This window comes from Bacteroidota bacterium, from assembly GCA_020402865.1.
Classification (GTDB): Bacteria; Bacteroidota; Bacteroidia; order Palsa-965; family Palsa-965.
The window spans coordinates 57,672-115,342 of record JADBYT010000007.1; the positions used below are offsets into that span (position 1 = coordinate 57,672).

At 49.2% G+C, this 57,671-nt stretch carries 52 protein-coding genes and 1 tRNA gene (2 of these 53 cut by a window edge); 23 read left to right on the plus strand and 30 right to left on the minus strand.

Annotation, left to right across the window (positions count from 1 at the left end):
- From IM638_05500 to IM638_05540, 9 genes are all read right to left on the minus strand, one after another.
- Window positions 1-99 carry the beginning of an aspartate carbamoyltransferase catalytic subunit gene (locus IM638_05500; protein MCA6362471.1) on the minus strand. 837 nt of this gene lie to the left of the window's left edge, so only the first 99 of its 936 coding nucleotides appear in the window; its start codon is at window positions 97-99; its stop codon lies beyond the left edge, outside the window.
- Between the two features lie 2 nt (window positions 100-101).
- On the minus strand, window positions 102-638 hold the full coding sequence (pyrR, locus tag IM638_05505; GenBank protein ID MCA6362472.1) for a bifunctional pyr operon transcriptional regulator/uracil phosphoribosyltransferase PyrR: 537 nt from the start codon (window positions 636-638) through the stop codon (window positions 102-104).
- A 78-nt stretch (window positions 639-716) separates the two neighbouring features.
- Window positions 717-1,448 carry a hypothetical protein gene (locus IM638_05510; GenBank protein MCA6362473.1) on the minus strand — a complete coding sequence of 244 codons (732 nt, stop codon included), beginning with the start codon at window positions 1,446-1,448 and terminating at the stop codon, window positions 717-719.
- A 130-nt stretch (window positions 1,449-1,578) separates the two neighbouring features.
- Window positions 1,579-2,379, minus strand: a complete 801-nt coding sequence (locus IM638_05515; GenBank protein ID MCA6362474.1) for a hypothetical protein — start codon at window positions 2,377-2,379, stop codon at window positions 1,579-1,581.
- A gap of 142 nt (window positions 2,380-2,521) precedes the next feature.
- Window positions 2,522-2,594: transfer RNA gene (locus IM638_05520), tRNA-Pro, on the minus strand.
- Between the two features lie 97 nt (window positions 2,595-2,691).
- Complete coding sequence (locus IM638_05525; protein MCA6362475.1) at window positions 2,692-3,309, minus strand: DUF4294 domain-containing protein; 618 nt, start codon at window positions 3,307-3,309, stop codon at window positions 2,692-2,694.
- 142 nt (window positions 3,310-3,451) lie between these two features.
- The gene (accC, locus tag IM638_05530) at window positions 3,452-4,942 is read right to left on the minus strand and encodes an acetyl-CoA carboxylase biotin carboxylase subunit (GenBank protein ID MCA6362476.1); all 1,491 of its coding nucleotides are present in this window, start codon (window positions 4,940-4,942) and stop codon (window positions 3,452-3,454) included.
- Window positions 4,943-5,028: 86 nt separating this feature from the next.
- Window positions 5,029-5,730, minus strand: a complete 702-nt coding sequence (locus IM638_05535; GenBank protein MCA6362477.1) for an NYN domain-containing protein — start codon at window positions 5,728-5,730, stop codon at window positions 5,029-5,031.
- 145 nt (window positions 5,731-5,875) lie between these two features.
- The gene (locus tag IM638_05540) at window positions 5,876-6,853 is read right to left on the minus strand and encodes a threonylcarbamoyl-AMP synthase (protein ID MCA6362478.1); all 978 of its coding nucleotides are present in this window, start codon (window positions 6,851-6,853) and stop codon (window positions 5,876-5,878) included.
- A 59-nt stretch (window positions 6,854-6,912) separates the two neighbouring features.
- Here IM638_05540 and IM638_05545 point away from each other — a divergent pair, with 59 nt between their 5' ends.
- Window positions 6,913-7,926: a glycosyltransferase gene (locus IM638_05545; protein ID MCA6362479.1), complete on the plus strand. Its 1,014-nt coding sequence runs from the start codon at window positions 6,913-6,915 to the stop codon at window positions 7,924-7,926.
- Window positions 7,927-7,956: 30 nt separating this feature from the next.
- Window positions 7,957-8,247 carry a hypothetical protein gene (locus IM638_05550; GenBank protein MCA6362480.1) on the plus strand — a complete coding sequence of 97 codons (291 nt, stop codon included), beginning with the start codon at window positions 7,957-7,959 and terminating at the stop codon, window positions 8,245-8,247.
- 135 nt (window positions 8,248-8,382) lie between these two features.
- Here IM638_05550 and IM638_05555 read toward each other — a convergent pair whose 3' ends face one another.
- The 6 genes from IM638_05555 to ychF are packed head-to-tail and all read right to left on the minus strand — an operon-like array spanning window position 8,383 to window position 15,713.
- The gene (locus IM638_05555; GenBank protein MCA6362481.1) at window positions 8,383-9,033 is read right to left on the minus strand and encodes an NAD(P)H-binding protein; all 651 of its coding nucleotides are present in this window, start codon (window positions 9,031-9,033) and stop codon (window positions 8,383-8,385) included.
- A gap of 47 nt (window positions 9,034-9,080) precedes the next feature.
- Window positions 9,081-11,726 (minus strand): DNA gyrase/topoisomerase IV subunit A, encoded by a 2,646-nt coding sequence (locus IM638_05560; protein MCA6362482.1) that lies wholly within the window; start codon window positions 11,724-11,726, stop codon window positions 9,081-9,083.
- 22 nt (window positions 11,727-11,748) lie between these two features.
- Window positions 11,749-12,447: a hypothetical protein gene (locus IM638_05565; GenBank protein MCA6362483.1), complete on the minus strand. Its 699-nt coding sequence runs from the start codon at window positions 12,445-12,447 to the stop codon at window positions 11,749-11,751.
- 17 nt (window positions 12,448-12,464) lie between these two features.
- Window positions 12,465-14,321, minus strand: coding sequence for a type IIA DNA topoisomerase subunit B (locus IM638_05570; GenBank protein ID MCA6362484.1), 1,857 nt, complete (start codon window positions 14,319-14,321; stop codon window positions 12,465-12,467).
- 58 nt (window positions 14,322-14,379) lie between these two features.
- Window positions 14,380-14,607 (minus strand): hypothetical protein, encoded by a 228-nt coding sequence (locus IM638_05575; protein MCA6362485.1) that lies wholly within the window; start codon window positions 14,605-14,607, stop codon window positions 14,380-14,382.
- A 5-nt stretch (window positions 14,608-14,612) separates the two neighbouring features.
- Window positions 14,613-15,713: a redox-regulated ATPase YchF gene (gene ychF / locus IM638_05580; GenBank protein MCA6362486.1), complete on the minus strand. Its 1,101-nt coding sequence runs from the start codon at window positions 15,711-15,713 to the stop codon at window positions 14,613-14,615.
- A gap of 213 nt (window positions 15,714-15,926) precedes the next feature.
- Between ychF and IM638_05585 the strand changes: the two genes are divergently transcribed.
- From IM638_05585 to IM638_05615, 7 genes are all read left to right on the plus strand, one after another.
- Complete coding sequence (locus IM638_05585) at window positions 15,927-16,775, plus strand: transketolase (GenBank protein MCA6362487.1); 849 nt, start codon at window positions 15,927-15,929, stop codon at window positions 16,773-16,775.
- A gap of 8 nt (window positions 16,776-16,783) precedes the next feature.
- Window positions 16,784-18,187 (plus strand): VWA domain-containing protein, encoded by a 1,404-nt coding sequence (locus IM638_05590; GenBank protein MCA6362488.1) that lies wholly within the window; start codon window positions 16,784-16,786, stop codon window positions 18,185-18,187.
- An 8-nt stretch (window positions 18,188-18,195) separates the two neighbouring features.
- Complete coding sequence (locus tag IM638_05595; GenBank protein ID MCA6362489.1) at window positions 18,196-19,158, plus strand: transketolase family protein; 963 nt, start codon at window positions 18,196-18,198, stop codon at window positions 19,156-19,158.
- A 66-nt stretch (window positions 19,159-19,224) separates the two neighbouring features.
- Complete coding sequence (locus IM638_05600; protein ID MCA6362490.1) at window positions 19,225-19,809, plus strand: sigma-70 family RNA polymerase sigma factor; 585 nt, start codon at window positions 19,225-19,227, stop codon at window positions 19,807-19,809.
- A gap of 8 nt (window positions 19,810-19,817) precedes the next feature.
- Window positions 19,818-20,927 carry a hypothetical protein gene (locus tag IM638_05605; protein ID MCA6362491.1) on the plus strand — a complete coding sequence of 370 codons (1,110 nt, stop codon included), beginning with the start codon at window positions 19,818-19,820 and terminating at the stop codon, window positions 20,925-20,927.
- Window positions 20,928-20,943: 16 nt separating this feature from the next.
- Window positions 20,944-21,411 (plus strand): hypothetical protein, encoded by a 468-nt coding sequence (locus tag IM638_05610; GenBank protein MCA6362492.1) that lies wholly within the window; start codon window positions 20,944-20,946, stop codon window positions 21,409-21,411.
- A gap of 14 nt (window positions 21,412-21,425) precedes the next feature.
- On the plus strand, window positions 21,426-22,640 hold the full coding sequence (locus tag IM638_05615) for a hypothetical protein (GenBank protein ID MCA6362493.1): 1,215 nt from the start codon (window positions 21,426-21,428) through the stop codon (window positions 22,638-22,640).
- Window positions 22,641-22,647: 7 nt separating this feature from the next.
- Here IM638_05615 and IM638_05620 read toward each other — a convergent pair whose 3' ends face one another.
- A complete protein-coding gene (locus tag IM638_05620) occupies window positions 22,648-24,375 on the minus strand; it encodes a T9SS type A sorting domain-containing protein (GenBank protein MCA6362494.1) in 1,728 nt (575 codons plus the stop codon).
- A 458-nt stretch (window positions 24,376-24,833) separates the two neighbouring features.
- Here IM638_05620 and IM638_05625 point away from each other — a divergent pair, with 458 nt between their 5' ends.
- Entirely contained in the window at window positions 24,834-25,580 is a 747-nt protein-coding gene (locus IM638_05625) for a tRNA glutamyl-Q synthetase (protein ID MCA6362495.1), read from the plus strand.
- A gap of 2 nt (window positions 25,581-25,582) precedes the next feature.
- On the opposite strand, the gene IM638_05630 is transcribed toward IM638_05625, so the two are convergent.
- Complete coding sequence (locus IM638_05630) at window positions 25,583-26,995, minus strand: B12-binding domain-containing radical SAM protein (GenBank protein MCA6362496.1); 1,413 nt, start codon at window positions 26,993-26,995, stop codon at window positions 25,583-25,585.
- A 56-nt stretch (window positions 26,996-27,051) separates the two neighbouring features.
- Here IM638_05630 and IM638_05635 point away from each other — a divergent pair, with 56 nt between their 5' ends.
- The 8 genes from IM638_05635 to rplT all read left to right on the plus strand — a co-directional run bounded on the left by IM638_05635 (window position 27,052) and on the right by rplT (window position 36,698).
- Window positions 27,052-27,759 (plus strand): 16S rRNA (uracil(1498)-N(3))-methyltransferase, encoded by a 708-nt coding sequence (locus tag IM638_05635; protein MCA6362497.1) that lies wholly within the window; start codon window positions 27,052-27,054, stop codon window positions 27,757-27,759.
- Window positions 27,760-27,768: 9 nt separating this feature from the next.
- Entirely contained in the window at window positions 27,769-29,520 is a 1,752-nt protein-coding gene (locus tag IM638_05640; protein ID MCA6362498.1) for an energy transducer TonB, read from the plus strand.
- Between the two features lie 163 nt (window positions 29,521-29,683).
- Window positions 29,684-31,297: a hypothetical protein gene (locus IM638_05645; GenBank protein ID MCA6362499.1), complete on the plus strand. Its 1,614-nt coding sequence runs from the start codon at window positions 29,684-29,686 to the stop codon at window positions 31,295-31,297.
- Window positions 31,298-31,393: 96 nt separating this feature from the next.
- A complete protein-coding gene (thrS, locus tag IM638_05650) occupies window positions 31,394-33,343 on the plus strand; it encodes a threonine--tRNA ligase (protein ID MCA6362500.1) in 1,950 nt (649 codons plus the stop codon).
- Window positions 33,344-33,471: 128 nt separating this feature from the next.
- On the plus strand, window positions 33,472-33,999 hold the full coding sequence (locus IM638_05655; GenBank protein ID MCA6362501.1) for a translation initiation factor IF-3: 528 nt from the start codon (window positions 33,472-33,474) through the stop codon (window positions 33,997-33,999).
- Window positions 34,000-34,398: 399 nt separating this feature from the next.
- Window positions 34,399-35,877 carry a T9SS type A sorting domain-containing protein gene (locus IM638_05660; protein MCA6362502.1) on the plus strand — a complete coding sequence of 493 codons (1,479 nt, stop codon included), beginning with the start codon at window positions 34,399-34,401 and terminating at the stop codon, window positions 35,875-35,877.
- A 163-nt stretch (window positions 35,878-36,040) separates the two neighbouring features.
- Complete coding sequence (gene rpmI, locus IM638_05665) at window positions 36,041-36,235, plus strand: 50S ribosomal protein L35 (GenBank protein MCA6362503.1); 195 nt, start codon at window positions 36,041-36,043, stop codon at window positions 36,233-36,235.
- A 118-nt stretch (window positions 36,236-36,353) separates the two neighbouring features.
- On the plus strand, window positions 36,354-36,698 hold the full coding sequence (gene rplT, locus IM638_05670) for a 50S ribosomal protein L20 (GenBank protein MCA6362504.1): 345 nt from the start codon (window positions 36,354-36,356) through the stop codon (window positions 36,696-36,698).
- 259 nt (window positions 36,699-36,957) lie between these two features.
- Here rplT and IM638_05675 read toward each other — a convergent pair whose 3' ends face one another.
- The 3 genes from IM638_05675 to IM638_05685 form a co-directional block, all read right to left on the minus strand.
- A complete protein-coding gene (locus tag IM638_05675) occupies window positions 36,958-38,397 on the minus strand; it encodes an AAA family ATPase (protein ID MCA6362505.1) in 1,440 nt (479 codons plus the stop codon).
- A gap of 123 nt (window positions 38,398-38,520) precedes the next feature.
- The gene (locus tag IM638_05680) at window positions 38,521-40,023 is read right to left on the minus strand and encodes an acyl-CoA synthetase (GenBank protein MCA6362506.1); all 1,503 of its coding nucleotides are present in this window, start codon (window positions 40,021-40,023) and stop codon (window positions 38,521-38,523) included.
- Between the two features lie 49 nt (window positions 40,024-40,072).
- Window positions 40,073-41,104: an alkane 1-monooxygenase gene (locus IM638_05685; protein ID MCA6362507.1), complete on the minus strand. Its 1,032-nt coding sequence runs from the start codon at window positions 41,102-41,104 to the stop codon at window positions 40,073-40,075.
- Between the two features lie 401 nt (window positions 41,105-41,505).
- On the opposite strand from IM638_05685, the gene IM638_05690 reads away from it, so the two are divergent.
- Window positions 41,506-41,958: a GyrI-like domain-containing protein gene (locus tag IM638_05690; protein ID MCA6362508.1), complete on the plus strand. Its 453-nt coding sequence runs from the start codon at window positions 41,506-41,508 to the stop codon at window positions 41,956-41,958.
- 3 nt (window positions 41,959-41,961) lie between these two features.
- Window positions 41,962-42,909, plus strand: coding sequence for a YafY family transcriptional regulator (locus tag IM638_05695; GenBank protein MCA6362509.1), 948 nt, complete (start codon window positions 41,962-41,964; stop codon window positions 42,907-42,909).
- A 7-nt stretch (window positions 42,910-42,916) separates the two neighbouring features.
- On the opposite strand, the gene IM638_05700 is transcribed toward IM638_05695, so the two are convergent.
- From IM638_05700 to IM638_05720, 5 genes are all read right to left on the minus strand, one after another.
- The gene (locus tag IM638_05700; GenBank protein ID MCA6362510.1) at window positions 42,917-43,903 is read right to left on the minus strand and encodes a YbbR-like domain-containing protein; all 987 of its coding nucleotides are present in this window, start codon (window positions 43,901-43,903) and stop codon (window positions 42,917-42,919) included.
- Window positions 43,904-43,926: 23 nt separating this feature from the next.
- Window positions 43,927-44,283, minus strand: coding sequence for a preprotein translocase subunit YajC (gene yajC, locus IM638_05705; protein MCA6362511.1), 357 nt, complete (start codon window positions 44,281-44,283; stop codon window positions 43,927-43,929).
- A 34-nt stretch (window positions 44,284-44,317) separates the two neighbouring features.
- A complete protein-coding gene (locus tag IM638_05710) occupies window positions 44,318-44,800 on the minus strand; it encodes a DUF1573 domain-containing protein (protein MCA6362512.1) in 483 nt (160 codons plus the stop codon).
- Window positions 44,801-44,847: 47 nt separating this feature from the next.
- The gene (gene nusB, locus IM638_05715; protein MCA6362513.1) at window positions 44,848-45,798 is read right to left on the minus strand and encodes a transcription antitermination factor NusB; all 951 of its coding nucleotides are present in this window, start codon (window positions 45,796-45,798) and stop codon (window positions 44,848-44,850) included.
- 182 nt (window positions 45,799-45,980) lie between these two features.
- Window positions 45,981-47,078: a Glu/Leu/Phe/Val dehydrogenase gene (locus IM638_05720; GenBank protein ID MCA6362514.1), complete on the minus strand. Its 1,098-nt coding sequence runs from the start codon at window positions 47,076-47,078 to the stop codon at window positions 45,981-45,983.
- Between the two features lie 153 nt (window positions 47,079-47,231).
- Between IM638_05720 and IM638_05725 the strand changes: the two genes are divergently transcribed.
- Window positions 47,232-48,998 (plus strand): ABC transporter ATP-binding protein, encoded by a 1,767-nt coding sequence (locus IM638_05725; protein MCA6362515.1) that lies wholly within the window; start codon window positions 47,232-47,234, stop codon window positions 48,996-48,998.
- A 251-nt stretch (window positions 48,999-49,249) separates the two neighbouring features.
- Window positions 49,250-49,663 (plus strand): PUR family DNA/RNA-binding protein, encoded by a 414-nt coding sequence (locus IM638_05730; protein ID MCA6362516.1) that lies wholly within the window; start codon window positions 49,250-49,252, stop codon window positions 49,661-49,663.
- Between the two features lie 81 nt (window positions 49,664-49,744).
- Here the strand turns inward: IM638_05730 and IM638_05735 are convergent, their stop codons facing one another.
- From IM638_05735 to IM638_05745, 3 genes are all read right to left on the minus strand, one after another.
- Window positions 49,745-50,608: a hydroxymethylglutaryl-CoA lyase gene (locus IM638_05735; GenBank protein MCA6362517.1), complete on the minus strand. Its 864-nt coding sequence runs from the start codon at window positions 50,606-50,608 to the stop codon at window positions 49,745-49,747.
- Window positions 50,605-51,648 carry a quinone-dependent dihydroorotate dehydrogenase gene (locus IM638_05740; GenBank protein MCA6362518.1) on the minus strand — a complete coding sequence of 348 codons (1,044 nt, stop codon included), beginning with the start codon at window positions 51,646-51,648 and terminating at the stop codon, window positions 50,605-50,607. Before IM638_05740 ends, IM638_05735 begins: the two co-directional genes overlap by 4 nt.
- An 80-nt stretch (window positions 51,649-51,728) precedes the next feature.
- Window positions 51,729-54,395: a T9SS type A sorting domain-containing protein gene (locus IM638_05745; protein MCA6362519.1), complete on the minus strand. Its 2,667-nt coding sequence runs from the start codon at window positions 54,393-54,395 to the stop codon at window positions 51,729-51,731.
- Window positions 54,396-54,589: 194 nt separating this feature from the next.
- On the opposite strand from IM638_05745, the gene IM638_05750 reads away from it, so the two are divergent.
- On the plus strand, window positions 54,590-55,906 hold the full coding sequence (locus IM638_05750) for a hypothetical protein (protein MCA6362520.1): 1,317 nt from the start codon (window positions 54,590-54,592) through the stop codon (window positions 55,904-55,906).
- Between the two features lie 180 nt (window positions 55,907-56,086).
- Here the strand turns inward: IM638_05750 and IM638_05755 are convergent, their stop codons facing one another.
- Entirely contained in the window at window positions 56,087-57,172 is a 1,086-nt protein-coding gene (locus IM638_05755; protein MCA6362521.1) for a sel1 repeat family protein, read from the minus strand.
- A 128-nt stretch (window positions 57,173-57,300) separates the two neighbouring features.
- Window positions 57,301-57,671, minus strand: partial view of a WbqC family protein gene (locus tag IM638_05760; protein MCA6362522.1) — the 3' portion only. It continues 358 nt past the right edge of the window; only the last 371 of its 729 coding nucleotides appear in the window; the start codon falls outside the window, past its right edge — the gene reads right to left on this strand; the stop codon is at window positions 57,301-57,303.

Below are 57,671 nucleotides of genomic sequence, written 5' to 3' on the forward strand. Positions count from 1 at the left end.
TTTAAACTGGTCGGCGGTGTGTAAAATAAGCTGAATATCATCAGGCGTAAGTTGCTTGATGCCCAGCAAATGGTTCACACTCAGTTTAGTTGTACTCATAATTATTCCTGCGTCATTAACCAGACATGATCTTCTCCCCCGGCCTCTTTCCAGTCAACCTTCACTTTTTCCGAAGCAATTGTATCTACCGTCCGGCCAATGTATTTAGCCTGAATAGGCAGATTACGACTGAATCGACGGTCAATAAGCACAAGCAGTTCCACATCTTTCGGGCGGCCAAACGCCATCATGGCATCCAGTCCGGCACGTATAGTACGGCCTGTGTATAACACATCATCCACAAGAATTACATTCTTGTCTTCTATCACAAAGTCAATCTGTGTGCGGTTTGCAACCAGATCACGACGGCGGAAGTCGTCGCGGTAAAAGGTTACATCGAGTTCGCCAAGCTGAATGTGATGATCGGGCAAAATTGCCTGCAGTGTTTTGTGAATCCGCCTAGCCAGCAGCACGCCTCGAGGCTGAAGGCCAATGATTACAGATTCTGAAAAATCGTCGTGTGTCTCGATCAATTGATGGCAAAGCCGGTTGATCGTGATGGCGAATTGCTGCGGATGAAGAATAAGCCGAGGCGCCATACAGGCGTCAAAGATAGCAGTTTGATACAACGCACCAAATTTGCCGCAAACTAAATTGTGAGCAGAAATGAACAGTTATTAACGATGCTGATGATTATGCATCAGTTTCAGCTGCTCATAATACAGCCAACGTTCGCGTATGGCCGTGGCGAGCTGATAATCGGTAGCCGTTTGAAGGAATTGATCAGGAATATCGAGGTAATCAATGAACAGGTCAAATTCCTCCGGCTTAAGTTCCACCACACCGGCTTTTACATACAGCGCAAGCAATTGGTGCAGAATTTCGCGTTTGCGGTCTTCATTTTCGAGGTAGGCTACTTTTGCGCGCGACTTTCCTTCCCGGCTGTATCGTTCGTAAATTGCGGTAATCGGACTTTGCATCACATCGGCCGGAGCCGCCGTCATCCGTGTTTCCTTCACGCCCAATGATTCACGCTCATTGCGCAGGGCTTTAAGGTCTTTGGCGGGATAAATGGCTACAGGGCGAAGTGTGTTTACTTTTACTTTTAATCCGATACGCACATTGTAAACTGCTTTTCTGGCCGAATCGCGGAAGCAGATACGCACAATTTCATAGCCCCCGGCTGTTACCATAAACGTATCCGTGCGCAGCCCCTGTAAGGAAAACCATTGCCCTGCCAGTACCGACTGCCCTGCTCCGGTGCGTCTGTTCACGGCCATAGGTGCAGGCGAGGCCATGCTATCGGCCACATCAAATACCGTTCCGCGCACTGTAATAGCCGCCTCCTGTTCCTGCGCCCGAAGCGAAGCAGAAAAGAGCAACAGCCACATAAAAAACAGGGTGCGCATAAATTTCATTTGTGCTAATTTACGGATATTGAGGGCTGCGCTTTCATTACCGGCAAAAATTAAACGCTTTTTCACCTCCGGTACTTCGTAAAAAGTCGCAGGCAACCCTTGTGGGTTGCCTGCCTTTATTTTAGCGCTGACGTCTCTTCAGCCAGCGGTATTTCCATTTCGACTTGCCTTTGGCGCCTTTCTTCTTGGCTTTGTAGCTGGTGCTACGGTCGTTGAGCGCAATACCACGATCCTTTTGATCTTTTGAAGCCGCATCAAGCGATTTGTCTTTTTTACTCAGATCTGCCCTCACTCCAAACTGAAATCCGGTATCGGAAATGCTCACAAAATCATTGCCCCCCGAAGCAAACTGCACTTTAAAATTGGCGTAGCCGTTTAACCGTTTGGTAAGCTGATAACTAAAGCCGGCGCCAAGATTTCCACCTACCCAGGTTTGACGGATATTCATTCCATAGGTGAAGTTGGCAAAATCAGTATGCGCAGAATTCGGGCCCACATACACCCCATTCCAGTACATATACCCAACTCCAAAAATTGCATTGAAGAAGGTTTCACTCTCCCCTATTCGCATAATCAGATAACCGTTCAGGTCGGCATTCCATGAATCGATGCGAGCAATGGCCGGGGCGGCATCATGACGGAAATGATGGGTGAATTCGCCCGAAATGCCGAACCACGGACGATGCAGATACAAAAGATTCATATTTACACCGGGCTTATATAAGCCACGCACTTCCTGCCGGTTGTTGATTACCGCAAAACTAATGGCGGCGCCGGGCATGAGTTTAGGTTTCCATTTTGGTGCCTGAGGCAATTGAGGTTTAATTACCGAATCAATGGAAATGCCTTCGTATTCCTGCGCATTCAGCGCAAATGAAGAAATACACAGAGCTGAAAAAGTAAGTAAAAACGCAGCTTTCATCTTTGGTCAGTTGGATGTGCATAACGAAGATAATCATTCATGTTGCGGCAACAACAACGAACAAACAAGTGGGAACTATGATTTGATAAATGGAAATGAAAAAGCCCGCCTCGGGAAGGCGGGCTAAACTTAGATTTTGTTGTCGGGGTGACTGGACTCGAACCAGCGACCCCCACGTCCCGAACGTGGTACGCTACCAACTGCGCTACACCCCGATCATGTTCCCCTTCGTTTGCTAAGGGGTTGCAAAAATAGTATTTTCTTTTTGCAAAGCAACCGCCGCTGAAAAAACTTTAGCGTGAAAGCTGGCTCTTACAGCACGCCAAGCTCAATGAGCTCTACAATCTCCTCAATTTTCTGATCCTCGCCATCGGCATCGTATTCCGACTTGAGGTTGTTGCCAAACACACGGGCCATACCCTGCCACATTACTGCAGTAAGGCCTCCGCGATACTGTTTAATTAACTGATAGGTAGTTGAGCCGGTTTCACGGCTTACGAGTTTGATCAGTATTCGTCCCTGTGCGGCAGTAAGGTTTTTCATGTCGTTCTCAAACTGAGTTACAAGTTCCTTTTCTGCTTTTTCGGCAAACTCTTTTCGCTCTTTTTCGCCTTTGATAAGCGCCAGACGGGCATCCATTTCGCTGAGTTTGGCTCGGGCCAGCACGGCGTAGGGATGAGCCGCTTTTACATCGCGTTTCAGCTTATCGTATTTCACCTGTTCGCGCTTGTTTTTAAATGTACGCTCGGCAACAATGAGACAGGTGTAATGATGGATAACGGGAACGGTATCGCCGCCTTCATCCATTGTGTAAGTAATCATCTGACTGGGATACTGTTCGATATCACCCACAAAAAGCGGCGATTGCTCCTGTGCCGAAATTGCCAGAGGCATCCAGAAACAGGCAAACAGTAAGAAAGCGTTTTTCATGATGACATATACACGCCAAAAGCGTGCCAAAGGGTTATAGGTGAAAAACGCAACCACCCGGCTTTTCATGTATCTAAAAATACAAAAAATGTGAATAAGCCGGAGTTTTATTTACTGAAAGACAGCGTGTTGTTTCGGATTATCAGCTTTTGCGGGTGCGCGCTGTTTTCCAGCGGCTTTCAGCCGGGGCTGTTTGAGTGCCGGCAACCGAAGCTGTGCCTGCATTACCGGCCCAGTGTGCGGCAAGCATTGCAGCAAGTTCTACTTCGTCGTTGCGCTCATCGGCCAGCATTTCGGGTTTGAAATAGGCTTTAATGAAGCCGGTATCAAAATTGCCCGAAGTGAATGCCTCGTGTTTGAGCACAAACCGGCAAAAAGCCAGTGTGGTGGAAACACCGGTAATGCGATACTCATCAATAGCGCGTATCATACGGTCGATGGCTTCCTGCCTTGTGGCGCCCCAGGTAATGAGCTTTGAAATCATCGGATCGTAGTAAATGGGAATGTCCATACCTTCTTCAAAGCCATCGTCCACACGCACACCGTAGCCTTGCGGGCGGCGGTACGTTACAAGTTTGCCGATATCGGGCAGGAAGTTATTGGCAGGATCTTCGGCATATACACGCACTTCTACAGCGTGGCCGTTTATTTTGAGTTCTTCCTGCGTGAAGGAGAGTTTTTCGCCGCGGGCCACACGGATCTGCTCTTTTACAAGGTCGATACCGGTAATCATTTCGGTTACCGGGTGTTCGACCTGCAGGCGCGTGTTCATTTCGAGGAAATAGAAGTTGCGCGTTTCATCGAGCAGAAATTCAACTGTACCTGCGCCCACATAGCCGCATGAGCGGGCCACGTCAACTGCACATTTCCCCATTTTCTCGCGTATTTCAGGTGTGAGTACGCTTGAAGGGGCTTCTTCAATCACTTTCTGGTGGCGGCGCTGTATCGAGCATTCGCGTTCAAACAGATAGCAGATGTTGCCATGTGTATCGGCCATTACCTGAATTTCGATGTGACGCGGGCCGGCCACATAGCGTTCAATGAACACCGAGCCATCGCCAAACGCGGAGGTGGCTTCGCTCACGGCCAGTTTCATCTGCTCGGCAAAATCTTCAATGCGTTCCACAATACGCATGCCTTTGCCGCCGCCGCCTGCGCTTGCTTTGATGAGCAGGGGAAAACCGGTGGCCAGGGCCACACGTTCGCCTTCTGCGATATCACTTATGGCGCCTTCTGAACCGGGCACCATCGGAATATTGTATTGCTTGGCGGCCGCTTTTGCCGATAGCTTATCCCCCATTATTTCCATCGCCTCAGGCGTAGGCCCGATGAGCGTAATTCCCGATTTTTTTACGGCACGCGCAAAATCAGCATTCTCTGAAAGGAAGCCGTAACCAGGGTGAATGCCGTCAACACCTAATTTCAGAGCTACTTCAATAATTTTATCGCCAAGTAAATAGGATTGCGACGAGGGCGGCGGACCAATGCATACAGCTTCGTCGGCATAACGTACAAAAGGAGCATTGCGGTCGGCTTCAGAAAAAACCGCCACAGTGGCTATTCCCATTTCGCGGCAGGAGCGCATTACACGCAAAGCAATTTCGCCACGATTGGCTACAAGAATTTTCTTCATAGGAGTTTGGCCCGGTTACTTCGGACAACAGGCAAAAATAACGATTATCCCTCCACGATGATTGAAAATTGCTTTAATCAATCCTGTCAGGCGGCAGCTTGGGTTGATTTCTTATCCTTGCCTGTTTGCTCAGAAATAATCCGATCCACAAAACTGTAAAGTTGTGCATCAATGTTATTATCCATCGGATCAAGATCAAAACTTACACCTTCGTTGCGGGCAATTTCTGCAGCCGGACAAAAATCGGCATCGCCGCCAACAAGAATAATCCGGTCAACCTGCTTTTTCCAGGCCAGCATGGCAATGTCGATGCCGATTTGCATATCAATTCCTTTTTGCCGCACGTCCAGCACCACTTCGCTTTCCTGTAAATCGGCCAATACCCTTTTGCCTTTGAGCAAATCATTGGTACAAAAGGAGCGGATACGCCAGGTTTTATTGTCTTTAAGTTTCCCCAAACGAATTTGCACCTGACTTCTGCGCCTGAGTATTTCGATAAAGCGGTTGCGGAATTCAGCAGAAGGAATGCGGCCAAAATCTATCACACGCCCGGTTAGCGGGTGATGAAACTTTTTGTTCAGCGGCTCGCAATCATAATAATACAACCTGTGCAGGCGATACTGCGAGCCCATATAGCTTTCCACCATTTGCTGAAGGTGATTGACTACAGCAACAGGATCAAAAGGCTGCTGATCTTTGAATAAACGCTGGTAACGCTTGTGAAAAAAGCCACCGTCAACTAAAACGGCAGCACGCAATTTTTGTGCTTCCTGGATATTCTCGTACATGAAATAAAAATAAAAAAGTAAAAATGCTTGTATAAAAAAAGCTTTGGGTGCTGGCAACCCCGCTATACCTCCTAGGGATTGCTTAGCCCAAAGCGCTAACGAGGACAAAATTAAAGCAAGAAGTTATAAATGCAATGGTTTGGGTTTAAAAGTTTTCAACAGATGCTCGTTTCAGTCTGTCGTTTATTGCTTTTCCCAAACCAGATTCCGGCATTCTTTCGGCATAAATACATTCAGCATCTGTTGTATCAAGCCTGCGCATGGCTGCAAACAAGTTACGGGCGGCTTCGGTCAGATTACCTGTGGCCGAAAGCGTTTCTACCTGCACCATGTTTGTCCACGCAGGTGGCTGCCGCAAACAAAGTACAGCTACTTTTTGCTGTGGCGGCTGTGTTCCGGGTATTCCCAAATGCAGCGGAATACGCGGCGCATAATGCGATTTAAGCTGGCCGGGCGATTGCGGGTTGGACGATTCGTTTATTTCGAGTTCCACCTCGCCCGCAACTTCACTCAGCTGCTCAACCGTAATGCCGCCCAAACGCAGCACCACCACTTTATCGTTGCGCACAGTTACTACGGTTGACTCCACGCCAACCTGGCAGGGGCCGCCATCAAGAATGTATGGCACTTTACCGCTTAGCTGATCGGCCACATGCTGTGCGGTAACCGGGCTTATGTAGCCAAACGGATTGGCGCTTGGGGCGGCCAGCGGAAATGGCAGCGCCATAAGTAATTGCCGCGTGAGCATATGTGCAGGCACGCGAAGCGCAACGGTATCGCCGCCGGCGGTGATGATATCAGGAATGTTTTGACGGCGGGGCAATACAAACGTAAGCGGCCCGGGCGAGAAGACTCCGGCCAGTTTTTTTACAAGCAGCGGCACCTCAAGGGCATATTTCTCAAACTCCGCCGCACTGTGCACGTGCACAATGAGCGGATTAAAACTTGGCCGGTTTTTTATTTGAAAAATCTTAACGGCAGCATCAGCATCAAGTGCATTGGCGGCGAGGCCGTAAACTGTTTCGGTGGGAATGCCCACAGTTTCGCCAAGCTTAAGCCAGTGTGCGGCCTGCTCAATATCGGTTCCGATATGTGTCTGAAATTGCACCGCGCAAAGGTACATACACAAAGCCGCATTTGTACACACCGCCGCCCAAGCCGCTATTGATTTATCTTTGGCACATGCCCGCCGTGTCTGTAATCATGCCTGTGTACAATGCCGAAACAACCATTGAACAAGCGTTGCGAAGCATCTGTACACAAACATTTGCCGATTTGGAAATACTGGTGTGGAATGATGGCAGCACCGACCGCACACAGTACTTCCTGGAAGCCGCAGCCAGCCGCGATAAACGTATTAAGCTGCTTGGCACGGCCGAAAACAACGGCATCGTACACGCGCTGCGCGGGCTTACGGATGCTGCCACAGCGCCCCTGCTTGCCCGCATGGATGCCGACGATGTAATGCACCCCGAACGCATTGCACAGCAGGTGCGCGAAATGAAACTGCGCCCCGGCTGCGGCCTGGTAAGCAGCCTTGTTACACACGGCGGCCATGCCCAACTGCAGCAGGGCTATGCCGAATACATCAACTGGATAAACAGCCTGAAAACGCCGGAAGCAATAAGGCTGAACCGCTTTGTGGAATCGCCGCTGGCACATCCTTCGGTGCTGTTTCGCGCAGCGCTGATTGTGCAGCATGGCGGCTACCGCGACGGCCATTTTCCGGAAGATTACGAACTCTGGCTGCGCTGGCTCGATGCCGGGGTGGAAATGCGCAAACTGCCGCAAGCACTTCTGCAATGGAACGATTTACCGGGCCGGCTCTCACGCACACACAGCCGCTATGGCGTAAATGCGTTTCATGAGATCAAAGCCGAATACCTTGCCCGCGAACTGCGCCGCATTGTAAACGGCCGCGAAATATGGCTTTGCGGGGCCGGACGCATTACCCGCAAACGCAGCAATTACCTGCTTGAACAAAACATATCCATTGCCGGCTACATTGATGTAAACCCTGCCCTGCAAGGCAAAACAGCCGGCGGCTTTCCGGTTATCGCACCCGGACAAATTGCCTCTCCCCGCTCATGCTTTGTAGTAAGCTACATCACCAATCGCGGGGCGCGCAGGGAAATTGCACAAATGCTCGAAAGCAAAGGATTTGTAAACGGACAGGATTACATGCTTGCCGGATAAATCATAACTTCATGCACAAACCTTATTTACATGAACTGGATTGACCTTTCGATCGGCGCATTACTTATGAATGCCATGCCGCATTATGTGCTGGGCGTTTGGAAAGCCAAAATGCTAAGCGGTTTCGGCATGGGTAATATGCGGAATGTAATCTGGGGACTTGTGAATGCGGCGGCGGCGCTCGGACTTTTTCTTTACGAGTATGGTTTCGACGGTTTCGTGAAATACCAGATTTTTACAGGCGCATTTGCCATACTGGCTGTTTTTCTGGTATCCTCGTGGTTCTGGCAATGGTGGTTTTACTCACGCAATAAACAGTAGTACATGAATATTTTCATCTGGGTTCTTATGCTTATCTGGCTGACTATATGGCTCGTAAAAAAGAAGCCTTACTCGCGCACAAAAACTTATCATTTCCCGCTTTCGCAATTTACAATTACGGTGAAGCGCTGGTAGTTAGTTCTTCAAACGACCGAGTAAACGCTCATTTTCAATTACTCCGTTCTCACTTTCTGTATTTGCTGCAATAATCATCGAAGCAGCCACATCTTCGGCTTCTACGGCTTTCCAGTGTTTGGGAATGGCGAATGAAAATGTCTTCATGATCACTTTGCCAAACGATTCGCCAAATCGTTTTTCGGTGCGGGGGCCAAGCAGCATTGAGGGACGCACGATTACACATTTTTGAAAACCTGCGGATGTAACGGCCAGTTCCATTTCGCCTTTGGTGTGCAGATAAAAGTTGCGCGATTCAGGATTGGCGCCGATAGACGAAACCACAAGGAAAGCGTTTACCTTGTTTTCGCTTGCGCTAAGTGCAGCCCAGCGCACCAGTTCATAATCAATACGACGGAATGCGGGTTGCGAACCGGCGGTTTTTATAGTCGTTCCCAAACAGCAGAATACTTCGTCGCCTTTTATTTCCTGCCGCAATGCATCGAGGTCTTTGAAATTGGTCACCACTTCGTCGAGTTTGGCGTTGCGGATACCGGTGGGTTTGCGCACCAGTATTTTCACTTCTGCATAACGCGTATCGGCAAGAAGCTGCTGAAGCAGAAAACTGCCTATTAATCCGGTAGAACCAAGTACTACTGCTGTTTTGCTCATGGCTTATGCAGAAAAAAGCGGCATCATTTTACGATGCCGCTTTTGGTTTAAAACAGTGAGCCTTGCGGTTTGCTGCCGCTGCCCGATTCTTTTTTGCTTGTTTTCCTCAACTCCTCCACCGGCGAAAGTCCGCTCGCTTCTTCCATCAGCTCATCATCACTCAGTTCCGAAAACGGATCGGTAAGTGTGAGTCCGTTTTTCTCCTTGAGTTTGTTTGGCGTGAGTTTATTGCCTTTGGCCTTGAGGTTACGCACTTCAATAATTGTATCCATGTCGTAAGCCTCATCGGGCAGTTCAGTGCCTTTTACTTTGGCAAAACTCAGTGTGAGTGTGGTTGATGGTTTGGTGGTAACAATGACCAGTTTTGAGTCGGGATTTTCAGTGATAAACAGCGTTTTCTTGTCTGTAGGTTCGAAGATGAAACGCTTCACAAAATACTGTTTGCTTTCGCCATCGAAATACACGGCCGATGTGGTGGCTTTAGGATCAAATTTTTCGAGCAGGATGGTGTCTTCCTCGAAATAGGTGCTCAGGTCGAAACCGGTGAGGCGGTAGTGGCCGCTTTCGGTTACTTCAAGAATACGGTCTTCGGGGCCAAACTGGCCGAGGAAACGGCCGCGCTCTTCGTAGCTCAGTCGGCGTGTCTGCTTATCGTACCATACATTTTGCTTGCGCACTGCAGCCTGCATCTTATGCTTGAGTACAATTTTACGCACCGGATATCGGGTAAGAATATTGCCCTGCGCATCACGGCCCTTCACGGCCACCTGGCTCAGGTCCATATCAAACTCCAGCTTGCGGGCGCCTGAGTTGGGTGTGAGATGCACACCAATAACTTCCGGCTCGCCGTTGGGGCTTACGCTGAAATAATGCACTTTCGACTCTTTCGCGCCGCGTGTAAGATTGTATTCTTTGTCGCGTGTAATGGCGGTTACGCTGAAACGTTTCACCATTACATTGCCCCGCAAACCATCGCGGTAAGCCATGTTGTAAACGGTGCGGTCGTCGCCTTTTTTGAAAATGGCCACATGAATTATGCCTTTGCCCACGTAAGTTTTCTCGGCAAGTTTTGTCACCACCATCACCCCGTCGCTGCGAAACACAATCACTTCGTCGAGATCCGAGCAATCGCACACAAACTCATCCTTCTTCAACCCCGAACCAATGAAACCTTCTTCGCGGTTTACATAAAGTTTAGCGTTTACCGCAACTACCTGACGTGCCTCAATTACATCGAACTGGCGGATTTCGGTTTTGCGTTCGCGGCCTGCACCGTATTTCTTCTTCAGTTCTTTAAAATACTCGATTGCAAAATCGGTAAGATGTGCCAGATTGTGTTTCACACCTTCAATTTTCTGCTCCAGATCGCGCATTTTCTCATCGGCCTTGATGGTATCGAAACGGGTAATGCGGATCATCGGAATCTGTGTGAGACGGCCAAGGTCTTCGTCCACAATTTCGCGGAGCAGTTTTTTGCGGTGTGGTTTGAAACGTTCGTATAAATAGGCATACAGCGATTCGCGGTCGGCATATTTCTTGAAGTCGATATACATTTCTTCCTTGATGAAGATTTTCTCAAGCGAAGAAAAATGCCATTGTTCCTGCAACTCATTCAGCTCAATTTCCAGTTCGCGGCGCAGCAGATCGAGTGTGCGCTGGGTGGAAATTCTGAGCATTTCGTTTACGCCCACAAAGCGCGGCTTCTCGTCTTCAATTACACAGGCGTTTGGCGAAATGGATACTTCGCACTGCGTAAATGCATAGAGCGCATCAATTGTTTTATCGGGCGAAACGCCGGGCTGCAGATGAACAAGAATTTCGACAAACTCAGCGGTGTTGTCTTCAATTTTGCGGACTTTGATTTTGCCTTTTTCATTGGCCGCAATAATGGAGTCGATGAGCGAGCCGGTGGTGGTTCCAAAGGGAATTTCGGTGATAACCAGCGTCTTGCTGTCTTTCACTTTCAGGCGGGCACGTACACGTATTTTGCCGCCACGCAGGCCGTCGTTGTAGTTTGTAAAATCGGCCATGCCTGCCGTGGGGAAATCGGGCAGAATGTCGGTTTTTTTGCCACGCAGCACGGCTATGGAGGCATCAATAAGTTCGTTGAAGTTGTGCGGCAGAATTTTGCAGGCCAGGCCTACAGCAATACCTTCCACGCCCTGCGCCAGCAGCAGCGGGAATTTCATAGGCAGCGTTACCGGCTCGCGGTTACGTCCGTCGTAACTAAGCTGCCAGGGCGTGGTTTTGGGATTGAACACCACATCGAGTGCAAACTTTGAAAGACGCGCTTCAATGTAACGCGGCGCCGCAGCACCATCGCCGGTGTAAATATTTCCCCAATTGCCCTGCATGTCGATAAGCAGGTCTTTCTGACCCATCTGCACCAGCGCATCGCCAATCGAGGCATCGCCGTGCGGGTGGTATTTCATGGTATTGCCAATAATGTTGGCCACCTTGTTGTAACGTCCGTCTTCAAGCTCCCACATGGAATGCAGCAGTCGGCGCTGCACGGGTTTCAGGCCGTCTTCCACATAGGGCACGGCACGCTCAAGAATTACGTAAGAAGCATAGTCGAGAAACCAGTCTTCGTACATGCCGTTGATGTGGCGTACCTGATGCTCGCCGTGTCCGCTGTTCTGGGCGGAATCGGGAGATTGAAAAAGTTCGTTTTCGTTGTTCTGATCGCTCATGATCGTATGCGTATGCGAAGAATTAGTTCGTTGTTTTTCGGGGCAATAAAGGTTTCACCGTTTCCACCCAAACTGCGTAGCCGTCGGGCGTTAAGTGTACACCATCGGTACTGAAACGGTAGCCAAGCTTTCCGTTTTGCTGCAGGCGTGTATAGATATCGGCAAACACCAGTCCGCGTTTCATGCACTCGGCATAAAGGAAGGCATTTACTTCCCGCACGGCCTCGTGTATGCCGGGCTTTTGAATGCTTACCGGCAGCACGCTTTGCACCACAATACGTGTTTCGCCAAGTTCGGCGGTAAGCTTATCGAGCAATGCGCTCCACGAGCGGCAAACCTCACCGGCACTGCTGCCACTGAGCAAATCGTTTATGCCGCCTTCGAGAAAAAGCATTTCCGGTTTTGCATCGTGCAGGCTTTCGGTTTGCAAAATCATGGTGCTTACAAATGCGCCGGGCACGCCATGATTGATGTATGCCTTATCGCCAAGCTGCTCAAACGGAAACCCGTAGGTAAGGCTGTTTCCCGAAAACACAACCGCGCCTTCCGGTACCTCGGGAAGCTGATCGAATATTTCCTGAATTTGTGAGCCTGTCATTTTTACGGGTGCGTAAACTTTATCAAGTCGTTTTTCGCGGTTGCGGGTTTCAATGCGTGGCAATACCAACAGAAAAAAGCCGGCGATGAGTGCGATAAGTACCAGCCAAAGCCATTTGCCCATTGTACCAACAGTTTTTATCAGGCTATTGCTTCTTCAGCCAGATCGCGCTCCACGCGCAGGTTGCTGATGATGAATTTCTGACGTTCGTCGGTGTTTTTGCCCATGTAGTAAGAGAGCAGTTCGTTAATCATCGCTCCCGAACTCAGCAGCACCGGCTCAAGGCGAATTTCCTTACCAATGAAGTTTTTAAATTCATCGGGCGAAATTTCGCCAAGCCCTTTGAAGCGCGTTATCTCAGGCTTTGCGCCCAGCTTCTGAATGGCTTTGCGACGCTCTTCTTCGGAGTAGCAATAAATAGTTTCCTTCTTATTGCGCACACGGAAAAGCGGAGTCTGCAAAATTTTCACATGCCCTTTTTTCACCAGATCGGGGAAAAACTGCAGAAAGAAGGTAAGCAGCAACAGGCGAATGTGCATGCCATCCACATCGGCATCGGTAGCAATTACAATGTTGTTGTAGCGCAGGTTTTCGAGTCCGTCTTCAATATCAAGCGCGGCCTGAATGAGGTTAAATTCCTCATTTTCATACACCACTTTTTTGGTAAGGCCGTAGGCGTTGAGCGGCTTGCCTTTGAGACTGAATACCGCCTGTGTGTTTACATCGCGCGCTTTGGTAATTGAACCGCTGGCCGAATCGCCTTCGGTAATAAAAAGCGTGCTGTTCTGGCGGCGTTCGTCTTTCAGATCGGTGAGATGCACGCGGCAGTCGCGGAGTTTTTTGTTGTGCAGATTGGCTTTTTTGGCACGTTCGCGGGCTAATTTCTGAATGCCGGAAAGCTCTTTGCGTTCGCGTTCGCTCTGCAGGATTTTGCGGTGAAGCGCGTCGGCCGTTTCGGGATTTTTGTGCAGATAATTATCTAATTCTTTCAGAAACTCAGCAATAAAAGCGCGTAACGACGGGCCCTCAGGCCCCACATCCTGCGAACCAAGCTTGGTTTTGGTCTGCGATTCGAACACCGGCTCCTGCACTTTTACGCTGATTGCCGCCACAATAGAGGTGCGCAGGTCAACCGCTTCGTAATCTTTCTTGTAAAAATCGCGCAGCACTTTTACCACCGCTTCGCGGAAAGCAGCCTGGTGTGTGCCGCCCTGCGTGGTGTGCTGACCGTTTACAAAAGAGTAATAATCTTCCACATACTGCTGATCGCTGTGTGTCATGGCCAGCTCAATTTCGGAGCCGCGCAGGTGGATGATGGGATATACAATCGGGCCGCTCAGGTTTTTCTGCAAAAGATCGAGCAGACCGTTGTCGGATTTGATTTTGTTGCCGTTGTACCAAAGCGTGAGCCCTGTATTCAGGTACGCATAGTTCCACAGCATTTTCTCTACGTATTCGTTTACGTAGTGATAGTTTATGAATACGGTTTCGTCGGGAATAAAGCTGATGATGGTGCCGTCGTTTTCATCGGTATTCTTGATTTTATCATCAAGTGTTAATTCCCCGCGTTTGAACTCCGCAACCTTGCTTTTTCCTTCACGTATGGATTGCACACGAAACCACGACGAGAGTGCATTAACCGCTTTAGTTCCCACCCCATTCAATCCTACTGATTTCTTAAATGCCTCTGAATCGTATTTGGCACCGGTATTCATTTTCGATACACAGTCGATCACTTTCCCCAGCGGAATACCCCGGCCATAGTCGCGAATGCGTACCGAACCTTCTTTTATCTGTACATCGATACTTTTCCCGTTCCCCATCACAAACTCATCGATGGAATTATCAATCACTTCTTTCAGGAGAACATAAATTCCATCGTCGGCCGAAGAGCCGTCGCCTAATTTACCGATATACATGCCCGGACGCCGGCGGATGTGTTCGTTCCATTCGAGCGACTTGATATTGTCTTCGTCGTATTTTACTTTTTCTGCCATAGTTCAATTCCTTTCCTTTTAACCGATACAGCCCGGCGGGTCGGCAGCGGGCGGATAATTAACGGGCCATTGCCAGCGAAACGAGCCAGAGTATGGTAATGACAATGGCTACGGTGACCAGCGCTAGTCCAAGAAAAACAAGCCCCCGGATTACACGGGAACCAAAACCTTCATTATTGAGCCATGCGAAGCGTTTGCTGAGTTTGTTTATGGCCCACCACGCACCGAGGTACGGGAGAATGAAATACATTCCCATAAACAGCAATACATTCAGCACTTCCTTCATGTGGCTTACACATTAAAGCGGAAGTGCATAACATCCGCATCCTGCACAATATATTCCTTGCCTTCGATGCGCAGCTTACCGGCGTCGCGGCAGGCAGCTTCCGAACCGAGGGTTACAAAGTCTTTATAGGCAATTACTTCGGCCTTGATAAAGCCTTTCTCAAAATCGGTGTGAATGACACCGGCTGACTGCGGGGCGGTAAAGCCCACGTCGATTGTCCAGGCGCGTACTTCCTGCACACCAGCGGTGAAATAGGTTTGCAGGTTGAGCAGCCTGTAGGCAGCGTGAATGAGTTTGTTAACGCCCGGCTCATCAAGTCCGATCTCGGCGAGGAATGCCTGGCGGTCTTCAAACGATTCGAGGGCGGCAATTTCGGCTTCCATGGCGGCGGTGATGAGCAGGATTTCCGCATCCTCGTCTTTCACGGCCTCGCGCACGGCATCGGTGTGTTTGTTGCCTGTTTTCACAGAGGCTTCATCCACATTGCACACATACATAACCGGCTTAATGGTAAGCAGGTGCAGGTCGTAAATGTATTTTTCATCCTCTTTGGCAATTTTCACCGTGCGGGCCGATTTGCCCTGCAGCAGTGCCGCCTGAATTTCGGTGAGGATGTCGTAGGTCTTTTTGGCATCTTTATCGGCACCGGTTTTGGCCTGCTTCTCTACTTTCTTCATGCGCGCTTCAACCGATTCGAGGTCTTTGAACTGAAGTTCCAGATCAATCACCTCTTTATCGCGCACCGGATTTACCGAGCCGTCCACGTGCACCACGTTCGGATCGTCGAAGCAGCGGAGCACATGCAGAATGGCGTTTGTTTCGCGGATGTTGGCGAGGAATTTATTGCCAAGCCCCTCGCCCTTGCTGGCGCCTTTTACAAGGCCGGCAATGTCCACAATTTCAACCGTGGTGGGCACAATACGCTCGGGCTTAACAAGTTCGGCCAGTTTATTGAGGCGTTCATCGGGAACGGTGATTACGCCTACGTTGGGTTCGATGGTACAGAACGGAAAGTTGGCCGCCTGGGCCTTGGCATTTGAAAGACAGTTGAAAAGTGTTGACTTGCCCACATTGGGAAGGCCAACAATGCCGCATTTGAGTGACATATCGGGAAGCTGGTCGTGTTAAATGAGCGGCAGCCGCGTCGGGCCGCTGCCGGAGGGCAAAAATACGTCAATACTGCCGTGCTGGTGCGCCTATTCTGCAATGGAGGCTTTGGAGTTTTCAACAAGGGCTAATTGTTATCAACACGAAGCCGCAGCCCCTGCAAAACCTGTACTTTTGAGCCGCATCTCATAAAAAGCTCATCACAAACTGCTATGGCCTCCATTCAGGAACTCGAAAAACTATGCACCCAGGTGCGCCGTGATATTGTACGCATGGTACACGCTGTAAACTCCGGCCACCCCGGCGGCTCACTCGGCTGTACTGAATATCTGGTGGCGCTCTACGGCAGTGTGATGCAGCACAATCCGCAGCCTTTTTCGATGGACGGAAAGAATGAAGACGTGTTTTTCCTTTCCAACGGACATATTTCACCGGTGTTTTACAGTGTGCTTGCCCGCAGTGGTTATTTCGCTGTAAATGAGCTTTCTACTTTCCGCCGCTTAAACTCGCGCCTGCAGGGGCATCCTACCACGCACGAAGGCCTTCCCGGCGTGCGCATGGCTTCAGGTTCACTGGGTCAGGGACTTTCTGTGGCCATTGGTGCAGCTTTGGCAAAGAAATTGAATGGTGATAACCGGCTCGTCTTTTCGCTGCACGGCGACGGTGAACTGCAGGAAGGTCAGATTTGGGAAGCGGCAATGGCTGCCGCAGCCCATAAAGTGGATAATCTGATTGCCACGGTTGATGTAAACGGTCAGCAGATTGACGGCCCGACGGATAAAGTATTGCCTATGGGCGATCTGGCTGCCAAGTTTGGCGCATTTGGCTGGGAAGTAATTGAACTTTCGCAGGGAAATGTGCTTGGCGCGGTGGTTGATGCCCTTAATCTGGCCAAAACACATACCGGAAAAGGCAAACCCGTCGTTATACTCATGAAAACCGAAATGGGCAACGGCGTTGACTTTATGATGGGCACACACAAATGGCACGGCGTAGCCCCGAACGATGAACAACTTGCAGCCGCTCTGGCTCAGTTGCCCGAAACGCTCGGCGACTATTGATCCGCACCATGCTAAAAAAACTCTTTTTCCGCTCCTTTCTGCTTGCACTGGCTGTAATTTGCCTGAATGGCAATACAGCACATGCACAACAACGCGCCGCAAACCCGCAGCCGCTTACGCGCATTCTGTTTGTGTTTGATGCCTCGTTCAGCATGTACGGCACCTGGCAAACCGGGCGTAAAATGGATATTGCCAAAAGCCTGCTTTCCAAGTTTCTCGACAGCCTGCGCACCGTGCAGAATATCGAAATCGGACTGCGTTGCTACGGCCACCAGTACAGCCTGCAGCCCCAGCGAAACTGCGAAGACACCCGCCTTGAAGTGCCCATTGCCAAACCGGCCGTTGCTGTGCCGCAAATGAAGCAGAAACTCGAAGGCATTGTACCACGCGGCACCACACCTATTGCCTACACCCTCGAAAAATGCGGGGCCGACTTCCCGAAAGACGGCAAAACTACACGCAACATCATCATTCTTATTACCGACGGCATCGAAGAATGCAACGGCGACCCCTGCGCCATTTCGCTTGCGCTGCAGTCGCAGGGCATTACACTAAAACCGTTTGTAATTGGCGTGGGGCTTAACGGCAACTACGAATCGCTGGCCTGCATCGGCCGCTTTTACGATGTATCCACCGAGCAAACATTTACCAACGTGCTCAACATTGTGGTTTCGCAGGCGCTCAACAACACCACCTGCCAGGTAAACCTGCTCGATCAGGCCAACCGCCCCAGCGAAACCGATGTGGCCATGACCTTTTACGACCAGCAAACCGGTGTAATCCGCTACAGCTACATGCACACCATGAACAACCGCGGCCTTCCCGATACGGTTATTCTCGACCCGCTGAGTACCTATAAATTAGTGGTACACACCATTCCGCAGGTGGTAAAAGAAAATATTACCATTACTCCCGGAAAACATAACGTAATTGCAGTTGACGCCCCTCAGGGCTACCTGAATCTGCAAATGGCCGGCGTAAGTAACTACGACCGCCTGCCCTGTATTGTGCGCAAAGCCGGGCAGATGCAAACCATTAATGTGCAGGAATTCGGGCGGCTCGAAAAGTATATTGTAGGAAAATACGATCTGGAAATACTCTCCACACCACGTATTTATATGTACAATGTGGATGTGGGGCAGAGTAAAACCACGCTTATTCAGATTCCGCAAGCCGGTATGCTTACGGTATTTAAACCCTCGGAAGGGCCGGGACAATTGTTTGTGGAGGAGAAAAACGAGCTGAAGTTTGTGTGCAACCTCAACAGCAAACAAATGAACGAAAGCATCGTGCTTCAGCCGGGCAACTACCGCATTGTATTTCGTCCGCTCAACTCGCGCGAAACCATTTATACCATTGAACGCCGGTTTAAAGTAGAGCCGGGCGGGCAGATTACCGTAAAACTCTTTTGATTTCACACATGGAACACACCTACACCTTCAGCGAAAAGAAAGACACCCGCTCCGGATTCGGTGCCGGCTTGCTTGAACTGGGCCGCAAAAACCCGGAAGTGGTGGCACTTTGCGCAGACCTTACAGGCTCATTGAAAATGGATGCGTTTCAGAAAGAGTTTCCCGAACGCTTTTTCCAAACCGGTATTGCCGAAGCAAACATGATGGGCATGGCTGCCGGCCTGACCATTGGCGGTAAAATTCCGTTTACCGGTACGTTTGCCAACTTCTCAACCGGCCGTGTGTACGACCAGATCCGCCAGTCGATTGCCTATTCCGGTAAAAACGTGAAAATATGCGCCTCGCACGCCGGTTTAACGCTTGGCGAAGACGGCGCCACACACCAGATTCTGGAAGACATCGGCCTGATGAAAATGCTGCCGGGTATGGTGGTTATCAATCCATGCGATTTTAACCAGACCAAAGCCGCTACCATGGCCATTGCCGACTACGACGGGCCGGTTTATCTGCGTTTTGGCCGCCCCACAGTACCCAATTTCACTCCGGCCGACCAGAAATTTGAAATTGGTAAGGCGCTGCACCTGGTAAGCGGCACCGACGTAAGTATCTTTGCCACAGGCCATTTAGTATGGAAGGCGCTCGAAGCGCAGCTAATTTTACACGCCAAAGGCATCAGTGCCGAAATAATCAATATTCACACGATTAAACCTTTGGATGAAGAAGCAGTCTTATCTTCAGTTCGGAAAACCCGGTGCGCCGTTTCGGCGGAGGAACACCAGCGGCACGGAGGACTTGGCGACAGCATAGCACAATTGCTTGCCCGTACCACCCCCACCCCGCTGGAATACGTGGCAGTGAACGATTCGTTTGGCGAAAGCGGAACACCTGATGAGCTGATGCTCAAATACGGTCTCGGCACAAACGACATTGTGGAAGCCGCACTCCGCGCTGTGAGCCGCAAAAACGCCTGAAAAGGCTGATTGCATACACAGAAGCTGCGCCCGGAAATACGAACCGGCGCAGCTTTTTTATTTGAAATGAACGACCTCAGCGATATACAACTCTTGCAGCAGTTCAGGCAGGCTCCGGCCGATGCCGGGGGAGCCGCACTGCGCCAGCAGATATTTAAAGTGCTGGTGGTGCGCTACCAGAAAAAGCTGTACTGGCACATCCGCCGCATGCTGGTGGATCATGATGATACGGACGATGTGCTGCAGAACACGTTCATTAAAGTGTGGCGCGCACTCGACGGATTTAAGGAAGATGCGCAGCTCTACACCTGGCTCTACCGCATTGCCACAAACGAAACGCTAAGCTTCATACGCCAGCGCAAAGCCGATTTACAGGTACGCTACGGCGATGTGGAACATTCGATTGAAAGCAAATTACAGGATGATAATTTCTTTCGCGGCGATGAAATACAGAAAAAACTTCAACTCGCCATTCAAACACTTCCCGAAAAACAACGGCTGGTGTTTAATATGAAATACTTTGAAGAGATGCGGTATGAAGATATGTCGGCTGTACTCGATACTTCGGTAGGCGCGTTGAAAGCGTCATACCATCATGCCGTGAAAAAAATTGAAGCCTATATCCGAAACACCAGTCAGGCCATGTCCTGAGCAATGCCATGAACCACGACGAACCACATATCCTTCCGCCTGATGCCGATGACCTTTCGGTGCATGCGCCGTTGCTGCACAGTTTGCAGCACACGGAAGGACTTGCTGTTCCCGAAGGTTACTTTGATACGCTGGTCGACGATATTCTTGCACAGGTGAATTTGCCTGCCCTTGACGGATTTACCGCACAGCCCGAAGGCTACGAAAGCGAACTCACCGACAAGCTGCTTTCGCTGGCAGCACTGCCGGAGCCAGGCAGCTTTGTAATGCCCGAAGGTTTTGATGAGGAGTTCAGCAGCCGCATTGCCGCATTCACTGCATTACCAGCCGGTAGTGGTTTGGATGTTCCTGAAGCATACTTTGATGAACTCACTCTGCAAATTGATGCACAGTTGCAGCTTCCTTCCGGCAGCGATGCGTTTGCGGATGTGCCCGAAGGCTACTTCAACGAGTTTACGGATGCGCTTCCCGCCATGCTGGCGCTCGATAATGTGAAGCAGGACGAAGGTTTTGCATTGCCGCCGCATTACTTCGGTGAGCTTACGGAGGCCGTAATGCAGCGTACCTCGGCCGAAATACTTGCTGCCGGCAGCGATGCCGATGTGCCACCCGGCTATTTTGAAGCTTTGCCCGAACGCATTCTTGCTCAAACCGAAAGCGACCGTGGCGGCAAAGTAATTGCGCTTACCATTTTCAGCGCGCGCAATATTGCAGCTGTTGCCGCTTCGGTGGCATTGCTGGTGGGCGCTGCGTGGTGGTTTACCGCAACAGCCAACAACGAAGGCCAACAGGCAACCGGGCTGGCCAGCCACAAACCTTTGCCCCTGCCCCGTTTCGAAACTGCAAAACCTGCGCCCGAAGAAATACAGGTGGCCGAAAAGCCTGTGTACAAAGCACCACGTAAAGCAAATCAGACACCCGAAAAGATGCAGCCCGAGCAACAGTCGAACACGGCAGTTGCAGTAGAATTCGACCTTATTGATGAATACGCGCTGGCCGATTACGCGGCTGAACAGTTTAAGCAAACACAGGTTTCGCCGGATGCGGAAAAAGATGCTGAGCTGCGCTACTACCTCGAAAACACAGAACTCGGCGAGATACTTGAACCTATTGACTAAAGCATAAACGATTGCCATGAAACGCATTCTTTACATATTCTTTCTGCTGATTGCCGCGCAAACGCTGCCCGCACAAACAGCGGCTACCCAGTCGGGAGCCGAGCGGGTGCAGGCTTTACGGGTGGCTTTTATTACGCAAAAACTATCACTCACGCCCGCCGAGGCGCAGGTATTCTGGCCGGTGTATAACGAATATCAGGACAAGCGCGATGCACTGCGTAAACAGGCTGCCGAAAACCGCCGCAAAATACGCGAGCAGGCCGATCAGCTCAGCAACGAAGAGCTTACACGACTGGCCGATGACGAAATAAAATTCCGCGAAGAAGATGTAAAACTTCAGGCCGAACTTCATGCAAAACTGAAAACAATTTTACCGGCCAAAAAACTGGCACAACTTTATGTAGCCGAAGAAGATTTCAAAAAAGAACTGGTGCGGCTGTTAACTGAAGACAATTCGCCAAATCCCAAACAAGGCCAAAACTAAATCTACAGCACACAATGAAACAGTTCTGTCTTCTTCTTTGTGCAGTATTCTGCTCGCTTTGGCTGAAAGCGGATACAGACACCACACAACAACACAAGCCACGCTCATTTGCTTCGCAGCGTGTAGTGCGGAATTATATTAAGCCCTCGCTTTCGTTCAGCGCATTCAGTACAAACGTAAAGCCATTGGTGCCCGTGCGGCGCTTCTCGCAAAGCATTAATGATACGCTCGACGATTTTCGTATTGGCGAGCAGCAGCTTGGTTTTATTACCCCGCTTTACACCCACACCCGCTTTGGCCGTAAAGACAGCAATCATGTAAACACGTTTCATTTGCTGTTTACCGCAGGTATAGTGCGCATAGCGCCCGAATTTTCAGGACTTCGGCACCAGCATGTATTTACACGAACCGGCGTAAGTCTGCGCATGTTATACACCTTCGGATCAAAGTTTGTGCTGTTTTACGATGCCTCTCCGTTTGTGGTAAGCGATCAGTACCGTGGCGACCGGATAAAACAGTATCGGTTCGCCACTACGGCTGTGTTCAACTGGATGGTGCATCCCAGCTTTAGTTTACGCGCAGGTTTTACGCGTACATACCGGCTTGGCAACAGCTTCGTACTGCCCACTTTTGGCCTGCGGCTGGGACGGCTTGATGGCAAGGTGTATTTTACAGCGCAATACCCGCGCTTTGCGCAGCTTGTATTTCAGCCCACTCCCAAGCTCAGCATCAGCGCCTATTCGCGGGCGCATGGTGGCTTGTATGCGGTGAGCAACAAAGACAGCGTGCTTTATTCGGGCGATGATGATGTGCTCCGGCTTGGACTGGTGGGGCTTGCCAATGGTTTGCGGGTGGATTACCGCACAGGAAATAATTTCAGCTTTTACGTTTCGGCCGGCTTTAACAGAAACAGGGTATTGATGTTTTCGCAATCGTACAACGACTCGATTGGTGTGTTCAACCAGCTTCGTCCATATTACAACGGCCGCACCAGCGAAAATGCTTTTTTCCTGAATGCCGGTTTTACACTGCGATTCGGAAAAGCCAAAACATCAGCCGGCAACTACCTGATGTATGATGCCTTTGAACTCAACAACAGCACCGATGTGGCCGACGGCAGCAACATGCCCGGAAATGGTGATGTGCCTGCTCGAAGTACTTCACAGGAAGCCGCTAAAATACAATATCAGGATGTGCAGGATTTAATTTCTGACTCTGATTTGTATTAGCCGCCAGTTACTGTTTCAATACCCGCTCAACAGCTGTTTTGCCCTGTGCATCACTAACACGAAGCATGTAAACACCAGCGGGCAAATCAAGAGTGTATTGTGTTTGCGGCAATGCCGTAAGTTGTGCTGTATTTACTGTTCGTCCGCACATATCGGTAAATTCAAGTAGTACATTTCCCGAAAAACCGCTCAGATCAAGCATCAGCGTGCTGTAAAACGGATTGGGATATACCTTTATTCCTGAAAGCAATGTATTTCCCGGCGGAATTCCTACACCCGATTGATCATAGCGTGCTACAAACACATCGCTGTTTTGCCACGCCGAAGTAAGCACCAGATTATTCTGCGAATAATCAAAATCAGTTGATCCGGTGAACTGACCGGTTACATACACCACACCAAGCTGGTTAATGTAAATATCCTCCGCAAAATCATCGTAAATCCCGCCAATGGAAAATGCCCAGTTGAACTGACCGGCTGTATCATTGCGCAGCACCAGAAAATCGGCTGCAACGGATGAGCCGTTTTGTATGTAATTGGCCACGGCTGCCGACGGATCGGCATCAAGCGTATCAAAGAAATTCAGGGCTAGATAAAGTGCGCCGTCGAGGCCCATCTCAATGGCCATTCCATCAACCGGAGCCGAATTGGCAAGCAGATAGCCCCAGGCAAAACTGCCGCTTTCGTTGAGTTTAACCACCATGCAGCCACCCGAAAGCAGACTGTCGTTGAGTGTATATACGCCGGAGCCGGGATCCACATCGGCGCTGCCAATAATTTTGCCGGTGAGATATACATTGCCCCAGGCATCAGCGGCCACATCGTTTACATAGTCTTTTTCCGGTCCGCCAAGCGCAGCGGCCCAGTTAAATGCGCCGTTTGAAGCAAGCTGCAGCACAAAACCATCAATGCGGCCAGCACTGGTTTGATAATATGTACCTGCGCCCGGATCAAAATCCACACTGTCTTCAAACTGTCCGGCAGCCACAATCTGTCCCTGCGCATCGCTGCGCACCGCATTTACCTGATCGAATCCGCTGCCGCCAAAGGTTTTGGCCCACACAAAATTACCCATGCTGTTAAGCACTACCACAAACGCATCGCTGCTGCCAGCAGCCGTGAGCGCATTTACCGCCGGGCCCGGATCAAAATCAACCGTATTCTCAAACGAACCGGCAATTACAGACTGTCCGTTGCTTCCGGGGCACACACTCATTGCACTTTCCAATGCCGGACCGCTGAGTGCCTTTGCCCAGTTTAACTGTCCTTGCGGCGAAAAACTGGCTACAAACACATCAGAAACCCATGTAGGCGAAGAGCCCAGCATAACCGTTGCTGCTCCCGGATCCATATCAATTACTCCTGTAAAAAATCCGGTTACAATAATATTCCCTGCTGCATCTATGCACATCCCGTTCACTTCATCGCCGCCAGAACCACCAATTTGCAAAGCCCACACAAAATTACCCGCAGCATCCAGTTTCTGCACATACCCATCAGTTCCTCCCTGTGAGGCAAGGTTGTAAATGTTGTTTCCCGAACCCGGTGCCGGATTGAAATCAACCGTACTCTCAAACTTTCCGCATGAGTACACATTTCCCTGTGCATCGGCAGTTACCACAGCAGCGCGCTCAAAATCGCCGGAGCCATTTTGCTTTGCCCAGCTTACAACGGGTTGTTGCGCAAATAAGGGTTGAATTAGTAATGCGAAACAACTAAAGAAACAGAATTTCATACGTCTGATTGTATTTTTGAATAAAATTGGTCATAGTTCTTTATTTCAGCAAAGATGTGATCGCACTTTATTTGCTTTCCATTTATTCAATATCACCTGCTATTTTTCTTCAAAAACATCATTTACAACCTCTTATGAATATATATATGAATGAAATATTAGCTTCCTGATTAGAACTCATCTCAAAATTGTTTTTCGAGATTTTTCCAAGTATTTTTTGATATGGCGAATATCATTTCGCAGCGCATAGCTAGATGCTCTGGGCAAGAAAGGATGTGAAGCCAGATCAAAAAATACGCAGTGAAAAAGCCGGAAGGATAATTTTGAGATGAGTTCTAATTAGTTTCCTGCAAAAAGCTGAACATACATGCCCAAAAACAGCAGCAGTAAATCGGCACATTTACATGCAACAAATCTGGGTTATACATAACCGGTTTGCTGTTAACTTTACCACATCAATGCCCACACGCACACGCATAGCACCTACACCAAGCGGCTTTTTACACAGCGGCAACGAATATTCGTTTACGCTCACTGCTGCGTGGGCAAAAGAGCTGGGCGCCGAAATTTTGCTGCGCATTGATGATCTCGACGATGTGCGTAAGCGGCCGGAATATGTGGCCGATATTTTCCACACGTTGCATCGCCTTCAGATAAGCTGGCAGCTGGGCCCGCAAACGCCCGATGAATTTGAAAAGCATTGGTCGCAGCGTTTGCGCACCGCGTACTACAACAATGCGCTTGACGCGTTGAGCAGCATCCCCGGCCTGATTTATGCCTGCACCTGCTCGCGGCGTACACTCAGCTGCAACGGAGGCGAATGCAGCTGCCACCAGCAAAATATGCCGCTTTCCACGCCCGATGCAGCCTGGCGTGTAAATGTGCCGCCGCACACCATTATCCGCTTCAACGATGAGAAACGCGGTGCGGTGGAAATTGACCTGCACGCCGCAGCCGGAAACTTTGTGGTGCGCCGCCGCGATGGCATTGCAGCCTACCAGATTGCCTCGCTGGTTGATGATACACTTTTTGAGATCACGCACATTGTGCGCGGAGAAGATTTACTGCCTTCCACAGCCGCACAGCTTTTTTTGGCCCAACATTTAGGCTACGAAAGTTTTCTGCAAACCCGCTTTCTGCATCACGATCTGATTACAGACGAACAGGGAAATAAATTGTCGAAATCAAATCAGCACCACCTTTAACGTTACGACATTTTGGGCGTGGCCACGAGCCATTCTTTAAGCACACGTTCTACCGGAAAACGATAATTGCTGCGTTCGAGCCGCCACCGGGCAATACGCTGCACTACGCCCGGCACACGTCTGTGCCAGCCAATGTGCTGATAGAATTTGAAGTTTTCAATTTCACGGATTTTTTCCGCACTTATCCACTCACTCTTTCCCGAATCTACATAATCGAAATTGCTCCATGCTTCGAGGCTGTCTGAAAATGTGTAGCCCTTGCTGCGCAGCTCATCGGCAATTGGATTTCCGGGATAGGGTTTGAAGTAGAAAATTCCCATGTGAAATTTCGGACTCATTTTTTTGAGGCGTTTCACCATGTCGAGCGTGGCCGAAATACTTTCTTCACTCTCGCCGGGAAAACCCACAATGATGCTGAAATTGATGGCAATATCGTATTTGATACATTTTTCGGCCGCTTCAAATACATGCTCAATTTTGATGTCTTTTTTCATCCAGTTGAGCATATCCTGCGTGCCGGCTTCCATGCCGATCATTACTTTTTCGAGTCCCGATTGCTTGCAAAGTTTCCAGACCTCATCATCAAGCCGCACGCCCTGATCGGCACGCATGGTGCCAAACCAGCTTACCGGAAGTTTGCGGGCAATAAACTCTTCGGCTACTGCTTTTACACGTTTGGTGTTGGTGAAAAATGTTTCGTCCTGAAAATGGATATGCTCAAACTGATACTGTTTCCACAAGGCCTCAATTTCATCGCCCATTCGTTTGGGATCGAAACCATACCAGCCGCGTTTGTACATAAACGGATCAGCACAAAACGTGCAGCGGAAACGGCATCCCTGCGAGGAGATATAATCGAGTTGTTTGCGGCCGCTTAGTTTCATGTAAGCAGGCACATCAATGAGGTTGTAATTGAATGCGGGAAAGGTGTTGATGTCCTGCATAGGCTGCGCCTCATTATGAATGATGCGGCCATCAGACAATTTATAGCTTACGCCCTTAATGCCTTCGGGCGTTTTGTCTGAAGCGTAGGCATCAACCAGCGCAGCAAACGGTATTTCACCCTGCCCGATAACCACAGCATCCACGCAGGAAGCATTCAGCGTCTGATCAGGAAAAAGCGAAGGATGCCAGCCGCCCCACACTACCGGTATTTGCGGAAAAGCCTTTTTTACGGCCTGCGAATACTTCAGCGCATCTTTAATGGGACGACCGGTAAGCACTGTAGTGGCAAAGCAAACGCCATTGCGGCCAAGGGCTTCGGCTATTTTCGGAAACGGGTCTTTTTCCAGCCGGCCATCAATAATTACCACCTCGTACTTCTTTGCATCGAGGTACGAGCCAATGGCCAGCAAGGCAAGCGGCATGGTGTAATACACCGCATCGGGATTATATAGCACAACCGTTTTCTTCATGCACAAGAGGGTTGTGCAAGATACGGAAGTTGTGCCGAATGTGTAAGTTTGCAGCGATGAATCAGTTTTATTTTCCCGACCTGAGTGGGCCTCAGCTTCAGCTTAGCGAAGAAGAATCGAAACATGCCGTGCGTGTGCTTCGTTTGCAGGCGGGCGATGAAGTGGAACTGGCCGATGGTCGGGGTACAAAAGCCCGCGCCGTGGTGGCTGATAATCATCCTAAACGCTGTGTGCTGGATGTGGTGAGCCACACACAACATGACACAGGCCGCAATTTCACCCTGCATCTGGCAGTTGCCCCCACCAAAAACAGCGACCGCATTGAGTGGCTGGTGGAAAAAGCCACCGAACTGGGCATTGATGCCATCACCCTGCTCGACTGCGAACATTCTGAACGCAGCAGCTTCCGCACCGAAAGGCTGGAAAAAATTGCCGTGGCCGCCATGAAACAATCGCAGCAGGCGTGGATGCCCGTAATCAGCGGCCCTGTTCGCTTTGCTGAGTTTATCGGGCAAATTGCAGGAGGCACATCCTGTTTCATTGCCCATTGCGTAAGTGAAAACGAACGCACTCCGCTACACAAAGCCGCTAAGGCAGGCGGCAATGTGGTTATACTCATCGGCCCGGAAGGCGATTTTTCGGCAGCCGAAATTGAAGCTGCTCTACAACGCGGTGCCAAACCCGTGAGCCTCGGCAATACCCGGCTTCGCACCGAAACGGCTGCATTTGCGGCTTGTGCAGCGGTGCATTTTGTGAATAGTTAATCCCAAAATATGATTACCAGATTTTTACTTTGCCTGCTGCTGATTACATCAAGTACGGCAACACTCTCCGCCCAAAAAGATCCCGAAAAGAAAAAACGCGGAACAGTTACGGTTTACTATCCAAACTCCAAACAAGTTTGGTACACCGGTCAAAACAAGAATTTCGTGAAAGAAGGAACTTGGATATATTATTCAACCCAAGGTAAAAGAACGCGTATTGATAACTACAAAGCCGGTGTGCTGGACGGTGAGCGAAAAGTTTTCATGGATATCGTAATGATTTCTAAAGAACATTACAGCAACGGAAAACCCGACGGAACGCAACACTATTTCTACAAATCGGGGAAGCTGAAAAGCATGGTGTTTTTCACTGCCGGAAATCCCGACAGCGCCCACTTTTTTAACGAGGGTAATTTTATGTACAGCAGAGCTGAAATTTATGCTGACAAACAAGTGATTGCTGTTCGTGGTTATAATTATCTCGGACAACTGCAAACAACGGAATACTACGATAGAGGAAAGAAAACCGGTGTCTGGAAATTCTATTCCGACCGCTCAAACGATACTACTTTAAAATCGTTCATCACATACAAAGACGGAAAGAAAAACGGTTTCTGCAGCGAGTCGGGTTACAACGAAAAACTCGAAGCCTGGTACGAGAACGATACATTACATGGCCCTTACAAATATTATATTCATGGAAATCTGAAAGCGGAAGGCACATTTAAAAAAGGCAAACTGCATGGACTTAACAAAACCTATTTATTTGGTCAATCGATTGAAGAAATAAATTATGTGAACGGAACTGAAACCGGTGTTTCCAAAGTCTATTCCGAAATCGACGGCCACATTTACAGTAAAAGATACTTTTCTGCAAAGACAGATAAACGCGGGGCTGCATTAGTTGATTCGGCTTTTTCATACAACCGACAAGGAATTAAAACTCGTGAAGATATTTGGCTGCGGCAAGTCAATACAGCTAATCCCGAAGCCGAATATCATGTGTATCGTGAATGGTTTGACAATGGTAAATTGAAGCAAACCGCTCGCTACTCGGCCGACTGGAATCAGTATATCGTGAACGATTATTATGAGAACGGAAAACAGAAATCGGTACTGATTTATGCAAACGGTCTGCTAAACGGGAAAGCATTGTTCTGGCATGAAAATGGTCAAAAAGCCATGGAGTTTACAGCCGTAAATAACGAAGTTAGTTTAATACCCAAAGTGTGGCTGAAGAACGGAAAGCCCGCAACGAATGGGCAAAAGGAATACATTGAAATTGTAAATCAGTTTAAACCTGAGGATGTTTGGTTTCATGCACTTGAACAAGAACCCGAGATACTCGAAACAAGAGCCGGAGATGACTATGCCCAAGAAGAAGTTTATGAGGTTGCAGAAGCTCCTCGTGAACCGGCTCCGCGCATAAACAACGATATAAACCCTTACTACAAGGCTGCCGATTGTTTCCCCGGCGGCGATTCGGCCATACAGGCTTATATTCGTCAGCAACTTGTTTATCCCATTGCAGACGAAGTGTTCAGAAACTTTGGAGCTGTTGATGTTACAATTGTACTGGATGAAAACAGCAAAATCACAAAATGCAACGTGAGCAATGATTTTTCACCACTGAAATCGTTTATGCTGCGCGAAGAAGCGATGCGAGTGGTAAACAGTATGCCCTGGAAAGTTCCTGTAAAAGACGGAAAACCGGTAAGTGTGGCTATTACCGTGATGGTGAATTTTGAGCTGCCGGATTGAATTGCCTTGTCGTAATCCCAACCATACAACACCTGCTATGTGCAATCGTAATACACAAATTAGCGTTTCTCAACTTCTACGCCTCATTTTACTGCTTTTTCTCTTTGCTTTTTCGGCCAATCCTCTGCTAGCCACTCAAAAAAAGCATGGTAAAAAAAACGGCATGGTAAAAGTGTATTACAGCGGCTCAAAGCAACTTAAATATACCGGCCAGAATAAAAACTATTTACGCGAAGGCGTGTGGATGTATTACGCACCCAATGGCAGCTTAACCCGAACCGAAGAATGGCACCTGAATAAACTGCACGGTGCACGAAAAATTTATCTGAATAACACGCTACTCACACACGAAAATTATCGCGACAGTGTATTGCATGGCATGCAGCTCTACTACACCATAACCGGCACATTGAAACGCAAATACTGGTTCACCAACGGCAATGCCGACAGTTGCCACGTTTACCCTGAAGGATTTCGTAATCCGGGCGAACGCATTGTTTATGAAGGCAAACTAATTAAGTTTGTAAAACGCTATTACAATAACGGCAACTTGAACCAGACTGAATATTATGAGAATGGACTAAAAGATGGTATCTGGACTACTTATTCTTCAAGTCATCCCGGAGAAATAACAGAAACAATTACTTATAAAAACGGAGTAAAGGAAGGGATGAGTGTTGAAATTACTTCAACGCAGGTGTGGAAAGAAACAAACTACAGCAATAACCTCAGGAATGGATTGGAGAAAAACTATATAGACGGGAAACTTGCCTATGAACAATTCTATGTGAATGATAAATTAAACGGTTATCTGAAAGTGTACAGAGATAATCAGGTGGTGTATGAAGCCGAATACAAAAACGATAAGCTAACAGGAGTAAGTTCTCATTATCAGCCGCTTTCAGGCGTATTGCTTAAGCGGGAGTATTGGTCAGACCACTACATTTCACCTTACCAGCCAGTACCCGACTCTGTATTCCAATACTATGCCAGCGGAAAAAAACAGCTTATTGCCCGCTACACCAATTCGCAGAGGAATAACTCGCTCATTGCTGAGGGAAACGTGCAAATGTGGTATGAAAGCGGTAAAACCAGCAGTACCTATTCGCTGCTGAACGGCTTAAAGCATGGTACAGAAACTATCTATTATCCGAATGGGAACAAACAAAAGCAGATCAACCGGGTAAATGGAAAAGTTTCGGGACAAGTAAACGTGTGGTATGAGAACGGAATGCCTGCATTAATTCTAACTATTGCAGCTGATACACTTGTGCCTCCGGTTGTGGCATTCGACAAAAATGGCAAGCCGGTAAAGGCAGGAACCACAGCATTCCGCGAAAGTGCAGCCGCACTGATTCCTGATGAACTGTTCACAAACACGGCTGCACCCGAAAATCCATGGAGCAGCCCGGATACAGCCGAAGATTTTTTACCTGTTGAAACGATTGACCTCCCGGCAAACACCATAATGCTTTATGATGATATAAGTATTGATAATATTTATCCCGGCGGAAATACTGCATTTGATGAATTTATGAAAGATCAAACCGTTTACCCCGGTGCCGATCGGTATTTAGGCCACGAGACTACACTCATTATTTTTCTTTCTCTTGCACCCGACGGCAGCATAAGCAACACGTACATCGAGAAGGATTCGGCTCAGTACATTACCCTGCAAACTGAAGCTTTGCGGCTTATTTACTGTGCACCGTGGCAAAATCCCGTAAGGCAGCCGGTTTCGTTGTATATCCCCGTTCGTTTTGCCATAAAGGAGTAACACATATTATTTTTCCTGCAACTTGCATCTCCCCCTCCCCATTCCCTATATTTGCAGCAGACAAACTCAAACCTGCGTTGTAGGCAGGCTTACTTTATGATCAACATCACACTCCCTGATGGTTCTGTGCGCCAGTACGAAGCCGGAACCACTTCTCTCCAAATCGCTCAATCGATCAGCGAAGGATTAGCACGCAACGTTTTAGCAGCCGAAGTAAACGGCGAAGTTTGGGATGCCACCCGCGCCATTGACGCTGACGCATCGCTCAAACTCCTTACGTGGAACGATACCGCAGGTAAAGAAACCATGTGGCATTCCTCGGCTCACCTTATGGCCGAAGCGCTGGAAGCACTTTACCCCGGCATCAAATTCGGTATCGGCCCGCCCATTGAAAACGGCTTTTATTACGACGTAGATCTGGGCGACGACCGGAAGCTCACGCATGAGGACCTGCCCGTGATTGAGAAAAAAATGCTCGAACTGGCCGGCCAGAAAAACGCCTATGTGCGTCAGGAAATGCCCAAAGCCGAGGCGCTTGGCTTTTTCCGCGACAAAGGCGACGAGTACAAACTCGATCTGCTGCAGGATCTTGAAGACGGTAAAATTACCTTCTACACGCAGGGCAATTTCACCGATCTCTGCCGCGGTCCGCATATTCCCAACACCGGCTTTATCAAGGCCGTGAAGCTGCTTAACCTTGCCGGTGCCTACTGGCGCGGCGATGAAACAAAAAAGCAGCTTACACGCATTTACGGCATTACCTTCCCCAAGCAAAAAGAACTCGACGAGTACCTTGTAATGCTTGAGGAAGCCAAAAAACGCGACCACCGCAAGCTGGGCAAGGAGCTCGAACTCTTTACCTTCTCCGAAAAAGTAGGCATGGGTTTACCGCTCTGGCTGCCCGCCGGTGCCGCCCTGCGTGAGCGCCTGCAGAACTTTTTGCAGAAAGCCCAGCTCAAAGCCGGTTACGTACCGGTAATTACACCGCACATCGGCAACAAGCAGCTTTATATTACCTCCGGCCACTACGAGAAATACGGCAAAGATTCGTTCCAGCCCATCCGTACACCGCAGGAAGGCGAGGAGTTTTTCCTCAAGCCGATGAACTGCCCGCACCACTGCGAAATCTACAAGAGCAAACCGCGCTCTTACAAAGATCTTCCGGTGCGCTTTGCCGAATTTGGCACCGTGTACCGCTACGAACAAAGCGGCGAACTCCACGGCCTTACCCGTGTGCGCGGCTTTACACAGGATGATGCCCACCTCTTCTGCCGCCCCGACCAGGTAAAAGAAGAATTCTGCAAAGTAATTGACCTTGTGCTGTACGTTTTCCGCGCGCTTGAGTTTACCGACTATGTGGCTCAGGTATCACTCCGCGATAAAACCGACCGCAGCAAATACATCGGTACCGACGAAAACTGGGAAAAAGCCGAAAGCGCCATTGTAGAAGCCGCCGCCGAAAAAGGCCTGAAAACCGTTGTGGAATATGGCGAAGCTGCCTTCTACGGCCCTAAACTTGATTTCATGGTGCGCGATGCAATTGGCCGTAAATGGCAGCTTGGCACCATTCAGGTTGATTACAACCTGCCCGAACGCTTCGAGCTCGAATACACCGGCGCCGACAACATGAAGCACCGCCCGGTAATGATTCACCGCGCTCCTTTCGGTTCAATGGAACGCTTCGTAGCAGTACTTATTGAACACTGCGCCGGCAAATTCCCGCTCTGGCTCACTCCCGAACAGGTGGCCGTGCTCCCCATCAGCGATAAATACATTTCTGATGCGGAAAATGTACTGGAACAATTGAAAAATTACGATATTCGGGGATTCGTTGACGACCGTAACGAAAAGATTGGCAAGAAAATACGCGATACCGAGCTGAAAAAAGTTCCGTACATGCTCATCATCGGCGAAAAAGAAGCAGCAGAAAAAACTGTTTCCGTTCGCCGCCAGGGTGAGGGCGACAAAGGCTCCATGAGCGCCGAAGAATTTGCCAACCTCATCAATACCGAAGTCCGCGAAAAACTGGAGTCATTCAGTAAATAGTTAATTCAAACAAGTATCACTTAAAAACGGAGGTTCACATCGCTACTCCTTTTAACCGTCCACCCGGACCGCCCCGCCCAGCAGGAAGCGGTGGTGGCAGTCGCCCGCCCTTTAACCGTGGCCCACGTATGCCGCGAAAAGAAGAACTTCACCGCATTAACGAAAAGATTCGTGATGTAAATGAAGTACGCGTTGTTGGCGAAGACATTGAACAAGGTGTTTTTTCGATCGAAAAAGCACTTGAAATTGCACGTAATGCCGGTCTCGATCTGGTAGAAATTGTGCCCAATGCCGTGCCGCCGGTTTGCCGTGTGGTGGACTATAAAAAATTCCTCTACGAACAGAAGAAGAAGCAAAAGGAAATCAAAGCCAAAGCCCAAAAGGTGGTGGTTAAAGAAATCCGCTTCGGTCCGCACACCGATGATCACGACTTCAACTTCAAGAAAAACCACGCTCAGAAATTCCTCGAAAGTGGAGCCAAAGTAAAAGCCTACGTGTTTTTCCGTGGCCGTACCATTGTGTTTAAAGAACAGGGCGAAATTCTCCTGCTTCGTTTTGCACAGGAACTCGAAGAATTCGGCAAAGTGGAACAACTGCCTCAGCTGGATGGTAAACGCATGTCTATTATGCTCACGCCTAAGAAGAAAGCGAAATAATCCATCCCTTTTTATAGTATTGCTCAAAGGCCGTCGCTTTCTGCGATGGCCTTTGTTGTTTTTTGATGCCGGTTACAATTATTCCCTTCGTTCATTATCTGCCACATCATACACTTCTGTCAGGATACCGCAACCCGAAAAATCAATATTGCACCACATCCACCAAAAGCCGGTTTGCAACCAAACATAGCGAAATCTGTGCAGGATATCGAATAAGCATTCGCAGTGCATTACTGACAGGTATCTTTAAGCTGCCCGATTAAAACAAATGCACTCGTTTTGAAAGCGTATAGAGAGGGCAGCATGTGCAAATGCTAACCATTACTTCGCACATTTTAACCCGATTAATGCTTCTTACGAAACAGCTTTTAAATTTGTTATGCTCAACACATATTTTATATGAACACACTCTACAAACGCATTACCCTGCTGTTACTTTGCTGGCTTCCGGCACAAACCATTCTCCTCGCCCAACCCTGCCGTGAAGTAGTGGGCTATTATCCAAACTGGCAATGGTATGACCGCAATAAGCTGGTAAATCCATCCAGCATTGATTACAGCAAGTACACCATTATCAACTATTGCTTTTTCAATCCGCAGCCTAACGGTGACATTGTTACCGGCGATTCCTGGGCCGATGAAAACCTGTTGATGGGACAGATCAACTGGAGCACCACACCACCTTCCTATTACCCGAACACTTCAATTGTAGATCTGGCCCACAACAACAATGTAAAGGTGCTGATCTCAGTAGGCGGCTGGACCTGGTCGAATAATTTCCCGTCTATAGCGGCTAATCCGACTACGCGTGCGGCTTTTGCACATTCATGCAATGAGCTGGTGCGGCAATATAATCTCGACGGCATCGACCTCGACTGGGAATATCCCGGCTATGCGCCGCACAATGGCGGGCCGGCAGATGCGGCTAACTTCACGCTGCTGCTGCAACAGGTGCGCGATTCGCTTAATGCACTCGAACTGGTAAACAACGAACAATACCTGCTCACGGCTGCAGTAGGAGCTTCGGCCGCAAATATGAGCAATGTACAGTGGGCTGCAGTTACGCCCCTGCTTGATATGATTAACCTCATGTCGTACGACTTTTTCGGGGCCTGGGATGCAGTAGCCAACCACAATTCACCGCTCAATGCCCCGGCCTGCGGCGATCCGGGATTTAACATCAGTACGGCGTTTACCCAGCTTACCCAGCAATATGGCGTACCGGCAAACAAAATTAATGTGGGCGTTGCGTTCTACGGCCGTAGCCAAACCGGCTTCACCGGCCTCTGCCAGGCTACCTCGGGCAATGCCGCCACCACAGCTTTCCCGCCCGACGGCGTGCCGCTTTATTACGAAATTGCAGCTCAGCAGAGCCAATATACCTTCAACTGGGACAATCAGGCTCAGGTGCCGTGGCTGAATAACAGCAATGGCGTTTTCCTTTCATATGACAATGAGCAGTCGATAGCCCTGAAAGCCCAGTTTGTTGTAAGTAACGGTGCACGTGGCGCCATTATCTGGGAAATTACAGGCGATTATCTCGAAACGGCACCGGGTTCGGGCGTTATTGCAGGCACACCGCTGGCCGATACCTTGAATGCCGTGTTTTGTGCCTCACCGCTTGGTGCTCAAGTTTTAGCTACTGCAACACAGTGTCAGCTCGCGCCAAATCCGGCCAACAACCTCGTTAATATTATGCCTGCCCCAACCAGCCCCGCCACAGTCCGCATTTTTACGGCCACCGGCGCACTCATCGAAAACCAGCTTTTACCCGCAGGAGCTAACACGCTGAATATCAATAATCTTTCAACAGGCGTATATCTGCTTTCCATTGAAACAGCAGAAGGCATCAGTTGGCAGAAACTGATTAAGAACTAAGCATGTGTGTTTTCAACAAGGCACATTGGAGTAAATAGCGCTTTTTTTAACCGGAAAGTCGGCGCAGGCCAAAGTTTTTACTACATTTGCACCCTGTTGCCCGAAAAGGGAAACAAACCGTTCTTTCTCAGTAAATTTCAAATCCAAATAAATACGCGCAACTATGCCGAAAATGAAAACCAATTCCAGTGCAAAAAAGCGCTTTGCGCTCACCGGAACGGGTAAAATCAAGCGTAAGCATGCGTTCAAGCGTCACATCCTTACCAAAAAGGAAACTGCACGTAAGCGTCGCCTCACAAACGATGGACTCGTTTCAAAAGGAGACATGAACAACGTGAAGGCCATGCTTTGCATGTAAGGTGTACGAATTGAACCATTAATTACGTACCGGTTTATCCGAAAACAAGTTAAACCCGGCTTGAGGTAACAAGCTTCTGATTGAGTTCAGAACACCCAAAGCCAAAACGAAAAACAAAATGCCAAGATCAGTCAATCATGTCGCTTCACGCGCCCGTCGTAAAAAGGCGCTGAAAATGACACGCGGTTACTGGGGTGCCCGTGGTAACGTATGGACCGTTGCCAAGAATACACTCGAAAAAGGTTTGGTGTATGCCTACCGCGACCGCAAACAGAAAAAACGCAACTTCCGCTCACTCTGGATTCAGCGTATTAACGCTGGCGCCCGCCTGCACGGAATGTCTTACTCCGAGTTCATGGGCAAAATCCACGACAAAGGCGTAACCTTAAACCGCAAAACACTTGCCGACCTCGCAATGAACCACCCCGATGCTTTCAAAGCGGTGGTTGATTCGATTAAGTAGGATGTTTCAAATACTACCAAAATCCCCGGTTTCAGCTTATGAAACCGGGGATTTTTATTTTGAGGAAACTTTATTTTATTTTTAAATATTATAAATGTTTTTTCAGTTAGTTGGAAAATTATAATTCGCCAACTTGGCTTATTTTCAGGCAAGTTGGCGAATTATAGATTCTGAAATTTTCTTGCTAAAGAGAGAAACGGAGATTATATTGACATACAAAAACCTGATTATCATTACTTTAAAAACAAGATAGTGTTTTTTATTCTGAATAATCAAAAATTTCATCGATTACAATTTCGTGATTTACGGAACTATAAAAATGCTCATTTTTTAAAGTGCCTTTAGCAGAAATAATTGTAATAAAAATATTTTTTCTTGAATTGCTTTTTCGCTCTATACAGCTTAGTTTATTAAATAGCTCCTGCTCATAGGCTTTGTTAATTACTAAGGGCGTATTCAGAAATTTGGCTTCAATAATATTTATCACGTTATCTGACTGATCGAAAATAAGATCAATCTGACAGCCTTTCGTATGTGCTGTACCCTTATCAATAAACGAATACACATTGTACTGAATACCGCCAATACCCAGTAATGCAGCAATGATTTTATGGTGCTTGAAACAGATGTTCTCAAATGCAATGCCCGACCATATTTTAAACGACTGACTGCCAGCCAGCGCAGCGCCATTCTTTACAGAAGCAGGGTTGTGTAAAAACTTGAAATAAAAGAGCGTGTACTCATCCGTGAGCCGGTAGAGCCTGTCTTCCCGTTTTTTCCCCATGTCGGATGTATTGGCAATAAACCCGCATTCCTCCAGCTCCTCAAGCACAGTGGTTAGTCCGCCTCCGCTGGGTAGTTTGGTGGCTTCAATAATTTCATTGCGGGTAAGCCCGCGGCCTTTGGCGGCCAGTACTTTTACCAGACGTTCATGCAGCCTGTAGTTTTTGAACAACGAAGCATATAAGTTTTCATACTCCGTTCTAAGGCCGGCATTCTTATTGAAAAACAATTCATTCAGAATTTGTGAAATACCTTTGCCTGGCTGCACCTGCTTCAGATAGTACGGAATACCACCAATACACATATACAACTGCACAATATCCTTATTGGTGAGTTTTACGTTGCGGTGTCTGAGATAGGCACGTGTTTCACCAAGATCAAAGGCTTCCAAACGTATGGTTTGTGTAAGCCGGTTATGCAAACCACCTCTGTTTCGGATAACCCGGTTTATGATCCAAGACGCGGCAGACCCGCAAATCACAAGCAGCACATCACTTCGCTTGCTGCAAAACGAATTCCAGAACTGCGTAAATGCAGCCATAAAGCCTGATCGCGGTGTATCATACCACGAGATCTCATCGAAAAAAACAACTTTTTTCTTTTTTCGCCGTGATGTTAAGCGAATAATATATTTCTCCAGAAACTGAAAAGCCAGCAACCATGAATCCGGTGCCGGTTTCTTCGCGGCAACAGGATACACCTTACCTAATTCAATCCAAAAATTCAATAACTGCTCATTCATTCCCGCATTAAACAAACCTGTGCAATCAAATACAATCTGCTTACCAAACCGCTCTCGAATCAGATATGTTTTTCCTACCCTTCTCCTTCCATACACCGCCAAAAACTCAGAATCATTACTTCTCAGCAATCGATCCATTACTTCCAGTTCTTTTTTCCTTCCAATTACAGCCATAACAAAACTTATATTTCGCCAAGTTAGCAAATTTTACCCAAACTTGGCGAAATATAAATTTCGCAAAAACCTATCAAAAAACACTAAAAACCAACCACTAAAACCTTATTTTCAACAACTTAACTAAACATCCCCGAACAAGTTTCTAATTTCATTTTTTAGCAATTTCCCCATTCCGTTTCTTGGCAAATCTGTAACCAGCACAATTCTCGAAGGAAGCTTATATCCCGCTATTTTATCCGTCAAAAACTCTCTTAATTCTTCAATAGAAATATCTCCTTCTCCTTCTTTTTTTATTAGTGCAGCTCCTACACGTTCTCCCCACATTTCATCAGGCACCCCCACTACTGCACAAGCTGCTATTTTCGGATGTGTAAGTAATACATTCTCTATCTCAAGTGCCGATACTTTGTATCCGCCGGTCTTAATAATATCCGTTGATATCCGACCGGCAATACGATATATCCCCTCCTGTCTTTCCGCCATATCGCCGGTTTTAAACCAGCCATCAGCCGTAAACGCGGCTTTTGTCTCCTCAGGACGATGCCAGTATTCCTTAAACAACGCAGCACTTTTCACCTGAAGCTCGCCCTGTGCATCGGGAGCAGTTAAGATTTCACCTGTGTCTGCAGCGAGTCGTACTTCATTGCCGGGCAGCGGCGTGCCAACACAACCAGCCAGTCGATTTCCTTCGAGCGGATTACTAAGCACCATGCCCGTTTCCGTCATTCCATAACGCTCAAGTAATGTATGTGAGGTAATCTCTTTCCATTTCTGCAGCACCGGCACGGGCAAAGCCGCCGACCCCGAAACCATGAGCCTGAGCTTTGCGGCACCGCTGCTCCATTTCTGCCGCTTCTCTTCATCGGCATTTTCCCAGTGTGCAATGAGTTTAGCATAAATGGTGGGCACGGCCATAAACAGCGTATAATGCCCCGAAGCCAGCCCCGGCCATACATCAGCCTCATCGAAACCGGAGCGCATATCGCAGCGGGCACCAATCATAAGCGCGCAAAGCAGTTTATTGACAATGCCATGCGTATGATGCAACGGTAACACATGCAAAATGGAGTCGGCGGCTGTCCAGCCCCAGGCATTATGCAGCACAGTAATCTGTGCATACAGTGCGCTGTGCGTGTGTACAACGCCTTTGGGTTTTCCGGTGGTGCCGCTAGTAAAAAGCATGAGTGCCGGCTCTGCTGCTTTCGGATAGGGCAAATTGAGCGGCATAACCGCATCCTGCGGCGGACGCATGGCTTCTATTTCCTCGATACGCACGCGCATTTTAGGCAGACGCGCAAGCAGTTTACGCTGGCAGAGTACAGTTTGCGCACGGCTTTCGGTAATGGCGTATTCCAGTTCGGCCGGCGGGTGATCGATGCAAAGCGGCACAGCCATGCCACCGCAAAGCCAAACAGCCAGCAAAGAAGCCACATAGGGCAGGCCGGGCTGAGCCAGCAGCGCCACCGGAGCGCCTTTCAAATCCTCGCCGCCAAGATGGTGAAGGGCAATATCTTTTGCAGTAAGATAAACTTCGTCAGCGGTAAAAGTCCCCCGTGCATCGCGCAAAATACGGCGGCCTGGTTCATCCACAAGAATATCCGAAAACGCATCGAGAAATGTCATGCGGCAAAGTTAACCGCTCCGCACGTATGCACATCAAAAACCTCACATGTTATGCCTGCGCAGGATAAACACCCGCCTGCTTCATACGCGGATGCACCATGCGAAACCACAGTGGCGGAATCAGTGCAATGTAAAACATGCCAAAGTAACCACTGTTTAGTTCCGGGCCGCCTTCGTGTGTAATCAGCGTATGATACGGTTTTGAAGCCTTCATGTGATGATCGGCGTGGCGCGAAAGCTCGATGAGTGTGAGCCGGCTGCCCGGCGCATCAGACTGCCACGAATGCTGTGCTTCTACTTTGCGGCCCGGTTCGCGCATTAAACCGTAATGTTCTATGTAATTGACATACTCAAGCTGGAAGACAGCCACAAGCGATACACCCAGATAAGCCAGCAGTACCGTTGTATTGAGCCACCCGCCCAATGCTGCGCAAACAGCCAGCTGCAGCAAACCGGCGCGCACTACATAATTGCCCAGCCCGTATGCCGTACGGTTAAGCTTTTGTAATCTCGCCGCCTCAAGCCGAAGTGCGCTGTACCACTGCCCCGGAACTGTGCGCGCAAAAAATGCATAAAAACTCTCGCCAAGTCTGGCCGTAGCCGGATCGGCCATTGTGCCTACCGTGCGGTGATGTCCGCGCACATGTTCTACATAAAAATGCGTGTAATTCACCACAAACATATTCAACTGACCAAGCAGCCGTTCCAAAGCATTTTTGCGGTGAATAAGTTCGTGTGCCACTACAATGCCCGAAATACCAGCATTGAGCCCAACCGAGCCTGTGGCCAGTATTAACTGATGAAGTGTATAAGAATGCTGCGAAGCCCGAACAATCAATAACACAATTGCTGCAAGATGCAAGGCCGATGCAAGATATAGAATTACATCCGGAATTATTGACCACTGATTATCGGGCGGATTATCATGTTTGGGCGGTAATATCCAGTCGAGAAGCACCAGCACAACCAGATTCCAGACAATATTGAACACATGAAATACGGGATTGACCACACCTCCCGCCACAGCAAGTATGCCGGGCAGTAACGCCACCGTATATCGCAAGCCATAAGACATGTTCATGTCAATAAAGTTAATTATTGATTCTGCTCATAACGCCACATCAAATGGAATTTATACAAATCGGCTTAACTTTCCGTTAAACCTGTCTCTGTATTCCACGAAACGCACATAAACCAGTTTATAACATGCACCTTGCCGAAGTCATTCTCTACGTAAGCAAGCCTGTAAAAGTGCCGGCAAAGCTGCCGCGCACGCACTGGCCTGCGGCGCTTTAGCAGTAAGTGAAGCGCAAAACCGAAACTGGGGACACCGCGTGCCGTATGTGGCCGATGCCGACGGGCATATTCTTCCTTTTGCCTCACAGCCCGAATAAATCAGTTTAGTGTTTCTGCTACTGACATACTGTTGTCACACCTGCGTAGTTGTTTTGCATCATCAAATCACTCAAAAAAACAACTACCATGAACAACATCATTCATTCACCCGCAAAAAATTACCTGCTATCATCTCACACCATTACCTTCAATGAGCTTTCGCAAACCGGTGCAAAAGCGGTGGATGCATTGTATGCCGAACTCGGCAAACGTGGCCTGCAACGTGCGGGAAATATTGAATTTATCTACCACAATTTTTCACAGGAGAAGCCCTTTTTGCTGGAAATAGCCATTCCTGTAACCGAAGAAACGGAAACAGAAAATGGCGAATTTAAACTTGTAAAGCGCAATGAGTTCCGCAACCTCAACCACATACATATCGGAAGCATGGAAAGTATGATGCAGGTTTACGATGGCATTTTTGCCGAAATTGGCAGCAAAGGACTTCCCTACAACGGCGAGGTGCGCGAGGTTTACCTTAAATTTAACGGCCCCGATGCAGCTGATAATGTAACCGAAATTCAAATCGGGCTTAATTAAGCAATGAATAAAGTAGAGCGGCTTCAGGCCATTTTACATGTGATACAAACCAAACGCACGGTGAGAGCTGAAGATCTCGCCGTGCGTTTCAATGTGCATATACGTACGATTTACCGCGATGTAAATGCACTGATTGAAGCCGGACTACCCATTGGTGCAGAAGCCGGACGCGGCTACTTTATTCTCGAAGGCCATTATCTGCCGCCTGTGATGTTTACAAAAGACGAAGCTTTTTCGCTGCTGCTTGCAGGGAAATTTTTACGCCGCCGCACCACCGAACGCTTTCAGAAAGCGTTTGATACAGCCAGCGAAAAAATACGCGCCCAGCTGCGCGGCGAACTGAAAGACGAATGGGCCGTACTTGATGAACGCATCAGCGTGGATGCATTCGCCTCTGCTCCTATTCCGCCTGGCAACGACCTGCATCTTGATGCGGTAAATAATGCTCTTGCCAAAAACGGCGTGCTGTATTTACGCTATAAAACCGCTACAGAAGCCGAAAGCCGCCGCCAGGCCGAACCCGTAGGACTGCTCTACTACGCCAATGTATGGCACCTGATTGCATGGTGCCGCCTGCGCAAAGACTACCGCGATTTCAGGCTTGACCGCATCATGGAAATTGAACTGCTGAACGAAACATTTGACCCTGATAAACGCCTCAGCATTTCGGCATACGTTACACAGCAGCAACGTACCGACCAATGGACCGAAGCCAAACTCTTTATTTCGGAAACCATGTACGGTTACATGCAAAACTCGCGCTACTCGATGGGTTATGTATCTGATGTAAAAGTACAGGGCGGCTACGAAGTGCTGTTTACCGTAACCTCGGTTAACTATTTTTCGCGCTGGTTGCTGATGATGGGTGCGCACGTGCAGGTAATTGAACCCGCATGGCTTGAAGATGAAATTAAAAAGCATGTGGCAATACTGGCCGAAAAATACCTGTAAGCCAAGCCTAGTTCTGAATAATGTACTCCACCCGTTCAGGCTCGGTGCGGAGATTGCGTACAAATACAGGACGGCGCACAACGGTAAGCGGCACTGTAGAACGTGTGCTGCTTATGTTTTTGTAATCAGCCACTACGCGGAACTGATCGGGGGTAATGCGGCTGTATTCGCTGAGGGGCACAAGGAAAACCACATCAACTTTATCCGGAATGGTTTTGAGTGTGGCACCGGGAGGTGTGTTTACGGCGGTAACAGGTATGCTGAAACGACCTTCGGTAAACTGCCCCACTTTTACATGCACTTTTACTGCTGCAGGCGAAACTGTGAGTTGCCGCGCTGTACCATTCAGCACAAGCGGTACCAGTTCATTCACATCACGCTCCAGATTCGTGTACACGCGCGGTTCAGTGTTGATCACACGAATGGAATTAACCATTTCGGCCGAACCGCTGATGAGTACCCAGGCCGGCTCACACTGAATGCTGTCGGCCAGCTGAAAAAGCGGAGCTGGTGTGGCTGAAACCACAGCACGCACAGGCACTTTGCGCGATACACGAGCCGAAAAGCTAAGCGCAATCGTATCGGGAAATACATGTACCACTTTGGCGCCCCGGCCAAAACTGCTGCGCAAACGCAGGCTGCTGATGTTGGTTAGCAATGCCAGATCGCCGCGACGGTTCTGGCGTGCGGTGCGTACATCAAGCTCAAGCACTCCGGGGCTGCGCCCAAGTTTGAGTGTAAGCAGTGTAAAGCCACTTCCCCGGATCTCGGCATCCACCGAATCAGGAAGCTGATTACTCAACAAACGATCAGAGGGCAGATTGATGTAGGTAACCGCCACACGCTGCATCATTGAATATTCTTTGGACAAAGCCTGAAGCAGCCAGGCCATGCCCGAAAGCAGCAAACACACCAGCAAAGTAGAAACGCGGCGACTCAGCAGGGGCTTCTGCCCTTCTGAATCGCCGCGCCGGAATAGTCCTTTGATGGTCACGGTTGAAATTTACGAAAAACCGCTTATGCTTTTTTCTCGCCGCCACCACTCAGTGCGCGGGTCTGATCCATCGAAATGGCCGACTTAAGCATACGCAAACGGGTGCCACCTTCGGTTTCAATTACAAAATCGGTATCATCACCATACTCCACAATTTTGCCAATGATGCCGCCAATGGTCACTACTTTATCGCCCTTCTGAAGTTCTTCCATGAGCTTCTTCTGCTCTTTGGCTTTCTTCTGTTGCGGACGGATCATGAAAAAGTAAAATACCACTACAATACCCACAATCATTAGGATATTGATAAGGCTGGCATTGCCGTTTGTTCCCTGAGCCGGTGCCGGTGCTGCGGCCTGAAGCAGAATTGATGAAAAATTCATACGTGAATTGGTGATTGATAAATATTGATTGAAATTAGGGCTTGGCAGGAGCCGGAGCCGAAGGTGCAAGAATTTTTGCCTTAATGGTAAGGATGGTTGTATTGGGTTCGCAGTTGGTCAGCAGGGTTACGGTTTTACTCACCTCACCGCTCTTACCTTCACTGTTAAACTCCACATTAATTACACCGTCCTGACCGGGCGCAATCGGTTTTTTCGGATAATCGGGCACGGTGCAGCCACAGCTTCCGTTGGCACTGCTGATTACAAGTTCCGAGCCGCCAACATTGGTGAATTTGAATACACACTTTACACGGTCGCCCTGTGTAATGGTGCCGAAATCATGAACGTCTTTATCAAACTTCATTTTGGGGAGTTCGCCGCTGGGTGCGTGAGAACTGGCAGTAGCCGAATTATCAACCAGCGCTGGCGTAACCTCGCCGTTACCTTTGGGAGCACAGGCCGTGGTAAGCGCCACAAGTGCCACGGCGGCAATACGGATAAAAGAAAAAGTTTTCATAGTGTTTATCATTGTTCAGCAGTGCAAAAGTACAATTTATTACAGCGTTATTCCATTAATCCCCTGCCCGATTTTACCAATAACCCTTCGGCTTTAAAATCGGCCACCAGTTTATCCAGAATACCATTAATAAACTGTTTGCTGCGGGGCGTGCTGTAGGTTTTCGACACTTCGATGTATTCATTAAGGGTTACTTTCACCGGAATGCTTTGAAAGTACTGCAGTTCCACCAGTGCCATTTTCATCAGAATCACGTCCATCAGGGCAATGCGGTCAACCTCCCAGTTGGTTGTTTTCTCAGCAATGCGTTTTTCGTAATTGTCGTTTTCGATAATGGTTTTACGGTAGAGATCAATTACAAAACGTCGGTCTTCGTCGGTATCCTTAAACAGCGGGGCCAGCTCGGGGTTTTTATCTTCGCGGCCCGATTCGAGGGTACGGATCATGGCGGGTGCCACAGCCATGTTCAAATCGCCGGGCCAGTGCATATTTTGCTCTTCAAGGTAATGCTCCACCTCATCGTCGTCGGCAATAAAGCGTTTGAATACATCAAGCAAAAACTCCACATCGGCGGTGTAATCGCCTTCGGGGCTGGTCATATATACTTTGTAGCCGTCCCAGTTACGTACCTTGCTCCAGATTTTGCGGGCAAGATCCATATCTTCATCCCGCTGCCAGCCTAATTTACGTGATTCGGCTTCGCGTTTCAGGCCGGGATGATTGAGTAGTTGCGCAATTACCTTATTGTTTACAAAGCGCATGTTGGGGTTAATGTCTTCGGCCGTTTTAAGGTGTTTGTTACGGTTGTCTTCGATAAGATTCACTGCCTGACGATGCAACTCGGCAAACATGAGCAGCAGATAAATATAAAGCTCGTAGGTGCGGTCAACACTGCGCAGCAGTTCCCGTTCGCCACGCGGCATATCATTGTCGCCCGACTGGAAGTAACCATACAACGCCTGCATGGCTTTAATGCGTAAATAACGCCTGTTCAGCATATTGTTAGTGTAAAATAAGCACGAAAAGGCACAGAATAAAATGCACACATCCCGGCCGTGGCGGAAATTACCGCCCCAACCGGGATGTGCATGAAATGATTCCGTGCTGGATTCATTGTGGGTATTATGCGTTGTCTGACGACAACAAATCGGTTCAAAGAACGATTGCTTTTACAATCAAATTAACGGCGTGTACGCAGTGCAGCCATAGCCGCAATGCGTTGCTCTGCCATACGGTTGGCAGCCATGTAGGCAGGTATTTTCTCGGCTTTGGCAAGCGCAAACACGGCTGCGGTATTGTCGTAAATTTTATCGGCAAGTGTAAGCGCGTAATCACGGCCAAAACCTACCACTTCAGAATATACGTTGATCAGTCCGCCTGCATTCACCACATAATCGGGTGCATACACAATGCCTTTTTCCATTACAATTTTGCCATGCACGGCTTCGTCGGCAAGCTGGTTGTTTGCTGCACCGCAAATTACCGAGCACTTCAAACGCGAAAGTGTTTCGTCGTTTACGGTAGCACCCAGTGCGCAGGGCGCGTAAATATCCATATCAAGATCAAAAAGCTGATCACCACTTACAATTTCTACCGAAGCATGCGAATTCTTCACAGCTGCCAGGCGGTCTTCGTAAATGTCGCAGATCCATACTTTGGCACCTTCTTTCACCAGAAAATCAACCAGCACCGAACCCACATGGCCTACGCCCTGCACGGCTACTTTCTTGCCGGCCAGACTGTCTGATCCCCACATTTCCTTCGCTGCTGCTTTCATGCCCATATACACACCACGCGCAGTTACGGGCGAAGGATCGCCGCTGCCACCCAGCGCGGGCGGAATACCAGACACATGTTTGGTTTCCATGTGTACATACTCCATGTCTTTGGTGCTGATTCCCACATCTTCAGCGGTAATATACTTGCCGCCGAGGCTGTCCACAAATTTGCCGAAACGGCGCATCAGGGCTTCGTTCTTGTCTTTGCGTGCATCGCCAATAATTACAGCTTTGCCACCGCCCAGGTTAAGACCTGTAACAGCTGCCTTGTAAGTCATTCCGCGCGAAAGACGAAGCACGTCGGTAAGCGCATCGCTTTCATTGGCATAGGCCCACATACGGGTACCACCTAATGCGGGCCCCAGTGTGGTGTTGTGTATGGCAATGATGGAGCGGAGTCCGGTTGCGTTGTCGTTGCAGAAAACCACCTGTTCGTGGTCGAATACCGACATCTGGCTGAGCGGGCCGGTAGCAATTTTTGTCTCGTTTGCTGTGAGCATTGAGTTTAGGGTTGAGTGAGTCCCTGTTGATTTGCTTAACTTTACACCGGCTTATTCAGACGGCCTGCAAAAGTAGCTGTTTTTTATCACCCGCCCAAGCAGGAAAAAACAGGAAATAACTTCCGCAGACAATGCTGTCGGCCCACAAACGAAGTGAAAGCACTCTCCTACCTCAATAAATACTTCTGGAAATACCGCCTCCGGCTGTTTTCCGGCATCCTCTTCATTGGTTTATCAACCTGGTTCAGTCTTGTACCGGCCAATCTGGTAGGTAAAGGGCTCGATTTTGCGGCATGGGCCATCAATCACCCGCAAATTCCGGCCGAAAGGGTTACCTCACTCCTGCTCCGCTTTGGCCTCGAAGTAATAGCCTACACACTGGCCTATGGCGTTTTTCTTTTCCTCAACCGTCAGACAATTATTGTCATGTCGAGGCTGATTGAATTTGATCTGAAAAACGAAATCTTCAATCATTACCAGCATCTCGACCAGACCTTTTACAAGAAAAACAACACCGGCGACCTCATGAACCGCATCAGCGAAGATGTGAGCCGGATACGCATGTATATTGGCCCTGCGGTAATGTACACAACCAGCACAGCCATTACGCTGGTAATGACTATTATGTTTATGTTCAGCAGCGATGTGCGGCTTTCTTTGTATGTGCTGGCGCCGCTGCCGGTGCTTACCGTTTCCATTTACTACGTAAGCAACCGGATCAACCGCAAAAGTCTGAAAGTGCAGCAGCAGCTCTCTCAGCTTTCCACGCTTTCGCAGGAAACCTTTTCGGGCGTGCGGGTTATTAAAGCCTTTGCACGCGAAAAAAACGCCGAAACACAATTTGCATCAGCGGCAGATGAGTACATGACACGCAACCTCTCGCTGGCCCGCACCGAATCGATGTTTCAGCCGTTTATGCTGCTGCTTATCGGCCTGAGTATTTTGCTTACGGTACTCATTGGCGGGCGCGAGGTAATTGACGGGAAGCTGAGTGTGGGCACCATTGCCACCTTTATTCTGTTCGTGATCCGCCTCACCTGGCCTATTGCCTCGCTGGGCTGGGTTACCTCGCTGGTGCAGCGCGCAGCGGCTTCGCAGGAACGTATCAACGAATTTCTGAATACAAAACCGGCTATCGAATCGGCCTCCAGCGAGCCGTTTGCGCTTTCCGGCGATATCGAATTCCGTCACGTAAAATTTGTGTATCCCGACTCAGGTGTGTGCGCGCTTAACGATGTATCATTTACCATTAAGGCCGGACAATCAGCCGCGTTTCTGGGCCGCACGGGCTCGGGAAAATCAACGCTGGCGCAGTTAATGGTGCGTTTGTACGACGTAAGTGAAGGCGAGATTCTGATTGACGGAAAAAACATAAAATCGGTAAACCTGAACCACCTGCGCGAAAACACAGGCTACGTGCCGCAGGAAGTGTTTCTGTTTTCCGAAACCATTGCCGGCAACATCGCTTTCAGCGCACATGATCTGCGCGAAATCGGTTCGCGACAAGGTGAAATTGAACAGGCCGCCCGCGATGCCGCCATTCATGCCAATATCACGGAATTCCCCAAAGGCTACGAAACATTGGTGGGCGAACGCGGTGTAACACTCTCCGGCGGACAACAGCAGCGCATTTCCATTGCCCGCGCCATTCTTAAACAACCACGCCTTCTCATTTTCGACGATTGCCTCTCGGCTGTGGACACGGAAACCGAAGATGAAATTCTGGGCAACCTGCGCCGCATCATGCACCGGAAAACTACCATCATCATCAGTCACCGCGTGTCGGCGGTGCGCCATGCCGATCAGATTTTTATTCTCGACGAAGGAAAAATTATTGAACAGGGCACACACCAACAGCTGCTTGATGCCGGCGGATACTATGCCGGATTGTACCACAAACAGGTACAGGAACTTCAATAACGTTCAGTGAAACTATCTACTTAATACTATTCATTCCGGCTTACTCCACCGTATGAATTTTATACTCCGCAAAGGTGCTGCTTGTACCTGAAAATTGTTTTGTTTAACAACTTCCGGGAATTGATAAACACTTTTTGTATTTATCTAATAGCATGGTATTTATGACGGGAAACAGAATTTTGAGCTTGAAGTTGACCGATTTTTTATAGATTTGTTAACCAAGCTATCCACGTCAAACGATTGAATGTATGATGAACGACGATCGCCACAATAGTTACAACGACTCGGGCGAAATTTATTCCAAAGCAGTTAAAGCCGGCAAACGCACGTATTTTTTCGACGTGAAATCAACCCGGGGCAACGACTACTACCTCACCATTACCGAGAGCAAGAAGCGGTTTGATGATTCGGGAAATTTCAGTTACGAAAAACACAAACTGTTTCTTTACAAAGAAGATTTCGACAAGTTTGTAGAAGGACTTGAAGACATTATCAACTACATCCGCTCACGCAGCGATTATCAGCCGCCGCAGCAATACAACACTCATTTTCAGGGCAACGAAAACCATTACAGCAATGGTAACGGTTATTCGAACGATGCTTCAATGGCAGGCAGTAACCTGAATTTCGAAGACCTGAACAACAACCACAATCATCAGGGATAGTTACCCGTTAACCATTTACATGAACGCCCGGTTTCTTTGAAGCCGGGCGTTCATGTTTTGTGGAACGAAGTAATGGTTGCTTCAAGCCGGAAAAACTTCCACTGCTTTACGCATGGCTTCGGCAAATTTAGCCTGATCGATACCGGTGCTGGTTTGAATTTCGTGCAGGAAGCTGAGCACATTTTCGGAAGCCATGTTGCCGGTAAGTTCGTCGGCGGCCATGGGGCAGCCTCCGAAACCTTTTACGGCATGATCGAAACGGCGGCAGCCTGCGTTCCATGCGGCTTCCATTTTCTCGCGCCACGATGAAGGTGTGGTGTGCAAATGCGCACCGATGCGCACCTGCTCAAACTCAGGAATGAGTTGCGAAAACAGGTAAGTAATGTTTTCGGGATTAGACACACCGGTGGTATCGGCCAGTGCAATAGTGCGTATGCCCAACGCGGCAAGACGCTGTGTCCAGTGTATGGCAATATCCGCATTCCACGCATCGCCGTAAGGATTGCCGAAAGCCATGGAAATATACACCACCAGCTCCTTGCGGCTGTTTACGCAAAGCGATTGTATTTCCTCCACGCGGCTCAGCGACTGGGCAATGGTTGCATTTGTATTGCGCAGCTGGAATGTTTCGGAAATGGAAAACGGATAACCGAGAAAACTGATTTCATCAAATGCACAGGCTTCTTCGGCGCCGCGCTGGTTGGCCACAATGGCAAGCAGTTTCGACGAGGTGTTGTCCAGCTCAAGTTTGCGCAGCACATCGGCCGTGTCACTGAGTTGCGGAATGGCTTTTGGCGACACAAAACTGCCAAAGTCGATGGTATCAAAACCACAGCGCAGCAACAGGTTGATGTAATCGGCTTTAAGCTGCGTGGGAATAAAATCGTGAAGGCCCTGCATGGCATCGCGGGGACATTCCACCAGCTGAAGTGTGTCGTTACTCATTTGCGGTTGCGTTGTGCGGCAATGGCGCGGTTAATGTTTCGGGCAATGGCGGGGCCTTCGTAAATAAAGCCGGTGTACACCTGCACCAGACTGGCGCCGGCTTCAAGTTTTTCGAGTGCATCCTGCGCGGTGTGAATGCCGCCTACTCCGATAATGGGAAATGCCCGGCCTGATTGCTCGCTCAGGTAGCGGATTACTTCGGTGGCGCGGCTGGTAAGCGGTTTGCCGCTGAGTCCGCCTGCGCCGATTTCCTGAATGCGGCTTTCGGGCGTATGCAGCGCGGCGCGGCTTATGGTGGTGTTGGTGGCAATTACGCCGTCAATCGCTGTATCACGCACAATGCTGATGATATCATCAAGCTGGCCGTTGGTGAGGTCGGGCGCTATTTTAAGCAGGATGGGCTTGGGTGTTGACTGTGCGGCGTTTATATTTTTTAAGCGACGAAGCAGCGCCGTAAGCGGTTCCTTCTCCTGCAAATCGCGCAGGTTGGGCGTATTGGGCGAACTTACGTTCACCACAAAATAATCAACCACCGGATAAAGCGTGTGGTAGCATTTCTCGTAATCATCAGCCGCATGTTCATTGGGTGTCACTTTGTTTTTACCAATGTTGCCGCCAATGATGATGTTTGTTTTGCGGCGTTTGAGGCGTTCGGCGGCGGCGGCAGCGCCTCCGTTGTTAAAACCCATGCGGTTTATCAGTCCGCCGTCGGCCGGAAGACGAAACATACGGGGTTTGGGATTGCCGTCCTGTGCAAGCGGCGTAAGCGTGCCCACTTCCACAAACCCGAACCCGTAGGCGCCCAGCTCATCAAACAGTTTTGCATCTTTATCGAAACCGGCTGCCAGCCCCACCGGGTTAGGAAACGTGATGCCGAATACGGTTGTGGCTAATTTCGGGTCGTTTACCACATACAGTTTACGTGTAAGTGCAGCTACACCCGGAATGCGTTGTATAAAGCGGATAGCGGCAAATACAAAGTGGTGGGCTTTCTCAGGATCAAAGAGAAAGAAAAAAGGCTTGAGCAGCGATTTGTACATACGGCTGCAAAGGTACCAAAAGACATGCAACAGGCCGCCCAAACGGACGGCCTGTTGAAAATATCGGACAATAACTTCTTCTATCGTTTAATTACTACACGGGCGGTTGATACTGTTCTGCCGTTATCAAGCTGTACCATATACACACCGGGAGCCAGCACACGCAAATCGAGCGGTGTGATTACATTGCCGGTGGTGTTCAGCTGATCGGTGTACACCTCCTGCCCCATTACGTTGTACACGCGGATACGTGAAACGCCGGCAGCTTCAAAACTTAGCGTAAACAAACCGTCGGCCGGGTTGGGCGAAATGTGCAGCGATGCAGCCTGCTGCATGTCATTAACACCAGTAACCGAAGGCGCAGCCACGTTGGAGCGGATACTGAGGCTGGTTTGCGTGGTGGGCGAGTTTGATGCCAAACGAACAATTACACACGAAGGTGTATTCGGAATTACTTCTACCACATATACCCAGCTGCCTGCAGCCGTATCGGTAAACGAGGTAGCCGAAGCGCCCACTGAAGTAAGATAGGTGAGATTGTTTACCGATGTGCCGCGTAAAATATACTGCGTAAACAAAGGCGCTCCCTGGTAGGCAGTCCAGTTCAGCTGATTGCCCTGCGGCAAAACCGGCGTTACCGAAAGCGACACACCCACGTGTGCGCCCGACGAAGGTGCAGAACTTCCGCAGGCATCCACACGCACCACCTGATAACGCTCGGGCGAAACACTCGCATCCGATCCGGCATCAATATAGGTTGAAATTATACTGGACGATTGTGAGGCCAGCAGTGTAAAGTTGCCGCTGTTAAATGGCACCTCTTTATAAATCTCATACGTATTGCCGGGATTATTGAAAAAATTGTCCCAGCCAATTACATATTCATTGGTAGTTGGAATTACACTTACTCCGCAAATGGTAGTGGCTGGCGGCGGTGCAGTGCTTACCGTTACAATGGTAGTGTCGTAAATGGTATCGCAGCCGTTCATGGCCATTACTACAACCGTATCCACACCCGGTCCGGAGGGCACGTAGTTGAAGATGGAACTCGTATCGCCGCTTTGCGGCCAGAGATAGGATGTATTCCAGTCGTTGGTAAACACACTGAACTGATGTACTGAATAACACGACACGGTAAGGGTTGACGGCAGCGGATTGGTCCAGTTCAAAGGCCCTAAATACAGTACAGTAGCCGTATCCGTATATGTACAGCCAGACTGATCGGTAACCGTTAAGGTGTAGGTGCCCGGCCCAAGCTGGCTGATGGATGAAGTAGTGGCTCCGGTGCTCCAGAGATAGGTGTAAGGCGCATTTCCACCATAAGCATACGCAGTAATGCTTCCGTTGGAAGGACAATACGCATGAGTTGGATATAACGCCGCACCAACCGACTGATTGACAAGCACAGTAACGGGTGCAGTAGTGTAGTTGCAACCGTTGGCATCAGTAACCGTTAGTGCATACGTACCGCTTGCACTAACGGTAAGCGTGGGGGATGTTTGATTGCCCGGCGACCAGAGATAGGTAAACGGCCCGGTTCCACCTGTAATTGAAGGTGTAATCAGATAAGAACCGCACGAAGCAGGCGCAGCACTTATTGAGGCTGTAATACCGTTGTAAGGCACCGTAAACACACCGCCGCCGCAACCGCTGCTGCCGCTTATCTGCAAGTAATAACTACCGGGCGCAAGGTTGCTGATGGAACTTGTATTGGCTGTTGTTGAACTCCACAAATACGTATAAGGCCCTGTGCCACCGGTTACGTTGCTGATGGTAATAGCACCATTATTGTTGCAGGTAGCCGGCGTAACCGTTGACGTAAAGTTAATCGGGTTGTTTACGGCTACGCAGCTCTGGCAAGAAGTCTGGTAATACAAACCGGCCACAGCAAACGTGTAGCAGTCGCCGGCCGAGTTCATTGAATAGGTAAACGAATTTTGTGCAGCCGAAATTTGTACCGTGGTGTCTTCTATGTAGTTCCACCAGTTGAACTGAAACGGCACCGCATTGAGTCCGAAGTTAATGATGTCATTAAACTGCAGATCACCCACCATAATAAACGCATCAGCGTAGGTAGAGGTGGCGCAGGCCGAAAAGCCGGTCATGGTGTGTGTAAGCAGTCCGCCTGCCACCGTGGCTGCCCCATCGTCTATGTGCAGTGTGCCGGTGTAGGAAACCGATGGATCTTTGTAAATAATAAGCAGCGTGGCCCCTTCGGCATCCGCATTGGGCGGTGTAATTACTGCCGAAACCGGTATGCCGCTTAGCTGATAGGTGCCGTTGCTGGAAATAATACCGGTTACGTTGGCCCGGTACACCTGCGTGTTCATCATGCCCCAGCATACGTCGATAGACGTGCCCACAAGCTGACTTTGCACGGTGATTGAATTTCCCTGCGGATTAGTAAGCGTAATTAGCGGTGCGGGCGGATTGGGCCCAAGCAGTTCGAACCAGAGATAGGCTGAATCCACCACCGCACATCCCGGCAGGCCGGTTATGGTAAGCGGAGCCGGCTGCGGAAGACCAATGGGTGTAAAACGCTGCCCCAGCCGCACGGTTGCCTGCGTGTAGTTAAGCCCGCAGGCCGTGTTTGAATATACACGGTTAAGTGTATCATTGCCGTTAAGCACCTGCTGCTGCGACATAAGGCGCTGCACGGGAGTGAGTGATTGCGGTGTGCCATCAGGCTGTTGGGCACCAAGCACAAGCGGAAAGACAAAAGCAGGTAACAGGTAGCGTAATTTCATTTCGATTTGGGATTTGGAGAAATTCTATGTGCAAGTTAAGTAAAGTAAACCCTGTAGCAAACTGATTATCAATATTTTTTACTAACCAATAGCATATCTTTAGAAAAGCCGGTCAAGTATTAATTAATACTAAATCATAACCCTGCCTGTTTCCTGAAATTCAAAACTAACTTAGATTGCATTCGGCAAACACTATGAAAAAGAAAAGTATTCCTGCAGATCTGTTGCAGCTGATACGCTCTATGTCAAAAGCCGAGAAACGCGCATTCCGGCTCGACAGTTCGAGATATAAATCAGCCGACGGCACACCGAAGAGTTATCTTCAGGTGTATGAACAACTTCTTCAGCTCGAAGAAGGCGCACCGATACCGGAAATCAATGCAACTGATCAGGAATACCTGTTTCAGCTGCTTACCGAATCGCTGGTGCAGCAGCAGCACCGTAATTCGCCCGAAAGCGGGCTGCGCGAACAACTTTCAGCAGCCCACCTGCTCTATCAGCGTGGACTTGAAAAACGCGCCAACCGCCTGCTCGAAAAGCTGACTGAGCAGGCTTCCGAAGCCGGGCTTTTCGAATTTGCGCTTGAAGTAACTTCGCTGGCTTTGCGTTTGGTAAACGGCATGGGCCAGCTGCATCAGGCCGAGAAAATAATTGCCCGCCGCAGCGAACTTATGAAAGGCCTCACGCGCATGCACGAAACGGATATGCTGCTGCTGCGGCTCAGTTCAACTGCGGCCGACAAATCAGCCATTATCGACGAAATTCTGAACAGTGCGCTGCTGAAACAGGAGCCGCTGAGTGTGCCCGAAGATATTTTGCGCATGCACCTGCTGGCGCACATTGGCGCCGAACGCAAGAACCTGAGCGAAATGATGCAGTACCACGAACGCGCCCTGCAGCTGCTCGAAAAACACCAGGCTGTACTGGCCGTGCGTCAGGAACAATACATTACAATGGTGTTCAACAGCGGTATCCTCGCCTACCGTTCACGCACGGTGAAGGAAGTGGGACATGCCGTGCAGCGCCTGCGCCAGTTCAGCGAAAACGCCCCCGTACACCTGCGCAGCCGTATTTCACGCGCGCTGATCGAACTCGAACTCCGCGCACGGCTTATTGAAGCCGACAATGCCGACGCCACCGACCTCATTTCCCGCGCACAGCAAATACTCAGCGATACCGAAGGCAACACCGACACCGGCCGCGATGGTTTCATTCGCTACTTTGCCGGACTCCTGGCCTGGAAAACAGGCCGTTTCCGCGAAGGTGTGCGCATGCTCCAGCCCGTGTGCGACAGCAACACGCTCAACACCCTCTGGCCGCGCCTTTACGCCTACGCCAGCCTGCTCCGCATGGCCTGCCACTGGCAAGCCGGCAACAACGAAACCGCCGACACACTCCTGCTCGGCTTTAAACGCAACAAAAGCTTCGAAGCCGCGCGAAACATGCCCGAAGTAGCGCAGCTCATGAAAAACATAAAAGTTTATCCGGGCGGAAGCGAGTGGCTCCTCTAAACGACTATCGGCTGATCTTCCCCGGGATCAGCCAATAGTCGGGAGCATAATTTTTTTTAGTACCCCTCTGATTGAAAAGGGTAATTTGACTGGCAAACACATCTTACCCGAAAACAGAAACCGGCTCAGAAGCAATTCTGAACCGGTTTTCTGCATCAATGCGTGTATGTAATCGGGCAATTACTTTTTGCCTTTCATCTGTTCTTCCAGGCGCTGCTGTTCCCATTTGCGCTGCTGCAGAATCTGCACGTAGCGCGGTGCGCGGCGGTCGCCCATTTGGGCCGAGCGGTTGGCCCACTGCAGCGCCAGATCCAGATCGCCTGATTGTTCGGCTACCAGGGCAAGATTGTAGGAAGCGCGGCGGGCTACTTTCGGATTCGGGTTTGAAGCCAGTTTGTTCCACACATCCGCAGCACCCTGCCAGTTCTGGAAACGGGCCAAACGGCCGGCGGTGCGCATTTCGGGCGTTTTGGGCGCTTTGCGGTAAAACTCGCGGGCTACCCAAATAAATTGGGGCGCAATGCGGTGGCCGTACTGGTTGCCCGCCGCAATACCCGCGCGGCGCGACATTTCATAACGGGCAGGCAAACGGCCCTGTGCTTCCTGCACAGTCTGGCCCTGACCTTCAAAAAACTGATCGCTGTTTTGGGTAAACTGGTCGGAAATGGTTTTGTTTTTCAGGTCGTAAATGCGCCAGGTGGTTACCACACTCACACGGCCACGGGCACGGTGCTGGTTTACGGTAATGGTAGAACCGTCTGACTGGCGCTGCTGCGTGGGCACCAGATCCATTGCCACATCGGTGTTGGAGTCGAATGCTTCAAGCACCACCAGCGCGGTAGTGGTATCGTTGCCAATTATGCGGCTCACCGTTTTCCAGTCGAGCGGCGGCATTACCTGGCGGCGGCCGGTGCCTTTAAGCGCGGTATCAAGCGCGGCAATGGTTACGGTGTAGCGCGGTGTCATGGTCAGCGTCTGGCGCAGGCCTTCGAGGCAGTCTTCCGAAGCCCATTTGTCCTGCAAGGGATTTTCGCCCGTAAGCAGGCCTTCCAGAATGTTCAGCGCCTGCTGGCCATTGCCCTTGCCGGGGCGGGTACGGTCGGCCAGTACAAATTTCTGGAAATGCGCCGGCAGCATAATATCGGCCGGTTTAAGCACCTGCAGCTGGGTTTGCGACACCCTGCAGGACGAAATGGCTGCCGGAACAGTAAAGAGGGACGCAACAAACACAGCGGGCAGCCACAAACGGAGTAAATACTTTTTCATAGGAGTTGTAATTGTGATGTGTGTGGAAGTTTTCAAGTTTCGTGCCAGAATGCTTCCGGGGTTGAAATTAGGGGGATTGGGGGGGATTTGCAAATTTTTGGGGGAATTGCGGCTGGGTTTGCGGCACCTCAACTAATATCATTTAATGATTTAATCATATTTTCAATGGTTTCAGTTGTTTGCTCAATTCCAAAATTACAAATTGAGTGAATACATGATAGACTAACGGTTAAATCAAATGGGAATTGAGTTGGGTTAAGATCGGGGCTTCTTGTAACATTAATATTTAATTGTTTCATTTTTTCAATTTGACCACTTTTTTCAAGAATATCCCACTCCACTTGCCCAGCGATGTATGTATCAGCATTAAGTAATTTGGTAATTTCACTTCGATGTTCAATTGAATGTGTACTTGTTAAACTACTTTGATAAATTATTTTAACATTAAAATAATTCAATGTTTCAAGTATAAGAATAAGTGATTTCATATTTATATCCA

Coding starts and splice junctions, on each gene's coding strand:
- IM638_05550 (MCA6362480.1), top strand. CDS start 7,957: ATGAACTGGATTGACCTTTCGATCGGCGCATTACTTATGAATGCCATG.
- yajC (MCA6362511.1), bottom strand. CDS start 44,283: ATGAATTTTTCATCAATTCTGCTTCAGGCCGCAGCACCGGCACCGGCT.
- IM638_05515 (MCA6362474.1), bottom strand. CDS start 2,379: ATGAAAGCTGCGTTTTTACTTACTTTTTCAGCTCTGTGTATTTCTTCA.
- IM638_05605 (MCA6362491.1), top strand. CDS start 19,818: ATGAACCACGACGAACCACATATCCTTCCGCCTGATGCCGATGACCTT.
- pyrR (MCA6362472.1), bottom strand. CDS start 638: ATGGCGCCTCGGCTTATTCTTCATCCGCAGCAATTCGCCATCACGATC.
- IM638_05540 (MCA6362478.1), bottom strand. CDS start 6,853: ATGTACCTTTGCGCGGTGCAATTTCAGACACATATCGGAACCGATATT.
- IM638_05630 (MCA6362496.1), bottom strand. CDS start 26,995: ATGAAGAAAACGGTTGTGCTATATAATCCCGATGCGGTGTATTACACC.
- IM638_05510 (MCA6362473.1), bottom strand. CDS start 1,448: ATGCGCACCCTGTTTTTTATGTGGCTGTTGCTCTTTTCTGCTTCGCTT.
- IM638_05545 (MCA6362479.1), top strand. CDS start 6,913: ATGCCCGCCGTGTCTGTAATCATGCCTGTGTACAATGCCGAAACAACC.
- IM638_05645 (MCA6362499.1), top strand. CDS start 29,684: ATGGTAAAAGTGTATTACAGCGGCTCAAAGCAACTTAAATATACCGGC.
- IM638_05680 (MCA6362506.1), bottom strand. CDS start 40,023: ATGACATTTCTCGATGCGTTTTCGGATATTCTTGTGGATGAACCAGGC.
- IM638_05640 (MCA6362498.1), top strand. CDS start 27,769: ATGATTACCAGATTTTTACTTTGCCTGCTGCTGATTACATCAAGTACG.
- IM638_05710 (MCA6362512.1), bottom strand. CDS start 44,800: ATGAAAACTTTTTCTTTTATCCGTATTGCCGCCGTGGCACTTGTGGCG.
- IM638_05625 (MCA6362495.1), top strand. CDS start 24,834: ATGCCCACACGCACACGCATAGCACCTACACCAAGCGGCTTTTTACAC.
- accC (MCA6362476.1), bottom strand. CDS start 4,942: ATGAAGAAAATTCTTGTAGCCAATCGTGGCGAAATTGCTTTGCGTGTA.
- IM638_05695 (MCA6362509.1), top strand. CDS start 41,962: ATGAATAAAGTAGAGCGGCTTCAGGCCATTTTACATGTGATACAAACC.
- IM638_05555 (MCA6362481.1), bottom strand. CDS start 9,033: ATGAGCAAAACAGCAGTAGTACTTGGTTCTACCGGATTAATAGGCAGT.
- thrS (MCA6362500.1), top strand. CDS start 31,394: ATGATCAACATCACACTCCCTGATGGTTCTGTGCGCCAGTACGAAGCC.
- IM638_05720 (MCA6362514.1), bottom strand. CDS start 47,078: ATGCTCACAGCAAACGAGACAAAAATTGCTACCGGCCCGCTCAGCCAG.
- rplT (MCA6362504.1), top strand. CDS start 36,354: ATGCCAAGATCAGTCAATCATGTCGCTTCACGCGCCCGTCGTAAAAAG.
- rpmI (MCA6362503.1), top strand. CDS start 36,041: ATGCCGAAAATGAAAACCAATTCCAGTGCAAAAAAGCGCTTTGCGCTC.
- IM638_05570 (MCA6362484.1), bottom strand. CDS start 14,321: ATGGCAGAAAAAGTAAAATACGACGAAGACAATATCAAGTCGCTCGAA.
- IM638_05635 (MCA6362497.1), top strand. CDS start 27,052: ATGAATCAGTTTTATTTTCCCGACCTGAGTGGGCCTCAGCTTCAGCTT.
- IM638_05575 (MCA6362485.1), bottom strand. CDS start 14,607: ATGAAGGAAGTGCTGAATGTATTGCTGTTTATGGGAATGTATTTCATT.
- IM638_05590 (MCA6362488.1), top strand. CDS start 16,784: ATGCTAAAAAAACTCTTTTTCCGCTCCTTTCTGCTTGCACTGGCTGTA.
- IM638_05730 (MCA6362516.1), top strand. CDS start 49,250: ATGAACGACGATCGCCACAATAGTTACAACGACTCGGGCGAAATTTAT.
- IM638_05525 (MCA6362475.1), bottom strand. CDS start 3,309: ATGAAAAACGCTTTCTTACTGTTTGCCTGTTTCTGGATGCCTCTGGCA.
- IM638_05535 (MCA6362477.1), bottom strand. CDS start 5,730: ATGTACGAGAATATCCAGGAAGCACAAAAATTGCGTGCTGCCGTTTTA.
- IM638_05740 (MCA6362518.1), bottom strand. CDS start 51,648: ATGTACAAATCGCTGCTCAAGCCTTTTTTCTTTCTCTTTGATCCTGAG.
- IM638_05610 (MCA6362492.1), top strand. CDS start 20,944: ATGAAACGCATTCTTTACATATTCTTTCTGCTGATTGCCGCGCAAACG.
- nusB (MCA6362513.1), bottom strand. CDS start 45,798: ATGCTGAACAGGCGTTATTTACGCATTAAAGCCATGCAGGCGTTGTAT.
- IM638_05585 (MCA6362487.1), top strand. CDS start 15,927: ATGGCCTCCATTCAGGAACTCGAAAAACTATGCACCCAGGTGCGCCGT.
- IM638_05745 (MCA6362519.1), bottom strand. CDS start 54,395: ATGAAATTACGCTACCTGTTACCTGCTTTTGTCTTTCCGCTTGTGCTT.
- IM638_05615 (MCA6362493.1), top strand. CDS start 21,426: ATGAAACAGTTCTGTCTTCTTCTTTGTGCAGTATTCTGCTCGCTTTGG.
- IM638_05685 (MCA6362507.1), bottom strand. CDS start 41,104: ATGAACATGTCTTATGGCTTGCGATATACGGTGGCGTTACTGCCCGGC.
- IM638_05750 (MCA6362520.1), top strand. CDS start 54,590: ATGAAAAAGAAAAGTATTCCTGCAGATCTGTTGCAGCTGATACGCTCT.
- ychF (MCA6362486.1), bottom strand. CDS start 15,713: ATGTCACTCAAATGCGGCATTGTTGGCCTTCCCAATGTGGGCAAGTCA.
- IM638_05735 (MCA6362517.1), bottom strand. CDS start 50,608: ATGAGTAACGACACACTTCAGCTGGTGGAATGTCCCCGCGATGCCATG.
- IM638_05595 (MCA6362489.1), top strand. CDS start 18,196: ATGGAACACACCTACACCTTCAGCGAAAAGAAAGACACCCGCTCCGGA.
- IM638_05565 (MCA6362483.1), bottom strand. CDS start 12,447: ATGGGCAAATGGCTTTGGCTGGTACTTATCGCACTCATCGCCGGCTTT.
- IM638_05560 (MCA6362482.1), bottom strand. CDS start 11,726: ATGAGCGATCAGAACAACGAAAACGAACTTTTTCAATCTCCCGATTCC.
- IM638_05620 (MCA6362494.1), bottom strand. CDS start 24,375: ATGAAATTCTGTTTCTTTAGTTGTTTCGCATTACTAATTCAACCCTTA.
- IM638_05655 (MCA6362501.1), top strand. CDS start 33,472: ATGCCGCGAAAAGAAGAACTTCACCGCATTAACGAAAAGATTCGTGAT.
- IM638_05675 (MCA6362505.1), bottom strand. CDS start 38,397: ATGGCTGTAATTGGAAGGAAAAAAGAACTGGAAGTAATGGATCGATTG.
- IM638_05755 (MCA6362521.1), bottom strand. CDS start 57,172: ATGAAAAAGTATTTACTCCGTTTGTGGCTGCCCGCTGTGTTTGTTGCG.
- IM638_05660 (MCA6362502.1), top strand. CDS start 34,399: ATGAACACACTCTACAAACGCATTACCCTGCTGTTACTTTGCTGGCTT.
- IM638_05690 (MCA6362508.1), top strand. CDS start 41,506: ATGAACAACATCATTCATTCACCCGCAAAAAATTACCTGCTATCATCT.
- IM638_05600 (MCA6362490.1), top strand. CDS start 19,225: ATGAACGACCTCAGCGATATACAACTCTTGCAGCAGTTCAGGCAGGCT.